Source organism: Streptomyces sp. NPDC005811, from assembly GCF_040630405.1.
Classification (GTDB): Bacteria; Actinomycetota; Actinomycetes; order Streptomycetales; family Streptomycetaceae; genus Streptomyces.
Genome location: NZ_JBEXXK010000009.1, coordinates 111844 through 165809 on the forward strand (window position 1 = coordinate 111844; position 53966 = coordinate 165809).

63 protein-coding genes, 1 tRNA gene and 1 pseudogene (2 of these 65 only partly in view) are annotated in these 53966 nt (G+C 67.3%); 47 read left to right on the forward strand and 18 right to left on the reverse strand.

Annotation, left to right across the window (positions count from 1 at the left end):
- A protein-coding gene (locus ABZ490_RS12265; RefSeq protein ID WP_358988290.1) for a hypothetical protein crosses the window boundary here: on the reverse strand, positions 1-79 show its 5' portion. The gene continues 68 nt to the left of window position 1, outside the view; the window shows 79 of its 147 coding nt (coding positions 1-79); its start codon is at positions 77-79; its stop codon lies beyond the left edge, outside the window.
- Positions 80-335: 256 nt separating this feature from the next.
- Between ABZ490_RS12265 and ABZ490_RS12270 the strand changes: the two genes are divergently transcribed.
- On the forward strand, positions 336-1073 hold the full coding sequence (locus ABZ490_RS12270; protein WP_358988292.1) for a polysaccharide deacetylase family protein: 738 nt from the start codon (positions 336-338) through the stop codon (positions 1071-1073).
- A gap of 13 nt (positions 1074-1086) precedes the next feature.
- Here ABZ490_RS12270 and ABZ490_RS12275 read toward each other — a convergent pair whose 3' ends face one another.
- Complete coding sequence (locus tag ABZ490_RS12275) at positions 1087-2406, reverse strand: helix-turn-helix transcriptional regulator (protein WP_358988294.1); 1320 nt, start codon at positions 2404-2406, stop codon at positions 1087-1089.
- 211 nt (positions 2407-2617) lie between these two features.
- On the opposite strand from ABZ490_RS12275, the gene ABZ490_RS12280 reads away from it, so the two are divergent.
- Complete coding sequence (locus ABZ490_RS12280) at positions 2618-3379, forward strand: DUF4232 domain-containing protein (protein WP_358988296.1); 762 nt, start codon at positions 2618-2620, stop codon at positions 3377-3379.
- Between the two features lie 17 nt (positions 3380-3396).
- Here the strand turns inward: ABZ490_RS12280 and ABZ490_RS12285 are convergent, their stop codons facing one another.
- Positions 3397-3750 carry a VOC family protein gene (locus ABZ490_RS12285; protein WP_358988298.1) on the reverse strand — a complete coding sequence of 118 codons (354 nt, stop codon included), beginning with the start codon at positions 3748-3750 and terminating at the stop codon, positions 3397-3399.
- A 36-nt stretch (positions 3751-3786) separates the two neighbouring features.
- Positions 3787-4569 carry a class I SAM-dependent methyltransferase gene (locus ABZ490_RS12290; RefSeq protein ID WP_358988300.1) on the reverse strand — a complete coding sequence of 261 codons (783 nt, stop codon included), beginning with the start codon at positions 4567-4569 and terminating at the stop codon, positions 3787-3789.
- Between the two features lie 347 nt (positions 4570-4916).
- Between ABZ490_RS12290 and ABZ490_RS12295 the strand changes: the two genes are divergently transcribed.
- Positions 4917-5558 (forward strand): DUF2637 domain-containing protein, encoded by a 642-nt coding sequence (locus ABZ490_RS12295; RefSeq protein WP_358988302.1) that lies wholly within the window; start codon positions 4917-4919, stop codon positions 5556-5558.
- Between the two features lie 126 nt (positions 5559-5684).
- Positions 5685-6866 (forward strand): MFS transporter, encoded by a 1182-nt coding sequence (locus tag ABZ490_RS12300; RefSeq protein WP_358988304.1) that lies wholly within the window; start codon positions 5685-5687, stop codon positions 6864-6866.
- Positions 6867-6908: 42 nt separating this feature from the next.
- On the opposite strand, the gene ABZ490_RS12305 is transcribed toward ABZ490_RS12300, so the two are convergent.
- Positions 6909-7373, reverse strand: a complete 465-nt coding sequence (locus ABZ490_RS12305; protein ID WP_358988306.1) for a helix-turn-helix transcriptional regulator — start codon at positions 7371-7373, stop codon at positions 6909-6911.
- 307 nt (positions 7374-7680) lie between these two features.
- Between ABZ490_RS12305 and ABZ490_RS12310 the strand changes: the two genes are divergently transcribed.
- From ABZ490_RS12310 to ABZ490_RS12325, 4 genes are all read left to right on the forward strand, one after another.
- A complete protein-coding gene (locus tag ABZ490_RS12310) occupies positions 7681-8223 on the forward strand; it encodes a DUF4232 domain-containing protein (RefSeq protein WP_358988308.1) in 543 nt (180 codons plus the stop codon).
- A gap of 151 nt (positions 8224-8374) precedes the next feature.
- A complete protein-coding gene (locus tag ABZ490_RS12315; RefSeq protein ID WP_358988310.1) occupies positions 8375-9946 on the forward strand; it encodes a hypothetical protein in 1572 nt (523 codons plus the stop codon).
- A gap of 139 nt (positions 9947-10085) precedes the next feature.
- Positions 10086-10865 carry an inositol monophosphatase family protein gene (locus ABZ490_RS12320; RefSeq protein WP_358988312.1) on the forward strand — a complete coding sequence of 260 codons (780 nt, stop codon included), beginning with the start codon at positions 10086-10088 and terminating at the stop codon, positions 10863-10865.
- Positions 10862-11479, forward strand: a complete 618-nt coding sequence (locus ABZ490_RS12325) for an NAD(P)-binding oxidoreductase (RefSeq protein WP_358988314.1) — start codon at positions 10862-10864, stop codon at positions 11477-11479. The genes ABZ490_RS12320 and ABZ490_RS12325 overlap by 4 nt, the downstream gene beginning before the upstream one ends.
- Before the next feature lie 31 nt (positions 11480-11510).
- Here ABZ490_RS12325 and ABZ490_RS12330 read toward each other — a convergent pair whose 3' ends face one another.
- The gene (locus ABZ490_RS12330; protein ID WP_358988316.1) at positions 11511-12410 is read right to left on the reverse strand and encodes a LysR family transcriptional regulator; all 900 of its coding nucleotides are present in this window, start codon (positions 12408-12410) and stop codon (positions 11511-11513) included.
- Between the two features lie 181 nt (positions 12411-12591).
- Between ABZ490_RS12330 and ABZ490_RS12335 the strand changes: the two genes are divergently transcribed.
- Positions 12592-13860: a DUF418 domain-containing protein gene (locus ABZ490_RS12335; RefSeq protein ID WP_358988318.1), complete on the forward strand. Its 1269-nt coding sequence runs from the start codon at positions 12592-12594 to the stop codon at positions 13858-13860.
- A 210-nt stretch (positions 13861-14070) separates the two neighbouring features.
- Here the strand turns inward: ABZ490_RS12335 and ABZ490_RS12340 are convergent.
- Positions 14071-14376, reverse strand: a pseudogene (locus ABZ490_RS12340) (response regulator transcription factor); the annotation flags it as partial.
- A gap of 237 nt (positions 14377-14613) precedes the next feature.
- Positions 14614-16320: an RICIN domain-containing protein gene (locus ABZ490_RS12345; protein WP_358988320.1), complete on the reverse strand. Its 1707-nt coding sequence runs from the start codon at positions 16318-16320 to the stop codon at positions 14614-14616.
- Positions 16321-16969: 649 nt separating this feature from the next.
- On the opposite strand from ABZ490_RS12345, the gene ABZ490_RS12350 reads away from it, so the two are divergent.
- Entirely contained in the window at positions 16970-17734 is a 765-nt protein-coding gene (locus ABZ490_RS12350) for an SUMF1/EgtB/PvdO family nonheme iron enzyme (protein ID WP_358988322.1), read from the forward strand.
- An 83-nt stretch (positions 17735-17817) separates the two neighbouring features.
- Positions 17818-18096, forward strand: a complete 279-nt coding sequence (locus ABZ490_RS12355) for a hypothetical protein (RefSeq protein WP_358988324.1) — start codon at positions 17818-17820, stop codon at positions 18094-18096.
- Positions 18097-18367: 271 nt separating this feature from the next.
- Here the strand turns inward: ABZ490_RS12355 and ABZ490_RS12360 are convergent, their stop codons facing one another.
- Positions 18368-18703: a hypothetical protein gene (locus tag ABZ490_RS12360; RefSeq protein ID WP_358988326.1), complete on the reverse strand. Its 336-nt coding sequence runs from the start codon at positions 18701-18703 to the stop codon at positions 18368-18370.
- A 265-nt stretch (positions 18704-18968) separates the two neighbouring features.
- Between ABZ490_RS12360 and ABZ490_RS12365 the strand changes: the two genes are divergently transcribed.
- Complete coding sequence (locus ABZ490_RS12365) at positions 18969-19571, forward strand: hypothetical protein (RefSeq protein ID WP_358988328.1); 603 nt, start codon at positions 18969-18971, stop codon at positions 19569-19571.
- A gap of 506 nt (positions 19572-20077) precedes the next feature.
- On the opposite strand, the gene ABZ490_RS12370 is transcribed toward ABZ490_RS12365, so the two are convergent.
- Positions 20078-20323 (reverse strand): hypothetical protein, encoded by a 246-nt coding sequence (locus ABZ490_RS12370; protein WP_358988330.1) that lies wholly within the window; start codon positions 20321-20323, stop codon positions 20078-20080.
- Positions 20324-20607: 284 nt separating this feature from the next.
- Here ABZ490_RS12370 and ABZ490_RS12375 point away from each other — a divergent pair, with 284 nt between their 5' ends.
- The 3 genes from ABZ490_RS12375 to ABZ490_RS12385 all read left to right on the forward strand — a co-directional run bounded on the left by ABZ490_RS12375 (position 20608) and on the right by ABZ490_RS12385 (position 23439).
- Complete coding sequence (locus tag ABZ490_RS12375) at positions 20608-21474, forward strand: sugar nucleotide-binding protein (RefSeq protein WP_358988331.1); 867 nt, start codon at positions 20608-20610, stop codon at positions 21472-21474.
- Positions 21475-22010: 536 nt separating this feature from the next.
- Positions 22011-22850 (forward strand): DUF4231 domain-containing protein, encoded by an 840-nt coding sequence (locus ABZ490_RS12380; protein ID WP_358988332.1) that lies wholly within the window; start codon positions 22011-22013, stop codon positions 22848-22850.
- 211 nt (positions 22851-23061) lie between these two features.
- Positions 23062-23439, forward strand: a complete 378-nt coding sequence (locus ABZ490_RS12385) for a DUF5958 family protein (RefSeq protein WP_358988334.1) — start codon at positions 23062-23064, stop codon at positions 23437-23439.
- 402 nt (positions 23440-23841) lie between these two features.
- Here the strand turns inward: ABZ490_RS12385 and ABZ490_RS12390 are convergent, their stop codons facing one another.
- The 3 genes from ABZ490_RS12390 to ABZ490_RS12400 all read right to left on the reverse strand — a co-directional run bounded on the left by ABZ490_RS12390 (position 23842) and on the right by ABZ490_RS12400 (position 26003).
- Entirely contained in the window at positions 23842-24273 is a 432-nt protein-coding gene (locus tag ABZ490_RS12390) for a Pycsar system effector family protein (protein WP_358988336.1), read from the reverse strand.
- Between the two features lie 68 nt (positions 24274-24341).
- A complete protein-coding gene (locus tag ABZ490_RS12395) occupies positions 24342-25061 on the reverse strand; it encodes an adenylate/guanylate cyclase domain-containing protein (protein WP_358988338.1) in 720 nt (239 codons plus the stop codon).
- Positions 25062-25325: 264 nt separating this feature from the next.
- Positions 25326-26003 carry a DUF4145 domain-containing protein gene (locus ABZ490_RS12400; protein ID WP_358988340.1) on the reverse strand — a complete coding sequence of 226 codons (678 nt, stop codon included), beginning with the start codon at positions 26001-26003 and terminating at the stop codon, positions 25326-25328.
- A 765-nt stretch (positions 26004-26768) separates the two neighbouring features.
- Between ABZ490_RS12400 and ABZ490_RS12405 the strand changes: the two genes are divergently transcribed.
- On the forward strand, positions 26769-28658 hold the full coding sequence (locus tag ABZ490_RS12405; RefSeq protein ID WP_358988342.1) for a hypothetical protein: 1890 nt from the start codon (positions 26769-26771) through the stop codon (positions 28656-28658).
- A 306-nt stretch (positions 28659-28964) separates the two neighbouring features.
- Here the strand turns inward: ABZ490_RS12405 and ABZ490_RS12410 are convergent, their stop codons facing one another.
- The gene (locus tag ABZ490_RS12410) at positions 28965-29189 is read right to left on the reverse strand and encodes a hypothetical protein (protein WP_358988344.1); all 225 of its coding nucleotides are present in this window, start codon (positions 29187-29189) and stop codon (positions 28965-28967) included.
- Positions 29186-30304: a DUF1152 domain-containing protein gene (locus ABZ490_RS12415; RefSeq protein WP_358988346.1), complete on the reverse strand. Its 1119-nt coding sequence runs from the start codon at positions 30302-30304 to the stop codon at positions 29186-29188. Before ABZ490_RS12415 ends, ABZ490_RS12410 begins: the two co-directional genes overlap by 4 nt.
- Positions 30305-30385: 81 nt before the next feature.
- Here ABZ490_RS12415 and ABZ490_RS12420 point away from each other — a divergent pair, with 81 nt between their 5' ends.
- From ABZ490_RS12420 to ABZ490_RS12430, 3 genes are all read left to right on the forward strand, one after another.
- Positions 30386-31126, forward strand: a complete 741-nt coding sequence (locus ABZ490_RS12420; protein ID WP_358988348.1) for a GntR family transcriptional regulator — start codon at positions 30386-30388, stop codon at positions 31124-31126.
- A 280-nt stretch (positions 31127-31406) separates the two neighbouring features.
- The gene (locus ABZ490_RS12425) at positions 31407-31844 is read left to right on the forward strand and encodes an ATP-binding protein (RefSeq protein WP_093774297.1); all 438 of its coding nucleotides are present in this window, start codon (positions 31407-31409) and stop codon (positions 31842-31844) included.
- 92 nt (positions 31845-31936) lie between these two features.
- A complete protein-coding gene (locus tag ABZ490_RS12430; protein WP_358988350.1) occupies positions 31937-32665 on the forward strand; it encodes a GntR family transcriptional regulator in 729 nt (242 codons plus the stop codon).
- Here ABZ490_RS12430 and ABZ490_RS12435 read toward each other — a convergent pair.
- Positions 32650-33087 (reverse strand): hypothetical protein, encoded by a 438-nt coding sequence (locus tag ABZ490_RS12435; protein WP_358988352.1) that lies wholly within the window; start codon positions 33085-33087, stop codon positions 32650-32652. The genes ABZ490_RS12430 and ABZ490_RS12435 overlap by 16 nt on opposite strands.
- A 168-nt stretch (positions 33088-33255) precedes the next feature.
- Here ABZ490_RS12435 and ABZ490_RS12440 point away from each other — a divergent pair, with 168 nt between their 5' ends.
- The 10 genes from ABZ490_RS12440 to ABZ490_RS12485 all read left to right on the forward strand — a co-directional run bounded on the left by ABZ490_RS12440 (position 33256) and on the right by ABZ490_RS12485 (position 39354).
- Positions 33256-33606 (forward strand): hypothetical protein, encoded by a 351-nt coding sequence (locus ABZ490_RS12440; protein WP_093799046.1) that lies wholly within the window; start codon positions 33256-33258, stop codon positions 33604-33606.
- A 5-nt stretch (positions 33607-33611) separates the two neighbouring features.
- The gene (locus ABZ490_RS12445) at positions 33612-34985 is read left to right on the forward strand and encodes an FtsK/SpoIIIE domain-containing protein (RefSeq protein ID WP_358988354.1); all 1374 of its coding nucleotides are present in this window, start codon (positions 33612-33614) and stop codon (positions 34983-34985) included.
- A gap of 55 nt (positions 34986-35040) precedes the next feature.
- A complete protein-coding gene (locus ABZ490_RS12450; RefSeq protein ID WP_358988356.1) occupies positions 35041-35664 on the forward strand; it encodes a DUF2637 domain-containing protein in 624 nt (207 codons plus the stop codon).
- Positions 35665-35684: 20 nt separating this feature from the next.
- Positions 35685-35885: a hypothetical protein gene (locus tag ABZ490_RS12455; RefSeq protein ID WP_358988358.1), complete on the forward strand. Its 201-nt coding sequence runs from the start codon at positions 35685-35687 to the stop codon at positions 35883-35885.
- Positions 35885-36076: a mobile element transfer protein gene (locus tag ABZ490_RS12460; protein ID WP_358988359.1), complete on the forward strand. Its 192-nt coding sequence runs from the start codon at positions 35885-35887 to the stop codon at positions 36074-36076. The genes ABZ490_RS12455 and ABZ490_RS12460 overlap by 1 nt, the downstream gene beginning before the upstream one ends.
- A 9-nt stretch (positions 36077-36085) precedes the next feature.
- Positions 36086-36280 carry a hypothetical protein gene (locus tag ABZ490_RS12465; RefSeq protein WP_358988361.1) on the forward strand — a complete coding sequence of 65 codons (195 nt, stop codon included), beginning with the start codon at positions 36086-36088 and terminating at the stop codon, positions 36278-36280.
- A gap of 17 nt (positions 36281-36297) precedes the next feature.
- Positions 36298-36543, forward strand: coding sequence for a SpdD protein (locus ABZ490_RS12470; RefSeq protein WP_358988526.1), 246 nt, complete (start codon positions 36298-36300; stop codon positions 36541-36543).
- A 152-nt stretch (positions 36544-36695) separates the two neighbouring features.
- Positions 36696-37976, forward strand: a complete 1281-nt coding sequence (locus ABZ490_RS12475; RefSeq protein WP_358988363.1) for a replication initiator — start codon at positions 36696-36698, stop codon at positions 37974-37976.
- A complete protein-coding gene (locus ABZ490_RS12480; RefSeq protein ID WP_358988365.1) occupies positions 37973-38188 on the forward strand; it encodes a helix-turn-helix domain-containing protein in 216 nt (71 codons plus the stop codon). Before ABZ490_RS12475 ends, ABZ490_RS12480 begins: the two co-directional genes overlap by 4 nt.
- Positions 38188-39354, forward strand: a complete 1167-nt coding sequence (locus ABZ490_RS12485; protein ID WP_358988367.1) for a tyrosine-type recombinase/integrase — start codon at positions 38188-38190, stop codon at positions 39352-39354. The genes ABZ490_RS12480 and ABZ490_RS12485 overlap by 1 nt, the downstream gene beginning before the upstream one ends.
- 90 nt (positions 39355-39444) lie before the next feature.
- On the opposite strand, the gene ABZ490_RS12490 is transcribed toward ABZ490_RS12485, so the two are convergent.
- Positions 39445-39518, reverse strand: a tRNA-Gly gene (locus ABZ490_RS12490).
- Positions 39519-40043: 525 nt separating this feature from the next.
- On the opposite strand from ABZ490_RS12490, the gene dcd reads away from it, so the two are divergent.
- Positions 40044-40619 (forward strand): dCTP deaminase, encoded by a 576-nt coding sequence (gene dcd, locus ABZ490_RS12495; RefSeq protein ID WP_043502688.1) that lies wholly within the window; start codon positions 40044-40046, stop codon positions 40617-40619.
- A 23-nt stretch (positions 40620-40642) separates the two neighbouring features.
- The gene (locus ABZ490_RS12500; protein WP_358988369.1) at positions 40643-41158 is read left to right on the forward strand and encodes a phosphoribosyltransferase; all 516 of its coding nucleotides are present in this window, start codon (positions 40643-40645) and stop codon (positions 41156-41158) included.
- A gap of 74 nt (positions 41159-41232) precedes the next feature.
- Here the strand turns inward: ABZ490_RS12500 and ABZ490_RS12505 are convergent, their stop codons facing one another.
- Positions 41233-41514, reverse strand: a complete 282-nt coding sequence (locus ABZ490_RS12505; protein WP_358988371.1) for a hypothetical protein — start codon at positions 41512-41514, stop codon at positions 41233-41235.
- A gap of 431 nt (positions 41515-41945) precedes the next feature.
- Between ABZ490_RS12505 and ABZ490_RS12510 the strand changes: the two genes are divergently transcribed.
- From ABZ490_RS12510 to ABZ490_RS12585, 16 genes are all read left to right on the forward strand, one after another.
- The gene (locus tag ABZ490_RS12510) at positions 41946-42752 is read left to right on the forward strand and encodes a PIN domain-containing protein (RefSeq protein WP_358988373.1); all 807 of its coding nucleotides are present in this window, start codon (positions 41946-41948) and stop codon (positions 42750-42752) included.
- A 703-nt stretch (positions 42753-43455) separates the two neighbouring features.
- Positions 43456-44172 (forward strand): hypothetical protein, encoded by a 717-nt coding sequence (locus ABZ490_RS12515; protein WP_358988375.1) that lies wholly within the window; start codon positions 43456-43458, stop codon positions 44170-44172.
- 702 nt (positions 44173-44874) lie between these two features.
- Positions 44875-45483 carry a hypothetical protein gene (locus ABZ490_RS12520; protein WP_358988377.1) on the forward strand — a complete coding sequence of 203 codons (609 nt, stop codon included), beginning with the start codon at positions 44875-44877 and terminating at the stop codon, positions 45481-45483.
- A gap of 250 nt (positions 45484-45733) precedes the next feature.
- The gene (locus ABZ490_RS12525; protein WP_358988379.1) at positions 45734-46585 is read left to right on the forward strand and encodes a helix-turn-helix transcriptional regulator; all 852 of its coding nucleotides are present in this window, start codon (positions 45734-45736) and stop codon (positions 46583-46585) included.
- Positions 46586-46679: 94 nt separating this feature from the next.
- Positions 46680-47081 carry an ATP-binding protein gene (locus ABZ490_RS12530; protein ID WP_358988381.1) on the forward strand — a complete coding sequence of 134 codons (402 nt, stop codon included), beginning with the start codon at positions 46680-46682 and terminating at the stop codon, positions 47079-47081.
- 175 nt (positions 47082-47256) lie between these two features.
- Positions 47257-48108, forward strand: a complete 852-nt coding sequence (locus ABZ490_RS12535) for a sigma factor-like helix-turn-helix DNA-binding protein (protein ID WP_358988383.1) — start codon at positions 47257-47259, stop codon at positions 48106-48108.
- The gene (locus ABZ490_RS12540) at positions 48105-48926 is read left to right on the forward strand and encodes an integrase (protein WP_358988385.1); all 822 of its coding nucleotides are present in this window, start codon (positions 48105-48107) and stop codon (positions 48924-48926) included. The genes ABZ490_RS12535 and ABZ490_RS12540 overlap by 4 nt, the downstream gene beginning before the upstream one ends.
- Before the next feature lie 179 nt (positions 48927-49105).
- Positions 49106-49453 (forward strand): hypothetical protein, encoded by a 348-nt coding sequence (locus ABZ490_RS12545; RefSeq protein WP_354802726.1) that lies wholly within the window; start codon positions 49106-49108, stop codon positions 49451-49453.
- 5 nt (positions 49454-49458) lie between these two features.
- Entirely contained in the window at positions 49459-50832 is a 1374-nt protein-coding gene (locus ABZ490_RS12550) for an FtsK/SpoIIIE domain-containing protein (protein WP_358988388.1), read from the forward strand.
- An 88-nt stretch (positions 50833-50920) separates the two neighbouring features.
- A complete protein-coding gene (locus ABZ490_RS12555) occupies positions 50921-51619 on the forward strand; it encodes a DUF2637 domain-containing protein (protein WP_358988390.1) in 699 nt (232 codons plus the stop codon).
- A 14-nt stretch (positions 51620-51633) separates the two neighbouring features.
- The gene (locus ABZ490_RS12560) at positions 51634-51813 is read left to right on the forward strand and encodes a mobile element transfer protein (protein ID WP_354802734.1); all 180 of its coding nucleotides are present in this window, start codon (positions 51634-51636) and stop codon (positions 51811-51813) included.
- Between the two features lie 16 nt (positions 51814-51829).
- Positions 51830-51985, forward strand: coding sequence for a hypothetical protein (locus tag ABZ490_RS12565; protein ID WP_358988393.1), 156 nt, complete (start codon positions 51830-51832; stop codon positions 51983-51985).
- Positions 51986-52002: 17 nt separating this feature from the next.
- Positions 52003-52308 (forward strand): SpdD protein, encoded by a 306-nt coding sequence (locus tag ABZ490_RS12570; protein ID WP_358988395.1) that lies wholly within the window; start codon positions 52003-52005, stop codon positions 52306-52308.
- Positions 52309-52406: 98 nt separating this feature from the next.
- Positions 52407-53753: a replication initiator gene (locus tag ABZ490_RS12575; protein ID WP_358988397.1), complete on the forward strand. Its 1347-nt coding sequence runs from the start codon at positions 52407-52409 to the stop codon at positions 53751-53753.
- Positions 53750-53902, forward strand: a complete 153-nt coding sequence (locus ABZ490_RS12580; RefSeq protein ID WP_358988534.1) for a hypothetical protein — start codon at positions 53750-53752, stop codon at positions 53900-53902. Before ABZ490_RS12575 ends, ABZ490_RS12580 begins: the two co-directional genes overlap by 4 nt.
- Positions 53860-53966, forward strand: partial view of a recombinase family protein gene (locus ABZ490_RS12585; RefSeq protein WP_358988528.1) — the 5' end (the start) only. 1357 nt of this gene lie beyond the right edge of the window; the window shows 107 of its 1464 coding nt (coding positions 1-107); it begins with the start codon at positions 53860-53862; its stop codon lies beyond the right edge, outside the window. The genes ABZ490_RS12580 and ABZ490_RS12585 overlap by 43 nt, the downstream gene beginning before the upstream one ends.

The window sequence follows — 53966 nt, forward strand, 5'->3', positions numbered from 1 at the left end:
TGGCCGTGCAGCAGGCGTCCAGGACCTGGCAGCAGTCGAAGACGACCGGCTGGAAATGGTCGGCCGGCCTCAGGCTCAAGCTCCCCGGCGCCCTCAACAAGGCAGGGCGTCTACCAGGGCATCTACCACCCCGGGGCAGCTGGACGACCAATCTCCGGGTGAGTGACCACGGGACGTACCACGTCTGGCAGGAACCGCTCGCGCCCCGGCACCCCGTCCGTCCGGCGGGGTGCCGGGGCATGGCCGAATGTACCGGCATCCCTGCGCACTTCCGGTTTGTCCTACAGGGCAAGTCACTTGCCCGAAAGGGAAGTTCACCGCGCCTGGAGGATCCGATGCACCGTCGCCTCGTCATCTCGGCCGTCACCGTCGCCCTGTGCGGCAGCACCCTGGCCGGCACCGCCACGTCCGCCTCCGCCACCACCGAGGACGCCACCACCACGGCCGCCGCCGTCGACTGCCGCAGGGTGAAGTGCGTGGCGCTCACCTTCGACGACGGGCCGGTCGCCGACACCCAGCGGCTGCTGCGGATCCTGAAGGAACGGAACGTCCAGGTGACCTTCTACCTGGTCGGCAAGAACGTCCAGCGCTACCCGTCCACCGTCCGCACCGCGGCGGCGGCAGGCCACCAGATAGGCAACCACAGCTGGGACCACGCCGACCTGACCAGACTGAGCAGCGCGGCCGTCAAGTCGAACATCGCCCGCGCCGACACGGCGATCAAGCGGGCCACCGGCAAGAAGCCCACCACCTTCCGCGCCCCCTACGGCGCCCAGAACGCCACCGTCCGCGCTGCCGCCGCCCGGCCGCTGGTGCACTGGAGCGTCGACACCCTCGACTGGAAGTACCGCGACACCGCGCGGCTCATCAGGGTCGTCAAGGCGGACACCCGGCCCGGGGACATCGTCCTCATGCACGACATCCACAAGACGACCGTCGACGCGGTGCCCGGCATCATCAACGGTCTCAAGGCGCGCGGCTTCCACTTCGTCACCGTGGACCAGCTCTTCGCACCGAACAGGCTGCCCTCCGGCAAGGTCACCTACCACAACCGCGCCGCCTACCGGCCGTGACCCGCGGCCCCGCTCAGCCGGGGATGTCGGGCTCGTACGGGTCGCGCCCCCACTCGGAGTCGCCGAGCGGGTAGGTGTACGCGGGGCGCCCGACGTTGCCGGCCGTCCGGAACGGCTTGCCGTGGTCGTCGATGCGCAGGGTGCCCTGCCGGTCCCCGCTGGACCAGTCCAGCTCCAGGTACCAGCTCACGTTGTGCGCCCGCGCGTCCGCGAACACGTAGAACACCTCGGGGTCGGACTCGCTCACCTTGTAGGGGAAGTCGTGCTGACCGGCCTTGGGGGAGAGCGCGGGCCGTCCCGCGTCGAGGTCCGTCCCGAAGGCCGCCGTCCGCACGCCGCCGCCGCATCCGACGCCCATCGTGAAGTCGTTCCAGGCGAGCGGCGCGCTCTTCTCCACCACCCGGACGTGCAGGGCGTCCAGGACGACGGTGGCCTTCCCGGTGCCCTGCACGGTCAGCGCCAGCATCTGCTGCCCGGCGGGGACCCCGCCCAGCGCGGTGACCCAGCCGCGCGCGTCCGGCTCGCTCGGCGGCGGGGGCACCTGCTCGGGGTTGCGGTCGATCAGATAGTGCTGGCTGCACTGGTTCTCCCACTTGTACGGGTTCACGGCGACCGTCGGCGCGGTGGCCCCGTCCTCCCCGTCCTCCCCGTCTTCGGCGCCGCCGCTTCCGGAGGCGGCGGCGGTGGCGGACGCGGTGGGACCGCCGCCGCGCGAGGCGGACGGCGAGGCCGACATGTCCTTCGCGGAGGCGGACCCGGAGGCGGACCCGGAGGCGGCGGGAGCCGCGTCGGCGGACGGCGGGGCGGCCGCCCCGAGGGACTGCTTCCGGCCTTGATCGTCCTCGCTCCCGCCCGACACCAGGTGCAACGCGAGCGCGGCCGACATCAGCGAGGCGACCACGGCGACCCCGGCCAGCGCGACGGCCCGCCGCCGCCCGGCGACGCCCTCGGCCGCCTCGATCCGGGTCTCCGTCTCCGTCTCCGGCTCGGGCTCCGGCTCCGGCTCGGCCACGGCCACCGCTTCCACGGTTCCCCCGTCCGCCGTGGCCGCCCCGTCCGCGGTCCCGGGTTCCGCCCCGCCCGCCTTCTGCCCGCGCCGGGCATCCGCGATCACCCAGCGCCGGTGCAGCTCCACCAGTTCCTCGGGCGTCGCCTTGCACACCCGCGCGAACCGTTCCACGGGCGCGTAGTCCGTCGGTACGGCGTCCCCGTTGACGTACCGGTGCAGCGTGGACGTACTCGTGTGCAGCCGCTTGCCGAGCACCCCGTAACTGAGCCCGGACCGCTCCTTCAACCGGCCCAACAACTCCGAGAATTCGTCTCCCGCCACCATTCCGCTCTCTCTCCGTGTCCCGGGACCCCGTTCCAGGGCAGGGACGTTCCCCCAGGTCAGTGCCGTTACGGGCGTTCCAGCGTCCCGGAAGCTCCGGCAGTCGTGGCGGCCGGGACGGATCACCGCACAAGCTCTGGTCATCCAAGCACGCCGCTCCCGCCCACCGGACGAGCGGTCCATGCCAACACCCGTACCGCACAAGGGGGATCACATGTCCACTCGTACCCGCCGCACCCGCCGCACCCGCGTGTTCGTCGCCGCCACGCTCGCCGCCGCCGCACTGACGCTGACGGCCTGCGAGAACGGAGAGGGCGTCATCGACGAGGGGGCGTCGGCGGGATCGGTGTCCACGACCGGCTCCCCGGCGTCCCCCGGGTCGGGCGGGGCGACGGCCACCGGGGACTCGACGAGCGGCACGACGGGTTCCACCGGCTCGTCCGGCTCCTCGGGTTCGTCCGGCTCCACCGGCTCGTCGGGTTCGTCCGGCTCCAAGGGCTCCTCGGGCTCCTCGGGCTCCTCCGGCTCCTCCGGCTCCTCCGGGTCCGACGACTCGGGCCCCGTCCGCGCCCGTTGCTCCACCACCTCGACCCGGACGGCCGCCACGGAGGTCACCCGCCCCCTGAACCACATGCTCCTCACCGTCACCAACACCGGCTCCAAGGCCTGCAACCTCCTCGGCTATCCGGCGGTCGACTTCGAGGACGCCCAGTCCGTCCCGCCGGTCATCGAGGACTCCAAGCCGCAGGCGGTGGTCACGCTGGCCCCCGGTGAGTCGGGCTACGCGAGCATCGTCCTGTCGGCCGGGGACGGCGGCGGCACCGGCGGCTACACGGCCAGGACCCTCGCGGTCTACCTCAACGAGAACGACAGCACCGCCGCCCGTCCGTCCCTCCCCGCCGAGGGCGTGTACGTGGACAACTCGATCAAGGTCTCGTACTGGCAGTACTCGATGGACGACGCCCTGACCTGGTGAGCCGGGCCGGGAAGGGCTCAGACGGGCTGCCAGAGCTCGATCCGACGCCCTTCGGGATCGGTCACCCAGCCGAACCGCCCGACCCCGTCCATGTCCTGCGTCTCCTCGGCCACGTCCGCCCCCTTGGCGCGCAACTGCGCGAGCATCGCGTCCAGGTCGTCGACCCGGAAGTTGAGCATGGTCTGCTGGGCCCGGTCCCCGAAGTAGTCGGTCCCGGCCTCGAACGCCGCGAACACCGTCGGCCCGGCCTGCTGGCTCCACACACCGTCGGCGTCGGCCTCCAGCCCCAGGCAGTCGCGGTACCAGGCGCTCAGGCCGACCGGATCCGCGGATCGTACGAAATACCCACCGATTCCCCGCACATGTTCCATGGGCGCCATCCTGCCAGCGCGGCGGCCGCGGGGGGTTCAGGGCACGCAGCCCCGCACGGCCCAGGCCCGGGCGGTGAGGGGGAGGGAGCCGTCCGTGGCTCGGGGGAGGGCCGCGGCGAGCGCGGTGCGCAGTTCTTCCCGGTGGCCGGGGGGAAGCGTCGCGACGTAACCGGGGGCGGGGCCCTGGCCCGAGAGGAACGGGTCCCACAGGTCGGGGAGACCGGTGAACACGGTGGGGGCCGAGAGGAGGAGGACGGAGACACGGGTGAGGCCGGCGTCCGTCCACACCGCCCGCAGGGGGCCCGGCCGGCAGACGGGGAATCTGCGTCCCTCGTCCAGCGGGGCGGCGGCGGGGTCCAGCGCGACGGCCGTGTCCCAGAAGAGACGGAGGAGCTCCATGCCCTCGGCGTAGTCCCATACATAGGCCGCGACCGTGCCGCCCGGCCGGACGGCGCGGGCCATCTCGGCCACGGCCCCGGCCGGGTCGGGCAGGAAGTTCAGGGCCAGACCGCTGACGGCCGTGTCGCAGCCCGCGGCGCGCACGGGCAGGGCCATCGCGTCGCCCACCAGGAAGGCCGCCGGAGCCGGGACCGAGGCCCGGGCGGTGCCCACGAACGCCTCCGACCGGTCGACGCCGAGCACCAGGCGGGGCCGGCACAGGCCGCCCACCACCGCCGACAGCACACCGGTGCCGCATCCCACGTCGAGCCAGCGCAGTCCGTCCGGGCGGTCGAGCCAGGCCACGAACTCCTTCGCGACGCCCCTGCTCCAGCGCCCCATGTACCGCTCGTACGCGGCCCCGGACGCCCATACCTCCATGTGCCGACCGTCCACCTGATTTCCCACAGAAGTTACTTTCGCCCTCTTCTATTTTAGACCCCGAGGGGTACCGCTTTCGGGGCACGCGGATACCCGAACAACCGGCATCTCACCCCCCGACGGGCCTCGTTAGACGGTTGTGACACACACTGAAATGACTACAGTCGGAAACCGCCGCTCGATCATCACTTTTCCTGTGAAATCAGATGAAGGGGATGTCTTCCTCGATGATTGTTCGGATCTTCTCGCCGATTTTCTGAGAAGTATGAGCCACATCGAGGGCGAGTATCTGCGGGCGATGGCCGGACTGTAGGACCTGTGTGATGGATGGCTTTTACAACGAGGACATGTCCTACGACCCCTCGTTCACCACGATCGAGATGCAGTGGGATCCGGCCGAGGAGCTGGCCCAGCTGCTGTCCGGAGGGTCCGGGGCCGCGACGATCCCCGATCCGAGGCCCTCGCTCAGGCCGCCCGGCCGGGCGGGGCACCGGAAAATGCGACGGCACCTCCAGGACGAGACCGGACGGCTGCCGGAGCACCGGCGGAACGCGCATGTCACGATCCTGATCGCGATGATCTCGGTCTGCGCGGTCTGCATGCTCGGCTGGTCGTTCACCTATTCCTACGCCCAACTCCGCGGCACCGCGTCCTCCGTACTTCCGGATAGGCTGGCGCAATGGTGGCCGCTGACGGTGTACGGGCCGTGGCTGGTGGCCGCCCTGTCCGTACTCCGGGCCACGGTGCAGGGGCGGAGCGCGCGGGGTTCCTGGTGCGTTCTGCTGGGTGCCTCGGCCATGGCGGTCAGCCTCTGCATCAGCCACGCCTCGCATTCTCTGCTCTCGCTGGTCATCTACGGAATTCCGCCGATCACCGCGCTGGTGTGTTTCTGGGAGATCGTCGGCCAGGTCTCACCCAAGATGGCCAAACCCCGGCACGCCGCCGACGAACGTCCGCGCTGGGCGGCCAACAGGACGAACATCGCCTGACGGCACACCGGTTCCGGCCGGAGGAGACAGCGACCGTACGCGGCCGATCCGGCCTCTGATCTCCTCCGCCCGACCCCCTCCCGTGCCGAGCCGGTACGTGTCCCGTTCGCTGCTACATTCGCTCTCGTGTCGAGTAAGTCGGCCGACGCGAGGTCCGCCCCGGCCCGGCGGACGTGGCCGCTCTACGCGGCCGGGTTCACCACCGCCTTCGGCGCCCACGGCATCGCCGCCACCCTCGGCGGCCGCACCGACGACGCCGTCACCTCCCTGCTGGTCCTCGGCGGGCTGCTCGCCCTCTACGACGGCGCCGAGGTCGTCCTCAAGCCGTTGTTCGGCACGCTCGCCGACCGTGTCGGCGCCCGCCCCGTGCTGCTCGGCGGGCTCGTGGCCTTCGCCGTCGCGTCCGCGCTGTACGCCGTCGCCGGCAGCCCCGGCTGGCTGTGGGCCGCGCGCCTCGGCCAGGGAGCCGCGGCCTCCGCCTTCTCGCCGTCCGCCTCCGCACTGGTCGCCCGCCTGAACCCGGCGGCGAAACAGGGGCGGGCCTTCGGCGGTTACGGCTTCTCCAAGTCCCTCGGCTACACCCTCGGCCCGCTGCTCGGCGGCGTCCTGGTGTGGGCCGGCGGGCTGCGCCTGCTGTTCGCCGTCCTCGCGGTGCTCGGCGCGGCGGTCGCCGTCTGGGCCGGGCTCGCCGTTCCCGTCGTACCGCCGCTGCCCAGGGCCCGGCAGACCCTCCTCGATCTGGCCCGCCGGCTGGCCGACCCCGTCTTCCTCGCCCCGACGGCCGCACTCGCCGCGGCCACCGCGGCCCTCTCGGTCGGCGTCGGGTTCCTGCCGGTCTCGGGCCGCGTCGCAGGCCTCGGCACCGTCGCCACCGGGGCGGCGGTGTCGGTGCTCGCCGGATGCGCGGCCGTCGTCCAGCCGGGCGCCGGACGCGCTCTCGACGACGGCCGCCTCACCACCCGGACCGGTCTCGCCGCGGGGCTGTCGCTCACCGCCGCGGGGCTGGCCTGCGCGATGCTGCCGGGGCTGACCGGCATCCTCCTCGCGGCGGTACTGATCGGCGCCGGCACCGGGCTGATCACCCCGCTCGGCTTCGCCGCGCTGGCCGCGAACACGCCCGCGGAGCGACTCGGGCAGACCATGGGCGCGGCCGAACTGGGCCGCGAACTGGGTGACGCGGGCGGCCCCTTGCTCGTCGCCGCGGTCGCCTCGCTCACCACCCTCACCTACGGCTTCGGGGCGCTCGCCGTGCTGACCGGGGCCGCCGCGACGGCCGCGCTCGTCCACCGTCGCCCACCGCCGTCGTGACCCGGAACCGGCCGGCCTGCTGGACCGCCCTACTGGTCCGCCCTACTGGTCTGTCGGGAAGAAGCCGGGGGAGTACATCATGTCGCAGGGGCCGGTGGCGGCCTCCAATTGGCGTAAGGAAATGTTCAGCGCATGCAGAAGCGCGAGCGTCTGACGGAAGTTCCCCGGCCAGCGATTCTGGGCCTCGGCCTTCCGGTACAACGCGGCGTCCATATGGATGGTCCGCGTCAGCCGCTGCACGCTGAATTGCCGGACGAGCCGGTGTTCGGCCAGGGTGCGCGGTTCCTCGATCCCCATCAGTTCGCCGGTCCGGCACCACAGCGCATTCGCCAGGGCGAACAGTTGACTTTCGTTCGGGAAGTGCGTTCCGCTCTCCCAGGCGGTCACCTGTTCGGGTTCGACGGGGGCCCCGAGCACTTTCATCTCCCGGGCCACGTCATGCGGTGACATGCCCAGACGCAGGCGGGCGGAGAGGGAATTGGCTGCGCGGAACGACGGTCTGTCCATGCCTCGGTGCTTCCGTGAGGTGCGGGCCTCCATACGATGGCCCCTGATCGCGCCACCGGGAGGGACGGGCCGAGACTAGGGCCCAACTCCCCAGTAACCAGCACGAGTTGGGCGAGTTCTGCGCGGTCGGTCCCTCGGCGGTTGCCCTTTCGAGCACGCGCCCGACCCGACGGACAGGCGCGGCGGGACCGAAGAAAAAAAGCCCTTCCCACGCACCGAACCTCCCCGGGGAATTACCCCTCTTCAGGAGCGCAGGCGCGCACCGACCTCGCGCGCCGATTCGTATGCGAGGGGAATCCGAGACTTCATGAAGAACAAGCTGACCGCCGTGGCCCTTGCGGCGATCGTCGTCGCCGGTACCGCTGCCGCCGCCATTCCGGCCGCGGCCGCCGCCGCAAAGGCCGCGCCGACCCGCTGCCACACCGCCGACCTGAAGGCCGGTTTCGCGACGGGCGACGACGCGAAGCCGGAAATGGGGCAGACCGAGAAGCAGACGCAGGCGTACATCTGGTTCACCAACAAGAGCGAGCGCACCTGCACCCTGTCCGGATTCGCCGGTGTCGACATGGTCGGCGCTCAGACGACCGACGGCACCTGGTCGCTGGCCCGCTCCTCCAAGGCGTCCGAGACGATGGTCCTCGAGCAGGGCGACACCGTGGACTTCGGCATCACGCTGCTCCCGGTGGCCGCGTCCACCCCGAAGGCGCAGAAGTTCGTCCCGTCGAAGTTCCTGGTCACCCCGCCGAACGAGACGACCCACTTCACCCTGACCTGGCCCTTCGGCGGCCAGATCCTCAAGCAGGACGCCGCCACCCACCCGGGCACGTACCTCGACCCGATCGGCGGCTAGCCCGACGTCACGGCTCTCGTCGCACTCGGCGGGAGACGTCCCGAATTCCCTTCCGCTTCCCTTCCGCCCGAGCGCGACCCCGATATCCGCGATCTGCCATGTCCGTGACATGGCTAGGATTGGCCGACTTCGGGGTCGGAGGGGGAAAGTGATGAGGGTACGACGGAGATCGCTGGCGTTCGTCGGGGTGGCCGCGCTGGCGCCGCTGCTCGTGTCCGCCGCTTCCGCGCAGGCGGCGTCGGGCTCACTGACGGTCACCACGCTGGGGCGGCACGGCGGGAAGGTCGCGACGACGGTCACCGTCGTCGCCGTGCCGTCCGGGCAGATGTACAGCGTCAGGTCCGGCAAGCGGATCAGCCTGCCGGCGGGGCGCTACATCGCCATGACCGACATCTACGAGAGCGCCGCGGACGGTCCGGGCACCGACACCCTCGGCGCGAAGGTCGTCAAGGTGTCGGGGAGCACGTCGGTGACGCTCGACGCGCGCAAGGGCAAGGCCGTGAAGGCGTCGCTCGACACACCCGCCGACGTGACCGGCCCGGCAGAGATCGCCGCGCGGGTGTGCTACGCCGACGACGACATGCCCTCCGCCTACGGCGTGAGCGGCTGGAACGAGGCGGGGTCCCTCTACGCCATCCCGAACTCCTCCAAGCTGCTCCAGTTCGGGTTCCTGGCGCACTGGTCCGGCAACGACAGCTACGCCGTCGTGAAGAACACCACGGGCGTCCCGGCGGCGCCCGGCGGGTCGTTCAAGCGGTCGGGCCTGGCGACGATGCGCGTCTCGGTGCGCGGCGGTACACAGATGGGCCGTCAGGTCGAGACCGGGCTCCAGGCCCAGCCGAAGGCCGGCGACTGCACCAGCGACCTGTCGGCGGGGGTCGGCAACGACATCGCGCCGTACACCGCCACCGCCCATGTGACGCCCGGGACCTGGCAGCCGCGCGACGACGTCTACGCGAGCAACGGCGACCACGTCAGCGCGGATTTCCCGAAGGTCAGGACGCTGAAGACGGGACAGACCGCCACCCAGTCCTTCGGCCGGGCCGTGTGGGGTCCGATCCACCATCTGCCCAAGGTCTGGCAGAAGTCCGTCTACTTCGTTCCGGACACCCTGATCGGCGACCCCGGCGTCGGCGCCATCGGGGGCGACCCGACGAAGGAGACCGTGGTCCTCTCCAAGGGGGGCACCACCGTCAAGAAGAAGACCCTCACCAACTGGGGCTCCTCCGACAGCACGTTCGCCGCCCGTATCCGCTCGGCGGGCTGGTACCGCCTGACCGTCGACGCCCACCGCCACCGTCCGGGCATCACCTTCCCCGCCGGCATGCTGTCCTCACGCGTCACCCTCGACTGGCGCTTCAAGGCCGACCCGGCGAAGGCGACGGTCGCGACCGTCTTCCTGACCCGCTTCCTGCCCACCGGCCTGAACGGCCTCAACCAGGCCGCGCCGGACAGCACCACGACGGTCGACGTGAGCGCCCTGCGCAGCGCCCAGGACCCCGACACGAAGTTCACCAAGGTGACCGCCAAGTCCGTCCGGGTCTGGTCCTCCGCCGACGGCGGCAGGACCTGGAAGGCGGCGCCGGTCAGGCACTCCGGCTCCACCTGGCAGGCATCCGTGCGGAACCCGGCCTCCGGCGCGGTCGCCCTGCGCTCCGAGGTGACCGACTCCGCCGGGGGCCGCTCGACGGAGACGATCTACCGGGCGTACGCCATCGGCTGAGACCGCCGTCCCGGAGCCAGACATGCATCCGGGTAAATCTTCAATTCAAAAGAGTGCATTTGATTCATGTGATTGCAGCCCTTTGACTGTTGCTGTCGGCGCAACGCGGCGACGACTTCGGGACGAGGGGACACAAACCATGACTGCGTACGGCGAGCTGCTGCCCTCCGTGGTGGAGGCGGCGAACCGGGGAGCCGACTTCCTCGAAGCCAGGTTCGACCCGCGGACGAGGCCCGCCGACCGGGCCGCGATGTACCACCTGGGCGCCGGTCTGGAGGAGGGCTCGGCCGCCGCCGTACGCGAGGTGCTGGACGGCGTCCTGCCCGGCGCCGGGTGGTTCGACGCCGAAGCGGAACGGAGTCTGCCGCCCGGGGAGTGGTGGATCGTGGACGGCGCGGAGGGCGCCGTCAACCACGTTCACGGCCTGCCGGAGTGGGCCGTGACGATCGCGCTGGTCAAGGACGGCATCCCGCAGCTCAGCGTCGTACGGCAGCCCGTCGGCGACCTGACCTGCACAGCGATCAGGGGCATGGGCGCCCGGCGCAACGACCGGCCGCTGCGCGTCTCCGCCAAGACCGGCCTGGACGCGGCCGTCGCCGACGCCAGCCAGGCCGGCAACAGCCCCGGGACCCACGCCAGGTTCGGCCGGGCGGTCGCCGCGATGTCGGACCGCGCGCTGCTGGTGCGCAACACCATCCCGACGACGTTCCCGCTGCTCAGGGTCGCGTCCGGGCAGGCCGACGTGTTCTGGCAGTACGAGCCCGACCTGCCGGGCACGGCCGCGGGCACGCTGCTGGCCACCGAGGCCGGCGCGGTCGTCAGCGACCTGTCCGGGAAGCCGTGGGACCTGAACAGCCCGGACATCCTGGTCGCGGCCCCCGGTGTGCACGCCGCCGCACTCGAGGTGCTGTCTTCATGACGCTGACCATCCTCGGCGCCTCCGGCGGCGTCGGTACCGAACTCACCCGCCAGGCCCTCGACCGCGGCGAGGACGTGGTGGCGATCTGCCGGCACCCCGACCGCATCGCCCTGCCGGACTCGTCCCGGCTGACCCGCGTGGCCGCCGATGTCCTCGACACGGAGGCGATCGCGCAGGCGCTGGACGGCCGCGACACGGTGCTGTCCGCCCTCGGGACGGGACAGGGGGACAAGCCCGGCGTACTCGCCGCCGGCGCCCGGGCGATCGTCGCGGCCGCGCCGGCCCGGGCCGTGGCCGTCGGCGCGCTCGGCACCGGCCGGTCGGCGAAGGCCGCCGGATGGCTGACGCGCGCGCTGATCGGTGTGTTCCTCCGCGCCGAACTCGACGACAAGGTCAGCGCGGACGAGGCGATCCTGGCCATGGGCGGCACCGTCCTGCACGTCGGCCCGATGTCCGACGGACCGGTCAGCGCCACCCGGCGGAGCGTGTCCCTCGACGGGGTGCCGCGGCGGATCTTCCCGGCCGGCGTCAGCAGGGCCACCGTGGCCGCCGCGATGCTCGACGCCGCGGACACGGGTCCGTTCGGACAGATCCTGGTCCCGCTCGCGCGCTGAGCGCCTCGCCGGACCGGCCCCGGCCTCCGCCCTACCGGGCCAGCGCCTCCGCCAGCGCCGTACGGCAGTGCCCGCGCAGCCAGGTGTGCTCGGGGTCCGTGTCGTAGCGGCTGTGCCAGGCGAGCACGACCGGCGCGGCAGGCAGGTCCAGGTCGAGGTCGTGGGTGTGCAGCCCGAGATCGCCCCGGGTCCGCGCGCACAGATGGCGGGCGACCACCACGACGGTGTCGCTGTGCGCGGCGGCCTGCAGCGCCAGCGCGGCCGTGGGCAGTGCCGCGACGACCCTGCGCCGCAGTCCGCGCGCGGCGAGCAGGTCGTCGAGACTGTCCCGCAGCCGGCCGCGCCGCGAGACGATGACATGGGACGCGGCGGCGAACCGTTCGAGGGTGAAGTCCTCTTCCAGCGGGTGGCCGGCCCGGAACACCGCGACGAGCCGGTCGTGTCCGACGGTCTCGTGGCTGATCTCCGGTGCCGTGGGCACCGTCGCCCCCACCTCGAGGTCGACGTGCCCGCGCGCCAGATCGGGGGTGTCCATCGCCGGCTCGGCCAGGAACCGCAGGTTCAGGCCCGGCGCCTCGACGGCGGCCCTGCTGAGCAGCGCCGGGTACAGCGCGCCGATCAGCGCGTCGTGCCCCTGAACGGTGAACGTCCGCCGGAGCGCGGCGAGGTCCAACGCCTGGGCGGGCCCCAGCAGTTCGTTCGCGCGCTGCACCAGGGCCCGCACCTCGTCGCGCATCGCCACGGCCCGTGGCGTGGGAGTCATCGTGCGCCCCGTGCGGACCAGGATGTCGTCCCCGGTCGACCGCCTGATCCTGGTCAGCGCCCGGCTCAGCGCAGGCGCCGACAGGTGGAGACGGTCCGCCGCCGCCTGCACACTGTTCTCTTCCAACAGGGCGTCGAGCGCGGTCAGCAGGTTCAGGTCCACCCGCATCAGGGTAATCGCCCGCCTGCGACGCCAGAGGCGCCCCCGACCAGTCTCGCGCGCCCTGTCCCGCTCCCTGTACGGCAGAGACCGGCCCCGCCGGTCGGAGGGGGCCCACCTGCCGACCGGCGGGGCACCTCCCGAAGCCCGGCGGATGGTCGACCGCCTCCTTCTCGGCGAGGTTGGCCCGGTGACTGAGATCGAAAGCGCCAAGAAGACGCCTGGTCGGCCCTTACCCTCACCCGGGCCCGCCACGGAGACGGAACGCCCCGCGCCGATGGCGCGGCTGGTCGGGGTGGACCTCGCCCGCGCACTGGCCGTGTTCGGCATGTTCGCCGTGCACGTCGGCCCCTTCCCGACGCCGGGCGGCGGCGTCGGCGACTGGTTCCTGGAACTGGCGAGCGGCCGGGCGTCGGCGCTGTTCGCCACCCTCGCCGGGTTCTCGCTGATGCTGATCGCGGGCCGCCGCGAGCCGAAGACCGGCCTGGCCGGCCGGCAGGCCAGGACCCGTATCGTGATCCGGGCCGTGATCCTGCTGGTGCTGGGCAGCGCGCTGGCGACGACCAACTTCGGCGGCGCCGGAATCCTCAACTTCTACGCGGTGTACTTCCTGCTGGCCCTGCCCCTGGTCCGGCTGCGGGCCAGGACGCTCGGGATCATCGCGGTCACACTCGCGGTCGTCACGCCGCAGGTGGCGTACGGCCTCCGCGCCCTGCTCAGCGAGTCGATCGTGCACACCATCGACACGTACGACCCGATCGCGCGCGTCTGTGGCGTGGGCGTGCTCGATCTCCTGCTCACCGGCCTCTACCCGGCGATCACCTGGATGACGTTCGTGGTCACCGGCATGACGCTGGGCCGGCTGGACATCAGCTCCGGCGCGGTGCAGCGGCGGCTGGCCATGGTCGGTCCGGCACTGATCGCCTTCGGATACGGCGTCTCGTGGCTGGTGCTCCGGCTGACCGGCGGCGACAAGGAGATCGCGGCCGCGATGTCCGGCATGAAGGACCTCGCGGCCCTGAAGGACTCCGGCATGGCGACGGGATCCTTCGACATGCCGGTCGGCAGGGGGCTGTGGGGCTCCGACGCATGGGGGCTGCTGGCGGCCGAGCCGCACAGCGGCTCCACGTTCGACCTCTTCGGCAGCATCGGGATCGCGATCACCGTGCTGCTGTGCCTGACGGTGGCGTTGGCCCGGCTGCCGTGGCTGAGCCGGCTGGCCACCCCGGTGATCGCCGTCGGCACCATGTCCCTGACCCTCTACGTGGGCCACATCCTGGTGATCCTCGCCCTGCCCGGAGAAGCGGCCACCCCGCCGCAGTCCGCCTCCGCCACGCTGCTGTTCTCGTTCATCCTCGGAGCCACCCTGTTCGCGGCGATCTGGTCCCGCTTCGCCCGCCGCGGACCGCTGGAGTACCTGCTCAACGGCAGCACGAAACTGGCGAACTTCGTCCGGTGACCCTCCGGGGTACCGGCGACTCTCAGTGGAGCGGGGCACGCCGACCGGACCCCTCCTCGGCCTCCGAGGAGCGCGACGGGCAGTAGTCCGTCTCCGGCCGATCGGCTCGGCGTCCCCCGCCGATCGGCGGGGGACGGTCCGGAAGCTCGGCAGAGGCGTCCGGGCGTCCGGACCGGCGACGTTGGGCGCATGACGCAGACAGAGATCGCGCAGGAACCCCGCAGCGCCGCAGCGCAGCGCCCGGGTGACGTAGTCCTCCTCGCCGAAGGTGGTCAGCATGACCACATGGGTCCGCGGTGCCGCCTTTCTCATCTCGGCGGCCGCGGCCAGCCCATCGACGCCAGGCATACGAATGTCCAGCAGCGCCACGTCGACGAGGTGGGTGCGGGCGAGCTCGACGGCGCCGGCACCGTTGTCCGCCTCGGCCACGATCTCGATGTCACCGGCGGCCTCGAGCACGAACCGGATTCCGGCGCGGATCAATGCCTCGTCATCGGCCAAGAGCACTCGGATCACCCTGCCACTCCACTCGGTCAGCCGCGACGTCCCTGACGGCCGACGCGCGAGTGCCGCAGGTGTTGGCACCCCATTATCAACGGACGGCACGGCAGCGCGGCCCGAGTGGTGGCCGAAGCGGCGGAATCGGCGGCCGATGCAGATGACGACAGAGGAACCCCCGGGCCTCTGACCAGGGGGTTCCATGGAGGGACGAACGCGGCCCCTTCGAAGGGCCGGCCGACCGGCTGCGTGCGCCTACTTGAGCGCCGTACCACCCGAGTTGCGGTACGCGATCGTCTTGTTGATCAGGTTTCCGCCGTCGGACTCGGCCGTGGTCTGCTCCTGCTGCCCCGGACCGAAGAGCAGGGCGGCGACATGCGCGTCCGCCACCTGGTCCATGTGCGAGAAGAGCCAGTCCACCTTGTCGTCCTTGTAATGGCCGAAGGTGTTGTTCTGCGCCATGTTGCCGAGGGGGATCTGCCACAGGACCACCGGCTTGCCCACCGACTCGGCCATCGTCTTGTACCACTTCAGCTCGGCCGCGGCCTTCTGGTCGGTCCAGAAGGTGTCACGGCCGCCGTTCTCCGGCTTCTGGTACCAGCCCGCGTCGCGGTCCACCACATCGGCCACCAGGAAGTCGGCGTTCTTCGCCCCGAGGTCCGTGTAGTCGTTGACGCACTTCTGCATGTCGCTCTGCCAGTCCCAGCAGGTCAGGTGGAACCCGGCGCCCGTGTTCGGCGCGTACTTGTGCGCCATCGCGATCAGGCAGCGGGACAGACCGGCGGCGCTGTTCTCCTGCGATCCGCAGTCCGTCGGGTTCGAGGCCGTGACCTGCGAGGCGACCTTGTGCGGGTTGCCGAGCGACCGGACGTAGCCCCAGAAGTCGGGCTCGATGTCGATCATGTCGTGCGAGTTGCCGATCTTCTGGAGGAAGAAGCGGTAGTCGTTCATGTAGCGGGTGAGCAGATCGGTCCTGTTGATGGCCTTGACCTCGCCCGGACCGTCGCCCTCGCCCGCGAGATCCCCGAGGTCGCGCAGCGAGTACCAGGTCCAGAAGTTCTTCTGCGGGCGCGGCTTGCCCTGGTACGTCGCCTTGGCCACATGGTCGTCGCCCCAGGTCACGTAGAAGCCGGGCGCCGTGGTTTCGCCGGACCAGCAGCCCCACCAGCTGGACCACTCGGCCTTGCAGCGCGATGCCGAGTAGTAGTCCGAGGAGGGCGCGGGCCGGCTGTGCACATAGGCGTATCGCACGTCGAACGGTGCGGCGGTCGCCGAGGCGTCGGACATCGAGCCACCGATGAGCACCTTGTCACTGCCCATGAAACCCGTCGTCGAGCTGCCGCCACCGGCGGCCGGAGGCGACGCGGGGGCCGAGGCCGGGGCCGACGGCGATCGGGTACCGCTCGGAGCCTGGCTCGCCGGAACGCTGCCGCCCGGCGTGGTGGGCTCGGCCGGTGCGGTGGGCGTGGGGGTGCCGCCGACGCTCCCGGCGGGGACGAGCTTCCACTGCTGGTTGGCGCCGCCCTTGTCGAGGTTCTGGGTGACGCGGCCCCCCTCGGTCTTGGAGCCCTTCTGGACCTCAACGGCCATGCCACTGAAGCGATTGATCAGACGCACGTAGCCGTTCGACGACTTCTTCAGACGGAACTGCTGGTTGGCGCCGTTCCGGTCGCGCCACTGCACCATGGCGGAGCCGGCCTTCTTCGACCAGCTGTAGTCGTCCAGCACCTTGCCGGAGTTCCGGTTCTGCAGCCGGAACTTCCCGTCACCCGAGTCGATGAACCGCCACTGCTGGTTGGCCCCGCCGTGACGGCCCCACTGCACCACCGCCGCACCGTCGTGGTCGGCGTAGGCGAGGCCGTCCAACACCTCGCCGCTGTCGCGGTTGACCAGCACGTACCAGGACTTCGTGTCCACGACTCCCGCCGAGGCCGTGTTGACCACGGCCACGGAGCCGCCCACGACAGCCAGGCCGACCGCAGCCCACAGACTCCGACGCTGGTACAACCGGCGGCCACGATGCCCCTGCCGCCGCCCCGGAACGGATGGGCGGAACGACAGACGACCACGGCGACGGCGGCCGGCGCGACCGCCGACGGGCGACGCCTCCGACGGCGTGGATGGGCGAAGGGACATTTCGGTGCTCTCTCTCGGCCGTTGCCTCCGACCGGACCGCCTGGCCCGGACGGCACAGAGTCGTCACAGCCTCCGGAAAGGTTGCCTGGCCTGCGAGATTTTTCGTGCACCGCGCACCGGGCTGCGATCACATCGCCGGGTGGGTGGCACGCACCACCTGATCACCACGCACACCAAAAAGGCCCGGGTCACTGACCTGGGCCTTCTCCATGGAGCGGGTGACGAGAATCGAACTCGCGCTCTCAGCTCGGGAAGCTGCGAGCATTTGGGGCTGGCTTGCGTGCTGACCTGGGCGAACGGTGGATGGTTGGTCCCGATGGGCTCTGATGGTTCACCGTGGTTCCCCGGTGTTCCCCGCCCCATCTGGTGCGCTTGTGGTGCAGAGCTGCGGCGTCCAGGAGATGATCAGTTATCCGCGCTCTCTTCCTGGATCCCTTCCTTCATCCGGGATACCCGACTGCTAGCGTCCGGCACCATGTGGGCTCAAGAGATCGTGGCCGACCGACCGGCCTGGCGGCACACCCCCTCCGGAGTGATCTTCCGGGCTGTTCCCGGTGGGACGTTCCGGATGGGCTTGTCCGATGCGGAACTGGACGCGGTTCGTGTCATCGAGCGGTCCGATGGCGCCGATGACAACCTCGAAGCGTTCTTCGCTGGCGCTGTCCAAGCCCGGCCTGTGCGAGAAGTACGGGTCGAGCCATTTCTGATCGCCCGGCATCCGCTCACGGTGGCGCAAGTACGGCACTGGCTGCCCGAGTACGAGGACAGCTTCGCCGACTCGGCTTCGAGCACGGCCCGGTTTGAGGACGACTTGGACGACCTGCTTGGGACGTTGCCATTCCGGCTGCCCAGCGAGGCGGAATGGGAGTATGCGGCCCGGGCAGGCACGACCACTCTGACCTTCCGCGGGGATGGGAGGCCGGACGAGGACCAGGTGCTCGACGACTTCGCCGACGAGGAGCGCACTGCTGCGGCTGAGAACGCCTTCGGGCTGGCGGCGATGGGGTCGGCCAACGAAATCTGTGCCGACGTGTGGATCCCGCATTTCACGGACGCGCCGGTGGACGCACGCCCCCGCACTGGGGACGGGCCACGGGTGGTGCGCGGAGGCGCCGGCGATCTCTATCCGTGGCAGGGCTGCGACGAGTGGCTGCTGTTGCTCTCCGCCACCCGCTACGAGCTCCAGGACTTCACCGCGGTTCGTCCGGTAGCACCTGTGCCAACCATTCAGGGAACATGATCTGCTCAGAAGGGGACGCGGTGCGTCCGCATGCCCCGGGAGACGACGGCCTTCCTGTCATAGGGGTCGGCTAGGTTGCGGGGATGACTGCCATGGATCCGCTTGTGCCAGCCCTTGCAGGGTTGGTTGTCGACGCCGTCTGGTTCCTCGAGAGCTGCGATGACGACGAAGTCGATCCCGACTCTGCAGTGAAGATGATGGAAGGTGTGGGCGGGGAACTGCTACGACTGCCTCTGGACCAGCGCGACCGTCTCTTGCAGGTGCTCACCGACCTGGCCGATGCAGAACAGGACCCCGCGCGACGGGAGTTCTTGGAGTCGTTCCCCTTCGCCTGTGGCCTGGTCGAGGAACAGGAAGACTGAGCCCAACGTCGGCTGAGAGAGCACCGCTTTAGGAGTTCGATCCGGGCCCACTTCGGCTACGGTCGGCGACTGGTGAGACGGCCGGACAGAGTCGCTGGTGTACGCCCCCGTCCGGGGGCGTTGATGTCAGCCGTGGATGTCAGAAGCCTTCTGATCCGTGTCTCTGGAGAGATCGGTCATTGGAGGTCATACAGGCTGCGGGGAGGGGCGTGGGAGCCGGTGTTGGGTGCTGGCGATCGCTGGGGTTGCAGTACTCCGCTGCTGTACCGCATCACAGATCCACTCGGGACTCCGTTTCCCGGCTCCCCTGCCGCAACACGACGTGGGCCGGCCTGAACGGCAGACCACGAAGGGTCGGCTCCATCACCTTGAAGAGCGCCGCCGCATCCGCCCCGTAGGCGTACAGCACGGCTTCACCTCCGCCGAACTCATTCCCGTCCACCTCACCGATTCCCGCCGCTTCGACAGCGGCCGTCATGGCCCGCTCAGCGGCAAAGATCGCCTCCCGCTCGGCGCGCGTACCGTACTGGTCGTCGCTCAGCCTGTAGCGAGCAATGACGGCTTCTTCTGGTGTCTCCGGTTCGGGAAGATCAAAGAGCGTGTCCATGCCAGCACGATCCCACCAGCCTCTGACATCGCGCCCACACCTTGCCTACTGGTGAGTGAAGCGTGCACGCTTTCCAACTGTGGTGGGGGCGGTGGGCTGTGTGCGGGGGCGTTCACCTGCGTTCATGGGCGGTCCGCTCGTGGGTTGCAGCGGACTCGTGGTCTCGCCTGAACGGTCGTGAACGGGGCTGACTGAGACGGAAACTGGACGGAACCCGCGCATAACTCGGGTGACGGTTGGCTGCGGTCGGCGCTAGCGTGCGGCGGTGATCAGCAATGAGGGAGTACGCCTGGGTGCGGAGGCCGCACATCGCCTGGCACAGACAGGCCTCTATGAGTTCGAGGCGGGGCTGACCGAGGCCGAGTTCACGCGCATCGAGCGCGAGTACGGCTTCGAATTCGCGGACGATCACCGATCATTCCTTGCGGCCGGGCTCCCGATCAACGTCCCTACCGAGGACGGGCAGACCTGGTCCAGGCCCTGGCCGGAGTGGCGCGGCGGCGACTTGGACAGCTTGCGTCGACAGCTCGACTGGCCGATCGAGGGTGTTCTACTCGAAGTTGAGCACAACGCGTTCTGGTACGAGGGTTGGGGTGAGCGTCCAGCCGACGGAACAGCGGCACTGGATACGGCGCGGCGTCATCTGGCGGAGGCGCCCGTGATGGTGCCCGTGTACGCCCACCGATACCTGCCTGCCGGCCGGGGGAGCTTCGGGCATCCGGTGCTCTCGATGTGGCAGACCGACATCATCTATTACGGTTTGGACCTGGCCGACTACATGCACCAGGAGTTCGACGAGGCGCGGGGCGAGGTCGACGACAGCTGGAACCCGCAAGCGACGGCCCCCTTCTGGCGGGACCTTCTCTGACTCTTCGAGGAACCCGGACAGGCGGCGGACGCTCTCAGCCTGGGAAGCTCGGGTTTCTTGGCGGCGGTTGTTGCGCCGACCTGTGGCGAAGTGATGTTGGAGCCCTGGTCGTACCTGGGACCAGTCCCCGCTGTTCCCCGTCGTTCCCCGCAGGAACTGGTACGCGAATGGCACGGTCCCTTCGCCTCAAAAGGTTCCGTGGCGGAGTCCCGGAGTGTCGGAGCCTCAGCCGACGAAAGTCAGCCACGACGGCGGGTGCGCCGACCGCCCACGCACGCGTGTGCCTCGCCGCACCCCCACCGGCCTCAGCCACGCTGCCATTCGATCACAGCAAGCTGTGCCGGCGGAAGCGTGGCGGTGAGGCCTTGGGTGAGGACCTCTTCGTCCCGAAGCAAATTGGGTAGGGGCGCTGCCTTGGGCTGGTGGGCCTCTCACCTGCGCTGACGGTCCGCTGACGTCCGCGGGCGTCCGCCGTTGTTCGTCGGCGTTGTCACGCAGTTACACACTCACCCCGCCGCTCCCCTTGGCTCGGTCGCTGTATCCGAGATCTGGCGCGCCAACTCCTCGACGACCTGGGGCACGACTCGTTGAGCGCCCTCGTCTCGCAGCGCTTCGGCGAGTGCCTGATGGACCGCCGCGAACGGCTGCCCCGCATATGAGGCACGGGTCCGGTCAACCGCTCGTTCGATCTTGGCGAGATGGGCGGCCACGATCGGCATTGCCTTGTCGTACTCGCTGGGGTCCGTAGCCATGGGGTGACTCGATCAGCGCCGAGCCATCGGGTCAAGGCCGGCGCGAAGCCATCAGCTTGGGAAGCTTGGGTCATCTGGGGGCGACTACCGCGCTGACCTGTGGTGAAGCTGAGTTGGAGCTCTGGGTGCGCCTGTTGTCAGTCCCCGCTGTTCCCCGTCGCTCCCCGCAGGATCTGGCACGCGAATGGCACGGGCGTCGCCTTGCGTCGGTGGGTCGGCGATGGCAGGACCCGACTCTATGGGAGCCGGCCCATCACCGATCTCCTCCGCTACCGTGGGCGCCCATGAAGGTCCTGATTATCGGTGGCAGTGGCTTTCTCGGAACCGAACTGGTCCGCCAAGCCATCGCGGCGGGGCACGAGGCGGCCGCGACGTTCGCCTCCCAACCGGGCATGTCCTCGGGCGTCGCCTGGCATCGGCTCGACGTCCGGGACCCCGTGCGTGTCGCCAGGTTGATTGCCGATGTTGCCCCCTCGGTCGTCATCAACGCGTCCAGTGGCCTGTCCGACTGGGCGGTCACCGCCGACGGCGCGGTCCGCGTGGCGCTGGCTGCCGCTGAGCAAGGCTGCCGCCTGGCTCACGTCTCCAGCGACGCGGTGTTCTCCGGCGTGCACGTCCGCTATGACGAGAGCAGCCTGCCCGATCCGGTCACCCCCTATGGCGCCGCAAAGGCCGCCGCTGAGACGGCGGTGCGACTGCTGGTGCCGGGTGCCGTCGTCGCTCGCACCTCGCTGATCCTCGGACACGGGCAGTCCGGGCACGAGCGTACGGTGCATGATCTGGCGGCCGGTACCCGCGCTGGGGTCCTGTTCACCGACGACATTCGTTGCCCCGTGCATGTCGAAGACCTGGCCGCTGCCTTGTGGGAGATCGCGCTGTCCGACGCGGCCGGGGTGTTCCACCTCGCCGGAGCGGATGCCCTGAGCCGTCACGACCTCGGCGTGCTCATCGCCCAGTATCAGGGACTTGACGGTGCGCAGCTTCCTACCGGGCGGCGAGCCGACACCAACCTGCTCGGGGCCCTCGACGTTCGCCTTGACAGCCGCGCAACGCAGCAGCGGTTGCGAACCAGGCTCCGCGGCGCCCATGAGTTCCTCCGCGAAGACGGCCGCGTCACTCAGGATCCGCTCCTGTTGCCCCGGCAACAGTAGTTACATACGGACCTCTTCGTCCCGAACTCTCGGCTGGGAGGTCATCGAGGTACCGGTGGGCTGGTCAGTCGGCCATCGACGGCTTCTGACGGTCGGCTGCGGTCGGGGTGGTTGCTGTACTCCGCTGCTGTACTGCAACAGCTCTGGAGTGATTGTGTCGATCAGTCCCAGACCTCCTTGGACTGCGACGAAGTAGGTGAGGCAGTAACGGCGGCACTCACTGTGTCGGAGGTGTGGCGGACCGCCCACCAAGCAGAGCGGCTGAACGGTGTGTCTGACACGCTCCGAAGGCCTCACGACGGCCCCCTCGGGGATTGTCTAGCCCGGCATTGGCCAAGCAGTTGAGCGGGCAAGCGGCAGGCCCCGCAGCTGGCTGCACTGGGCAGTTGGGCCGAACCCATCCCCAACTACCTGCGGTGTCCGTAAGATCCAATCTATGTCTGATGGTCTGACTCGACTGCTAAGCCACGAGAGATAGGGGGCTCTGAATTGCCTGCTCTTTCTACATGGACTGTCTCATAGCCGCGGGGCGTGAGATGACGCAACCATTGAGCCAATCTGACGGTGCGACGACGACCGATGCATTGATCGAGCATCGTCGTGAGATTGCGGATCTCGAAGAACGCATCAAAAATCGCCGCCTGCAGGTTATCGGGCTACACGGGACCCCGATTGTCGTCATTGCCGCACTTCTATTGTGGGTAGTCCTGAAGATTTCCTTTTGGCTACACTCGAACACCCCGGGCGTGATTGACAACACCTGTTCCTTCGCTGCGTTCTTCTCGGGTGTTGCTGTCGTCGCCCAGTTGGCGGCGGAATTCAACAAATTTTGGATAGACGCACGAACTCCACTCAGGAAGCTCAAGCTTGACCTCTCTCTGGCTACAGAGAGGCATATCCTCGAAGCTTTACGGCACACTCCACCACCTATGGATCGGCAAGCATCATATAGAGAAAGACTGCCGGCGGAGATGAGCCGGTTGCGTAAGGAATCGCGACATTACAGGCGCATGCACTTGCTGATGCAGTGGATGCTATTCGTCACCTCAGCGGCGATTTCTGCAGTGACTGCTTGGTATGATCCGCCCCAGCCGGCTAAGGGTATCCTTATTGGTTTGGGCTTCACCGTTACGGTTATCACCGCTGCGGCTGGGTATTTCAAGCCCCGCGAGAGGGCCTTTAATCTCCAACAGACAGCCGACAGTATTGAACAGCATTCAACTGCCCTTGAATTGGGAATTGCTCCATATGGTGAAAGTGATCAATCGCGGAATCTTGAACTATTCGCTACCACCGTTGAGGGACTGCGTGCTGAGCAGCGCATGCGAGAGCAGCAACTTGACCAGCCGCAGCAGGGGCAGCAGCAAGTTATCTAAGGGAGGCGGCTCCACGGTGGGTTCCTTGCCCCTCCCGGGCTGCTGAGCAACCCACTTGGAAGACGCTGCGCGGGTTCGACGGGGGAGCCTGCTGCTTGCCTGAGATGGCTGTGCCATCAGGGCGTGGGTACCGGTGCTGCTCACGGGTGGCCCGTGCGCCTACTGTCGGTCTGAGCCATGGGGGTGAAAGTCCGTGTTGTATGCACACGAGGTGGTCCTGAACGAACTCGCGCAGGGGCTCAGACCGGCGGCCGAAGGCGTCGATTGGTTCGAGGGCCTCTCGGAGGATGACCAACGCAAAGTCCTTCACGCACTGGTGCTGTTCTGCGGTCAGGCTCGCGCCTGCAAGCAGGACGTGTCTGAGAGCATCGCGCGTTCCGGCATCGGCCCGACTCACACGCCGGCGGTGATGCTCACGAAGTGGCGCTTCGGAATGGATCGACTTCCGGCCTACGAACTCACCAGGTCCTTCCGCCTGCTTGCTGCCCTCTTCAGCATCGCGGACACCCGCAGGCGGACGCTGTACTGCGTCGGGGGATGTGGGCACGCGTGGCACAACCTGCCGGATCCGCCACGGGACGCGACCTGAGATGTCTTCTTGCCCTGAGTCTTGCCGGGGATCTTGGTGAGCTGGGTTTTTGCTGGTCAGGGGCGGTGGGATCTGCCGCTTGGTGGTCCTCGTAGGTCGTCATTGGCCACTGTCGGGCGTCCTCGGACGGCCCAAAGACGGCCCAGCTTTGCCGCGGTCGACTGACGGGCCGGCACCTTGATGCGCCCCCGTCTGAACCTCAGCCGACGAAAGTCAGCCATGACGGCGGATGCGCCGACCGACCACGCACGCGTGTGCCTCGCTGCACCCCCACCGGCCTCAGCCACGCTATTGGTGCGTCGACCAGAGCAAGCCGCGACGGTCGGCACGCGACGACGGTGCGTCGCGATGCCCTGTGATGCGTGTGCCATAGCCGGCGTCAATGGCTGCACCCGGTAGCGCTCAAGCTACGAGACCGGCGAAGAAGACGAACGCTCCACCTATCGCAGCGAGCAGGAAGGAGACCTGGACGAAGCGGTGCTTACGCCAGGCGATCTTGCTCGTGTTTATAAGCTGCCGTGAGAGCATCGGCAACATGTCCTGCCGCTGAAGCGCAGTTTCGAGATCTTCAGGCTTCCAGAACTGCAAGTGGCCGAAGTAGATGAAGCTCTGTGGGGCCTCGTGCTCGAGAGCCGAGCGAGAACGGAGCCGGGGCGTGACAACGAGGATGGCCAAGACAGCCCCAGCAAGGATCAACACGGATCCAGTCCACAGTAGGGCCCTGGCGCCCCAACCATAAAGGCTGCCAAACAGGCGGCCTTCGTCGGACAGTGCCACGATGCCGGCCAAGGCTGCGGACTCCAGTGTGAGCGCGAAGGACGCCTTCGCGTCCACGCGAGCCGTCCACTCACCGATAGCCGCGTGGATTCTCCAGGCGGTGTCGCGCGCTTCCGGCTCTGAGGTCACAGCCCCCACGTCCAACCCGACTTGTAGACCGTCAAGCTCTCGCCACCGACCTCACGGGCGTAGGGCCCTTCCCACATCAGCTTCCGGTTCTCGCCAGTGCCGCTGTACTTGGAGCTGTCCGCCATGCTTTTGAAGACAGCCTCTGTGATGTACGTGGGAGCTGAGGTGCGGATGTCGCTGAGCTTCGCAGCCACGTTAGGCGCGCGGCCAATGGACACCAGGTCGTTGCTGCCTCGGACACCACCACGGACGATCAACGCTGTGCCGGAGTCGATGCCGACACAGTGCTTCACGATGAAGCCCTGACTTTTGATGGATGGCAGGTTGGCCTCTACCTTGGGGCGCACGATCTTGGTCACCGCATGGTTGATCTGCAGTGCGCACTTAGCCGCGTCAGTGTTCTTGGTCGAACCCATGAAGATGGCCATGACGCGATCTCCGTCGAAGCTACGGATCTGGCCCCCCCTAGCCTTGATCACCCGACAGGTCGCATCGAGGTAAGCACGCATGACCTTCGCTGCGGTCTTGCGGCTGAAGTCGCGAGCGAGACCGGTGGAGTCGGCCAGGTCTGCGTACAGGTAGACGGCGTCGACCTCAACGGCGCCGTTCCTCAGTTTCACATCTTCCGTGGTGGGCACCACCGTGCCCTTACGAATATCCCAGTCCGAGCACACCACATCCGTGACAGCCTTGGTCACATCATCAGCAAGACCCATCAAGGACTCCTATCCGCGCAATGGGTTGAGGCGCGGACAAGCTAGCACCAACCACTGACAGTCTTCTTCGACTTGCTGCATCGTGCACGTACAGCTGCTATCACTCCCCCGGTGCTAGGTCGCCCAGACTTGCGGTCCGAGGCTGCTCCGGGGACTGTTGCGGACTGGCACGACAGCCGGGCAAGGGTGCTGATGTACGCTCCCGTCCGGCGCCGTTGATGTCAGCCGTGGATGTCATACACGCCGATCAGGCGGTGGAGATCTTCAGGGGCTACCAGCGGTGCCGCCGCCTGGGGGCGTCGATCGACGCATTTGAAACTCTGCGTACTTGGCGGTGAAGACGTAGATGTAGTCGAGCAGCGCTTCGGCGAGCTCCAAAGCATCTCTGGCGTCTTCCCGGCTTACTGCGTCCTTGCTGAAGTGGGCACCTTGATTGCCAAGGACACGTAGGGCCTGCGCCCATTCAAACAGGCGACCTTCGATCTTGTCCGCGTCGCGTAGCTCCCCCAGGGCATCAAAGAGTGCCTTCTTGCGCGTACCTTGATCGATGCACATGCCTTCGAGTGTTCGCCGGACCATCACGGCGGTAGCGGTGTAGAGCTTGGCGCCGAAGCAAGCCCGAGCCTCACGCATCTCTCGGGCTATCGCCATGGGGATGCTGGGGCTCAACGGACCCGAGGAGTCGCTGGGCCACTCGCAAATGGGGTCTGTCCAGCCCCAGACGTTTCCAGCCTCCATCTGCGCTGTCTGCACGAGGAGCTGAGGGGCGCGGCACTTGTCGCACGACACAAGTGTGTACAGCGTGGGCTCGAACTCATCGTCGCCCTCCGGGGCAAGCTCCCATGTCCCTCGCTGCGTGCTGAGAGTGTGCGTATCGCAGTAGGAACACTGGATCAGCATTGGTGGCGGGGTCGCGTTCCCCCACCCGTTGGTGGTCGCCATCCTGGGAGCGTAGCGGCGGGATTCAGCTACAGGGTCTCAATAACCAAGTCCGGACCTGTCTTCTTGCCTCGCGTCTTGCCGAGGATCTTGGTGAGCTGGGTTCTTTGCTGATCAAGAGCGGTGGGCTCGTGTGTCTGGTGGTCATCATTGGCCACTGCCGAGCGGCTTCGGACAGCCCAGCGCTGTCGTGCTCGACTGACGGTCGACACCCTCGCCGGGCCCGGCCTGAACCCCGGCCGACGACAGTCAGCCACGATGGCGAGGAAGCCGACCGACAACGCACGCGCATGTCTCGCTGCACCCCCGGCGGCCTCAGCCACGCTGCCAATGTCGTCGATCAGACAAGCCAAGACAGCCGGTCCCGTGAGGACAGTGCCTGAGCCTTCAGATTGGGAAGCTTGGGCCGCGGCGTTTGCTGCCACTGACCTGCGGGTGGAACGGTGCCGAAATCTGATGGCTACGTCCGGTTGATCAAGGCCCTGTCGACGCGTACCTGTAACTCGTTACCGCCACTTGCAACAGTCCCACCATTGCTCGCCGAGTAGGATTTCTACTTCTCCCTAAAATTTTCGATTTCATTAGTTGATTCTTGGATATTCGTCCGCAGGAGCACCTAGGGGATGCAATGTGCAGGGAGACGTAGCATCATGGAAAGAGGCCAGATGCCTTGCAGGGCAGCAGCGAATCTGGCTGCTCTGGGCCGGTAAACGGCGCATTGGCCGACGGTCGGAAGCATGCGACCTGAAAATTATCGGGGTGGAACACATGACCACAGAAGAGCGCGCCAAGCTCAGTCGACTCTTTTTCGGGAAGGATGACGCAGAGTCTGATTTCGCTGTGGGAGGGCTGCTGCGTCGAGGATTCCTTGAGACCGCAGCGTACGATGCCGCGGTAAATGCACGAAAAATGCTCGTCATCGGACGCAAAGGCTCGGGAAAGAGCGCCATTTGCGTAATGCTGCACTCGGCAATAGATCTACCCAAGAATACGCTCGTCATCACGCCAGATAAGATCTCGGCAGACGAACTGCTGAGGTTCGAACTTCCCGGCATTCGCTCACCCATGGCAAAAGAGCTAGTCTGGCGCTATGTACTGGCTGTCCAGGTGGCGAAGTCCATTGTGCGCCATGTGAACGAGGAACACAAGGCGTCTGGTTTTCCGTCATCCGTATCGACCCTGCGTAAATTCCTTTTGGATAATGAGGAACTCGAGGACCCTCGGCTGCATGAGAAATTTTGGACGGTCATCAAAAAGCTGAAGTCTCATATCTCATTGGAAGCCTTCGGCATCAAAGTAGGTGCCGATGCAGAGTACCCAAACGACGGCATCAGGGCCTCTAGCGAGCTAGACATTCTCGAAAAGAGAGTGGCACAGACGATTGGCGATCTCGACTGTGAAGAGCATCATAAGTCCACCCTAGTTCTGGTAGACAAGTTGGAGGATGTCTGGTCTAATGACCAAAATTCAGATGCGATGGTTGCTGGATTGTTGGATGCTGCCAAGCATGCCGCTTCGGTCTTCAGCAACGTGAATTGCGTAGTATTTCTCCGTACTGATATATATGACTTCCTGCAATCCGCCGAGCGGGACAAATTTCGCAGTGATGAAATGCATATTGATTGGACACCACAACGGCTTGTCGAGTTGGCCAGCGTACGTGCGTGCGCCTCGCTGGACGTTGAGGGATCGGATACAGCAATATGGCACTCGCTTTTCCCGACGCGGTTCGAGGGAAAGTCGATCGATGAATACCTGACCAGCCTCACCCTTATGCGACCCCGCGACATGATTCAGCTATGCAATGCGTGTCGCGACACCGCTGTGAAGAATGGGCACGATAGAGTGCTGCACTCTGACGTCAAAGAAGCGAGTGTCCAATTTTCGAATTGGAAGCAGGCTGACCTTGTCAGTGAATACAAGGTCAACTATCCCTTCCTCCTGGATCTGTTCGTCTTGTTCCAGAATTCTGGGTATCTCGTGACTAGAAGGGTGCTCGAAGGGCGAGTGGACGCGTTGAAGGAAACTCTAGTATCTCGGTACCCGGGAAGCTCTGAAGTCCTGACAGCAGCCGGGATTCTGGATGTTCTGTATAGCGTTGGGTTTCTTGGCGTGCGCCGCAACGGTAAGATTTCGTATGTCTACGACGATCCGAACCAGGTAGAACCGCATGAGGCCGAATTCCTGATACACCCTTGTTTCAGGTCGGCTCTCCAAGCCTCTTCTGCGGCAGACTTCCGCACTTATGAGCCTGTAGTCGCCAGGGAGCGTATATCAAGTCGCCGCGTCGAACGCAGGAAGGCGCCTGCTGTTCGAGGTACCCGAGCGGCTCGCTTCGTTCAGGAAATGAACTTGTGGGGGCAGCGTATACATATTTCGGTCAACCGGGCTGGCTTTCCCGAAGAGGTAGCTGACGAGATAGTCAGCAACTTGGAGCTATACGAAAGCGACGTTCATTTGATGCTGGATAACGAGATCCTAGATCAAGCTAGTGTAATGTCGCTAATGAACCGGTCTCGCGATTTTTTCCGGACCCTGGCTAATCGCCTGGAACGGAGTGACCTAGTTTCGGGAAAGAATGAGCGCGAACTGGTACAAATTCTTCGCGATGCAGCGGCGAGTATAGATGACCTCGGAGTTGACCTGTTGTACGCATAATTCGCGCGACTCGGAGCCACGTAAATCTTCCAGTGATTCGGGCAGTCCGTTGATTTGCCCGATCATGTCGTTATGTTGGGCCGTGCTCTTCAAGCTTCGCGCCATGGGGGATCCACAAAGCTGTAGAGCGGAGCGGCCCAGCCACGACGTAACCGCAGTACGGCAAGCGGCAAATCGCCGTGTGCGCGGCACGGGCGCCGGCCGGGCTGGAGCGGGGCGCAGACAGGAGCGCAGGCCCGGCCGGCGGCCGGGCCGCGCGCGGTGAGCGGAGCGAGCCGCCTTGAAACCCGTGAAGAAGGTTGTTACTCAGTCGGTGCTTGTGGCGGCTGTGATGCTGCGGGACTGGGCTGCTGCTCGTCGAAGAGCGTCCGCCACTTGTTCGGCAGCATCGGCGGACAAGAGGATCTCTTGGGTCCAGAGAATCGAGAGCCTGATGTCGCCGTTCAGCAGGTTGGTGGCGACGTCGACTTCCGTGCCGTTGCCGGTGACGTCGTACACGTTGAGGTCTGGATCGCTGCCGTAGGCGCTCATGGTGTCCGGCTTGTGCGGTCGTTGTCGATGGCCGTGAGGCTCCACAACGGTGCTGTGTATTGCTCAGGGCGGCTGTTGATGAGCAGTCGGCGAAGGTCATCGCGCTGTGAGCCGTCGAGGTTCAGGACCTCTGTGAGGTGGCGGAACGTCGTGTGAGTGACTCCGCGGCTTCGAGTCTCTGCTTCGAACTGGGTGAGTTGGGGGAGCACCGACTGGGCGTCGAGCTGCGCCGGCTGTTGTTCCTTGAGCCAGAGGGCTTTGTTGCGCTCGTAGTCGATCTCCGAGAAGCCACAGACCTCGCGGCTCAGTGCCTCTACCTGGTCCAGGGTGGTGGTGGACATGACGGCGCGGGCCAGCTCGTTGCGGATCAGGGCCTCGTCCAGGTCGACCTCATGGACGGTCGGGCTCTCGTCGGTGAGGGGGATGGGAAGGCCTGCGTCCCGGACCTCGCACGTGCCGCGTACTCCTCGGGCGGCTGCCGCGAGCATGCCGGTTGCTTCTGAGGGGTGCCACTCCAGGACTGCGCTGATCGGCTCCGCGTCCCTCGCCGTGAAGGTGTGGACGAGTGCGCCGAGCATGCCTTGCAGGTCCTCGTGCGACAGCTCGCCGTCCAGGCCGGGGCCCGCGATCAACAGGCGGATGGGCGCGTTCACTTGGCCGCACGCTGCCAGCGTCAGGGAGTCGGCCAGAGGGCTCTTCAAGGTCGGTTCGTCGCCTCGGGCCAACACGTCGCCGCCGACGTCCAAGAGATCGATTGAGGTCGGCTGGAGCTGAGTGACCAGGTCTTCGAGCTGGCTTGTGACGCTCTCTGCGCCGTGCCTCGGGTCGATCAGCGCGAAGGTGTACGGGAGCTCTGCCGCGAGGCGGGGGAGCGTGGAGCCGGCCGGGGCGATGGGGCGGGCCTCCGCCGGCACCTTCCATACGGTCGGGGTGAGCGGTTCGAGGCCGGTGAAGTCTTCGGGTCCTCGGGGGCCTGGTACGGGGTCGATCAGCAAGCGGTCCCACGAGTACGTGAGGATCACCGCCTGGTCCTCGTCGCCGTACAGGGCGGCGTGAAGCATTGCGGCGGCGACTGCGTCGCCCCCTCCTCCTGCTGCGACGATCAACCGCGTCATAGGCCCAAGACTACGGGGTTGCCCATTGACCACTCACCCTATAGTGGCCAGAGGCTATAGCCACTTGGACGAGGAGGGGACATGCCTCAGATCGAGGAGACGCAGCCGAAGTATCTCCAGATCGCTCACTTCATCCGTGATCAGATCCTGCGGGGTGATCTGCGACCGGGGGACGAGGTTCCATCGGAGCGGCAGTTGGCGGCTGACTGGAAGGTGTCCCGGCCTACGGCGGCGCGGTCGTTGGAGGCGCTGAGCAATCAGGGGCTCGTCGAGAAGCGGCAGGGATCCGGGACGTATGTCCGGAGCCTCGAAGTGAACCGTCGGGCTCGGGAGTTGTACGGGCGGGCTCGGCAGACCGGGAAGATCTACACGCCCGGTGAGTACGCGGTCATCACGTCCGCCGGGTGGCTGGATGCACCGGATCATGTCGCTGAGGCGTTGGGGCTGGTGAAGGATCGGCGGGCCGTGCATCGCCGGCGGGTGACCAATAATCAGGATGGGCCCATCACGCTGTCTACCTCGTGGTTCGCGCCGGAGATCGGGCAGCGGGCGCCCAAGCTCCTGGAGCCTGAGCGGATCCAGGAGGGCACCCTGATGTACGTCGAGAACATGACGGGGCGGCAGGGGAGTTACGCGGAAGACCGTATGTGTGCCCGGCAGGCCACCGAGGAGGAAGCGGCTGACCTCCAGCTTGAGGCCGGGACTGCTGTGCTGATCGTGCATCACGTCGTCTTCGACCTCCAGGACCGGCCGTTGGAGTTCGCCGAAGCCACCTACCCGCCGAACCGTTGGGCGTTCGAGCAGGGGTATCCGCTCACCTGATGGGTCCTCACTTCGGGGAACCGCTTGCGCATCGTGAGTGGCTAATGCCACTATCCAGTAAGTGGCTAAGGCCACTTGATCGGAAGGGGGGCCCGGAGTGACGAGTCGGCGGCAGGACCAGGGAGCGCACTTACCTTGCCGGAGTTGTCGGGGGCGCGGCTGGAAGCGCGTCAGCTCCCGTACGGCCCTCGCGCTTGCCGCTATCGCTGACCGCACCCGTGCCACATCGAAGCGGCGCTGCCTCGACTGCGACGGCAGCGGCAAGGAGTGAGCGCGCATGGTGGCTTACACGATCGACCGCTATCCCTCTGAGGACTCCCCGCGGCTCGGGGCCATGACCCTGCATCCAGCTCCGGAGTCGGTTCCCCGGGCCCGGCGCTGGTTCCGGAAGTTCATCGCCCCGTACAACCCGGCCTGTTCGGTCGAGGACTGTGCGCTGATGATCTCAGAGCTGGTGACCAACGCCATCCGCTACGGGCAGGCAGACGAACCGTGGCTGGTGCGGGTGGAGTGGTTTCGGGACGACACCTCGCTACGCATCGAGGTGCACAACCCCGGCTTCCCGGCCAATGTGCGGCTCCGGCGGCCTGACGCCAATGACGCACATGGGCGGGGGCTCCTGCTGGTCGACTCGATCGCCGAGTCCTGGCATTCCGGGCCCAGTCGCTTCGGCGGAACCGTGGTCGCCTTTGTCGTCGCCGATGCCTGGCCGTCGTGAGGGCAATACCCTCCGTTGGTTCTGCGCCGGCGGATTCGTCGCTAGTCTGGTTGACCAGTTGACTTGGCCAATCTCGACAGGCGGCGGCGTTCATGGCGTATGAAGTGGAGGCACCGAAGTACGTACGCCTCGCGCAGACCATTCAGCAGCGCATCGAGGATGGCACGTATCCACCCGGGACTCGCGTGCCCAGCGAGAATCAGCTCGTGCAGGCCTTCGGGATGTCCCGTCCGACCGTCGTCCGAGCGCTGGAGTTGCTGAAGCGTGACGGCTGGCTGGAATCGCGGCAGGGCTTCGGCACGATTGTGCGTGGGCGTCCGGCCGTGGTCGAGCACAAGGATCGCCGGGGGAGCGAAGCGCTCGCGCGTGATGAGACTCAGGCGCCGGGCCGCTTGGTCGAGGTAGGCCATGTTCCTGTTCCGGCGCGGGTCGCCTCCGTGCTTGGGCTGCCGAAGCGGGCCGAGGTTCTCGTCCGTCGGTTCCTTGTCGTGGAGGATGGCGAACCTGTTGAGCTGGTGTCGTCGTACTTCCCGGCCGACCTGGTCGACGGTACCGAGCTGGGGAGTGCCGAACCGCTGAGCGGCGGCACCCGTGCGCATCTGGAAGCGCGTAAGAAGGTTCGCTTCGATCATGTGACGGAGCGGGTCTCTGCTCGCCTGCCTGAGCCTGCTGAGGCCGAGCTGCTGGAGCTTCCCGACGGCGTCCCTGTGCTGAGCGTCCTGGTCGTGGCGGCTGATGCTGCTGGGCAGGCGCTGCAAGTGTCTGACGTGCTGCTTCCTGCTGATCGGCAAGAGCTGGAAGACACCTATCGCCTGAGCTGAGCGCCCTCTGTGCGGGGCTGTCTCGTTGCCAGTCGGTAGATCAGGTACGTGAGAGTCAGGATGAAGTCGGCTGCTACCCAGAACCCGACGATGAAGCCCACTCCGATGGTGGTTCCGAGATCGCCGGCGTCCTCGCACAGCTTCAGGCTGTCCCCGGTCAGTCCATCGCATGAGTCGGGGTTGTCGTCGTTGCTCGCGATGCCTGTGATCACCCAGATCAAGAACAAGATCTGGACGGCCAGGAAGACCCACAGAAAGACGCGACGGCGCTTCTTCGGCTGAGGACTCGGTCCGGCCTGGTGGTAGTCGGTCGGCGGGGGGCCGTGGGGTGGCGTCGGCCAGGTGTTCGGCGGTGGCGCGGCTTCGCGTGGCTTGCGAGGGTCCCATGGCTGCGGCTCTTGAGCGCGGTCCCGTCTGCCCATGTCGCGCCCTCCTCCGTGCTGGTCGCTTCATGGTGCGCTTGAGGCATCGGTCGTGCTCGTCGACGGCCCTCCAAGTCGCTTGACAAGTCAACCTGGCATCCCTAACTTCGAACTTGCTAAGTCAACTTGTCAGGTGGCGAGTTGATTAACTCAGAAGGAGAAATCTCTGTGCGTGTGATCCGCGTTGACGCCTCGACCGCCACGATCCTGCTCACCGAAGCGCCGGCGCCGAAGGTGCGTGACCGGCAGACCGGTGAGATCGCGAAGGACGCCGTGAGCGGTGAGGCGCTGATGACCATCGGCGTCGTCTACATCGACGAGGGTGAGTCGTCGCTGATCCAGGTCACCATCCCCGAGAGCGGAGTGACGGACGGTCTGACCGTCGGCGCCCCGGTCTCGCTGCCGGGGCTCGTTGCCCGGCCCTGGCAGAGCGTGTTCAACGGGCGTGAGCGGCACGGCATCGCCTACCGCGCCACGGCCGTCATGCCCGGCGCCTTCCAGATGGCTCAGGCGGGCTGATCGACGTGACCGACCTGGCGACGTTGGCCGAGCTGGGCGGACCGCTCGCCGTGATAGGCGGCGCGGCCTACGCCCGGCACGCCCATCCGGCGGCGTACTGGTCCACGGTCGGGCTGCCGCTCTCGGTGGCCCGGCTGCTGGCCTCGTACTCCTCGACCATGGACGCCTGCGGGCTGACCGTCGAGCCGTCCCGGTGGCGGGCCCTGGCGGTCCGGGCGACTACCCGGCGGGAGGTGCGGCCGGTTCCCCCGCGTCGCGGAGTGATCCGACCCAACGCGACCGGCCTGCGTGTACGGCTGCGACTCGCTCCCGGGCAGGAACCCGCGGACGTCGCTGCTTCGGCCGAACGGCTGCGGCACGCCTGGGGTGTTCACGCCGTGTACGTGCGGGACGTGAAGCCCGGCGTCGTCGAACTTCGGCTCGTCGGCTACGACGTCCTACGCAAGGTGCGCATGCCTCGTCGAGTCGACAGCGGGCTTCTGCGGGTGCCGGTGGCTCTGCGGGAGGACGCGACCGCTTTCGTCCGCGACTATCGCGCCGTACCCCATGAACTCGTTCTCGGCGCCACGCTGTCCGGCAAGTCCATGTACCTGCGACATCTCGTCTCCGGCCTGGCGACTCAGCCTGTCGCCCTCGTCGGCATCGACTGCAAGCGCGGCGTAGAGCTGGCACCCTTCGCCTCCCGGCTCTCCGCGCTGGCGACCGACCCGGACGAAGCGGCCGAGCTGCTGCCGGTCCTGGTCAAGGAAATGCAGGATCGATACGACCTGATCAGGGCCCGGCAGGGCATCGCCCCCGGCACCGCAGACGAGGAGATCACCTCGGACATCTGGGGCCTGCCCGAGAGCGAACGGCCCGTGCCTGTCGTCCTGTTCGTGGACGAGGTCGCGGAACTCTTCCTCGTCGCCACCCGCAAGGACGAGGAACGGCGCGACGAGATGGTCACTCAGCTCATCCGCCTCGCCCAGCTCGGCCGCGCGGCCAGCATCTACCTGGAAGTCTGCGGGCAGCGCTTCGGCGCCGAACTCGGCAAGGGCGCCACCATGCTCCGGGCCCAGTTGACCGGCCGCGTCTGCCACCGGGTCAACGATGAAGCCTCCGCCAAGATGGCGCTTGGCGACATCGCCCCGGAAGCGGTCTTCGCTGCTTGCTCCATCGCGCCTGAACTGCCCGGCCTGGCCGTCGTCGGTGACCGGTCCGGTGGCTGGTCCCGCATCCGTACGCCGTACCTGTCCCTCGCCGATGCTGCGACCACCTGCCGGGAGTCGGCGCACCTCGTTCCCGATGTTCCGGCCCTCGCGCCCTTCCGACCGTACGTCCCGCCCGTGCCCGTGGAGGCACCCGGGCCGGTGACCGCTCCCCGCCCGGTCGCCGAGTAGCCGCAACTGATCCAACGACCCGCGCGGCCGTCCCGCGCCCACTCCCTACCCCGCCATGCCTGGAACCGGAAGGAGTCGCGCTGTGTCTTTCCTGCCCGTCCGCCTCGACGCCGTACTCGTCCAAGCGCTGATCGCCGCCGCGCTGTCCTTTGCCCACCTGCACGACCTGGCCGCCGCTGCCGGACAAGACGGCTGGAAGGCGTGGGCCTATCCGGTCTCCGTCGACCTGCTGTTGGTGGCGGCCTGGCGGCGACTGCGCTCCGGTGGGTCGAAAGCGGCCGGGTGGTGCTGGTTCCTCGTCGCGCTCACCGCGTCGCTCGGTGCCAACGTCGCCACGGCTGGCCTGCTCAACCTCGACGCCGTACCCGCCTGGCTGCGCATCCTCGTCGCCGGATGGCCCGCGGTCGCCTTCCTCGGCGGCACGCTCCTCGCCCACAGCCCGACCGTAGAGCCCGAAGCGGACTCAGACCCGGCGCCCGAACCGCCCGCCGTAGAAGCGGCGCCCGAACTGGCTCCGCTGCCCGCCGCACCGGTCCCGCCTGCCCTCGTCGCCCACGCCCGCAAGGTCGCCGACGAACACCGCGCCCGGACCGGGACCCCCATCGACACCTCGATCCTCCGCGCGCGGCTCGGCGTCCCGCTGCCGCTCGCCGAAGCCATCGCGACCCAACTCACCTGAACCCAGGAGCACTTCAACACATGCGCCCGTCCACGCTCCGCGCGCTCAACCGTGCCGCCGAGCTGACCCGTCAGAACCGACTCACCGAAGCCATGCTCATCGCCGAACCCGTGATCCTCACCGCCGACCCGGTCGAGGGCGCGGAGATCCGGCGGTGGCTGATCGACCACGTCGCCGACTTCACCGGCGACAACCACGACGAACCGAAGGAGCTGCCCTGATGCCCGCCAACCCCCGCTTCCGCCGCCTCGTCCGCATCGGACCCGTCCAGGTCGGCACCTACTACGACGGCCGGGGCCGCGAGAAGCACGCGGCCGTCTGTACGGCTCCGCGCTGCGGCTTCTCCGCCGACTACGACAGCCGCACCGCCGCCGAGCTGGCCGCCCGCACCCACCGCTGCCGCGTCCGCTGAGGAGAGTCCATGACCGTCTCGCTCCCGCTCGTCTTCGTCCTGGGCGTCATTGCCTGGGCCGCGATCAAGTTCCTCGGCGTCCGCATCTGGGTCGCCATCGTCATCGCCCTCTTCGGCTTCTGGCTCTCGCACACCTTCCTCGCCCCCGCCATCGAAACCGGCACCCGTACCGGGGTCGGCGTCGTCAACGGCAACGACAAGTGACAAGGAGGTACGCCGTGTTGTTCCGCCCGCAACTGCCCGACACCCCGCACCTGCCGACGACCATCACCACTCACCACCAGGTGCAGACCCCTGCGCCCTCCGCCGGCCGCCCGCTCACCCCCTACGCGGGCGCGGTCGCCGCCGTAGGCGTCGTCGGCATCGTCCTCACCGCGCTCCTGGTGGCCGTCGCCGTGACGGCCATCTCGGTCGCCATCGCCGCCGTGGTCCTGCGCTCCCTCGTCACAGGCGCCAACAGGCACTGACCGGCCGCCGGGGCGGCAACAAGCCGCCAAGCATCCCGCCGCCCCGGGGCCGTCCCTCCCAACCACCGAAACAGCCGAAAGGGACTCCCATCCTTACCCACTCGACCCCGCCACCGCTGGCGGAGCTGAGCACCCTCGCCGCCCTCGGCACCATGCCCGCCCTCGCGCGACAGCTCGCGGGCCTGGGCGGCTGCACCCACCCCGTCCGCCTCGACGGCCACCGCACCGAATACGCCGTCGACACCCGCACGGGCGAGATCGGCAACATCCTTCACCGCCTCGACTCGGCTACCCTCCCCGCCGGTCACCTCCTGGTCCGCTGCAACAACCGGCGGGCAACGCGTTGTGCGGCCTGCGCAGAGGTCTACCGCCGTGACACCTACCAGCTGATCACCGCCGGACTCCGGGGCGGCAAGGGCACCCCCGACCAGGTCGCCACCCACCCGCGCGTCTTCGCCACCTTCACCGCCCCCGGCTTCGGCCCGGTTCACAACCGCCGCACGGACGGCCGTCCCTGCCGCTGCGGCGTCCACCACGACCAGGAGGACGCAGCCCTCGGCACCCCACTCGACCCCGACACCTACGACTACGAAGCGGCCGTTCTCTGGAACGCGCACGCTGGCGCCCTCTGGCGACGCTTCTCGATCTACCTCCGTCGTGAGGTCGCCAAGCGCGCCGGCCTCACCCAACGAACCTTCCGCGACCACGCCCGCGTCTCCTTCGCCAAGGTCGCCGAATACCAGAAGCGCGGCGCGGTCCACTTCCACGCGGTCATCCGCCTCGACGGCCCGGAAGGCGGCGACACCCCGCCCCCGCCCTGGGCCACGGCCGGACTGCTGACCGACGCCATTCGCGCTGCTGTGACCGCCTCCCGCGTCGAGGGCCTGGTGATCGACGGTCGGGCCCACGCCTTCACCTTCGGGCGTCAGCTCGACGTCCGCCCCATCCGCTCCGCCGACTTCGACGGTGGCCAGGAGCTGACCGAGCGGGCCGTAGCGGCGTACATCGCCAAGTACGCCACCAAAGGCGCCGAGACGACGACGGGCACCCTGGACCGCCCGATCCGCTTCCTGGCCGAACTCGCCCGCGCCCGGATCACCGACCACGCCCGCCGCATGATCCGTACCGCCTGGACCCTCGGCGCCCGCAAGGACCTGGAACACCTCCGCCTGCGCGCCTGGGCTCACATGCTCGGCTTCCGCGGCCACTTCTCCACCAAGTCCCGCCGCTACTCCACCACCCTCGGCGCCCTCCGCACCGCCCGTGCCAACTGGCGCCGGGCGCAGACGCCCCCACCTGTCCCGCAGGACGGCGAAACCACGCTCGTCCTCGCCCACTGGGTCTTCGCCGGTACGGGCCTCAGCGCCGCCGAGACCTGGCTTGCCGCAACCCTCGAACCCGCCCCCGGAACGGAAGGAGAACCGACCGCATGACGACCGACCGATACCTCTCCGTCGACCAGGTCGCCGAGCTGCTCGGCACGACCGCCCGTTTCCCTCGGCGGCTCGTCGAGGAGCGGCGCATCCGCTACGTGAAGGTCGGCCGGCATGTCCGCATCCCCGAAAGCGCGGTCGAGGAGTTCATCGCATCACGCACCGTCGAGCCGATCCGGCTCCGTCGCGCAGGACTTCGGAGGGCTGCCTGATGGCGAACAAGAAGGGCAGGCGTCGTCGCTTCGGCGCGGTGCGGCAGTACCGGTCGGGCCGCTGGACGGCCTCGTACATCGGACCCGACGGCGAGCGCATCCACGCGCCCGAGACCTTCGCGACCAAGAAGGAAGCGGAGATCTGGCTGTCCCAGGTCGAGGCGGATCTGACTCGTGGCGACTGGCGCGCTCCCGACGCGGGCGCGGTCAACTTCCGGATCTACGCGGAGAAGTGGGTCGAGGAGCGGGAGCTGGCTGTTCGTACCGTGGACTTGTACGAGCACCTATTCCGTCTCTACATCTTCCCGACCTTCGGAGCCCTCGACCTCGACGAGATCACCGCTCCACGCATCCGTGAATGGCGTGCTGAACGCCTTCGCACCACACAGGCGAAGACCATGGTCGCCAAGGCATACAGGCTCGTGAAGAGCATCATGGAAACCGCCGTCGACGACGAACTGATCAGCCGCAACCCCTGCCGTATCAAGGGCGCGGGCAAGGAGTCGGCCGCTGAGCGTCGTATCGCCACCGTCGCCCAGGTGGACACCCTCGCCGAAGCGATCGGTATCCGCTGGCGCCTCATGGTCTACCTCGGCGCGTACGGCCCGATGCGCCCCGAGGAGCTGGCCGGCCTGCGCCGCCGGGACGTCGACCCCGACAACCTGGTGATCCGCGTCCGCGTCGCCGAACCGGAGCGGACCAACGGCAAACGCGCTCCTGGCGAGACCAAGTCGGGCGCCGGTGTTCGGGCCGTCGTCCTCCCCGCCTTTCTCCACAAGGAGGTGAGGCAGCACCTCGCATGGTTCGCCGAGAAGGGGCCTGACGGCCTGGTCTTCGTCGGTGAGAAGGGGGCTCCCTTCCGGCGTACCTCCTTCGGTCGGAAGTGGCGGCGCGCTCGCACTGCCGCAGGCCTCCCGGACGGCTTCCGCTTCTACGACCTTCGTCACACCGGACACACGCTCTCGACCCGTTCGGGTGCCACGCTCAAGGACACGATGGTCCGCGCCGGCCAGTCCTCGGAGAGAGCCGCACTGATCTATCAGCACTCCGACGAGGAGCGGCAGCGGGAGGTGGCTTCCGGGCTGGATGACCTTGTCCGCGCCGAGCGGGAGAAGCACCACAAGGGCGCCCCCGCGCACCACAAGGACAAACGCACGGGCACCTAGCTCAGCCCTTGTGGTGCGGATGTGGTGCGCGCCCCGCCAACTGGTCTAGACAACAAAGAACCCCCGGGTCATCGACCTGGGGGTTTCGCGTGGAGCGGGTGACGAGAATCGAACTCGCGCTCTCAGCTTGGGAAGCTGATGTTCTACCATTAAACTACACCCGCGTAAGACGCCGGCCGAGCCGGTGTCCGATTGCCTCGTCACTCTACAACATCCCGGGCCCCCGGCGCTGAAGCCGAGGGGTTCGTGTGTGTTTCGCGGGGTGGGATCCGGCTGCGAGGGGCCGGAGTTGGGGCGTACGGTGGGGGTGCCGAAGAGGGGTCGGGCGGGGTCGGAGTGCCGCCTGGAGGGTCTTCCCGTTCGTCCCGTAATGTGGCTTTCGTTGTCCGGCGAGCAGCAGCCGGACGCGGTTCTTTGGGGAAGGGACTCTAGGACTTGATGGAGCGCACCGTCGTCCGTTGTGCCGATGGGCACGTGTTCAGCACCGCTTCGTTCCCGATGCAGCAGGCCGAGCGGCTCGGCCCCGGACGTCTCGTCCGGTGTCCCCGGTGTGCGCGGCTCCGCAGCGCCGTGCCGGTGACGCTCGAGAGGCGGTAGGGGCCGTACAGCGGTAGCAGCCGCGTCAGCGGGCAGACGCGCGGAGACGTCCTGATTACAGGGGCTCCGCGCGTCTTGCGTATCCTCGGGACGTGCTTCTCTCAGACAAGGACATCCGGGCCGAGATCGACGCCGGGCGGGTGCGGATCGATCCGTATGACGAATCCATGGTGCAGCCGTCGAGCATCGACGTGCGGCTGGACCGCTTCTTCCGGGTGTTCGAGAATCACCGGTACCCCCATATCGATCCGTCGGTCGAGCAGGCGGATCTGACCCGGCTGGTCGAGCCGGAGGGCGACGAGCCGTTCATCCTGCACCCCGGTGAGTTCGTGCTCGCGTCGACGTACGAGGTCATCACCCTGCCCGACGACCTCGCCTCCCGGCTGGAGGGGAAGAGCTCCCTCGGGCGGCTCGGGCTGGTCACGCACTCCACCGCCGGTTTCATCGACCCGGGCTTCAGCGGGCATGTCACCCTGGAGCTGTCCAACCTCGCCACGCTCCCCATCAAGCTCTGGCCCGGTATGAAGATCGGACAGCTCTGTATGTTCCGGCTCAGCTCGCCGGCCGAGCACCCGTACGGCAGCGAGCGCTACGGCTCCCGGTACCAGGGCCAGCGCGGGCCCACCGCCTCGCGGTCCTTCCTCAACTTCCATCGGACCCAGGTCTGAGGCGGGGAGAGGAGAGGGAAGGGGTGAGTGACGCAGTGGCGCGGGAGAATCTCAGTTACGAGCAGTTCGGACTCGCCGTTCGTGAACTCGCGCAGGCCGTCGCCGACGACGGGTACGTGCCCGATGTCGTCCTCAGCATCGCCCGCGGGGGTGTCTTCGTCGCCGGAGGGCTCGCCTACGCCCTCGGCTGCAAGAACCTTCACCTGGTGAACGTCGAGTTCTATACCGGAGTGGGCCAGACGCTCGACATGCCCGTCATGCTGGCGCCCGTCCCCAACGCGATCGACTTCACCGACAAGAAGGTGCTGATCGCCGACGACGTCGCCGACACCGGGAAGACGCTGAAGCTCGTCCATGACTTCTGCCTCGACCATGTCGCCGAGGTCCGCTCCGCCGTCATCTACGAGAAGTCGCAGTCCCTGGTGAAGTGCGAGTACGTCTGGAAGCGCACCGACGACTGGATCAACTTCCCGTGGAGTGTTTTGCCTGTAGTGCGTAAGTCGGGGGATCCGGTCACACCGTCCAGGGAAGCGCTCTGACCTGCGGTTTCTTGCCCGCGCACTTCTACGGGTGAGGCAGGGCTCCTGGGACCGCGCACATGCCGAGCGACGCGTCAGCTGCCCTCGGCCGGGGACGCCAGTTCGTCGCTGGCATCGTAGAGGTCGGCGCGAAGGCGCTGCTTTGCTGCTTCGAGCCGTGGCCCGTAGTCGGGCATGAAGATCTCGCTCAGTGCTTTGTCCAGCGTTCCTGAGATCGCGTAGATCGGAGACCAGACAGCCCGGTCGCGCACGATCCCCTCAAGATCGTCCGACTGGAACATCACCTGGTAAAGCCAGTCCGACAGCACGAACGCCTGATCGCGCGTGAGCCTGATACTGATCGCTTCATCGTCCACGCCTTCAACCTAGCCTCCTCGGCGTACGGCGTTCCGGGCTCAGCCACAGATCGGCAGCAACACGCTTTCCAACTGTGGTGATGGCTCGCGTGGCCACGTACAGCACCGTTCACCCGCGTTCATGGATGGCCGGTTGTTGGGGCGGCTACCGGCTTCGGTCCCGTCTGAACGGTCGTGAACGGCGCTGAATGAGACGAAAACTGAGACGGGCGGCGGGGCCGGGCTCGCTAGCACCGTCGCTGTTGAGGGGGGAGGCCGACGTACTTCCAGGGTCTGGCCTGGTCGCGGGTGCCAGGGCAGTGATCACGGGTGCCTGATCGGTCGTCGTTGGCCACTGACGAGCGGCCTCGGACCGCCCAGATCCAGTCCCACCCTGTATGGCTGCTGAATCTCGTATGCATGAGTACAGCCCGGGTGACAGGCTGTCTTCCATGCACCTCAGGAACGTGGGCGCCATCGATGCCGCCGAGCTGACGCTTCAGCAGTTGAAGAACGAGTGTGGAAACCTCAGAAATGCGACGGCTGTTGTCTCGGCTCGGGACAACTACCTGTCCTGGGTAGAGAAGGCCGATAGCCAATTCCGTAGCCTCTTCGACGACGAGAGCATGGCGGACGACCTGTACTCGTCGGCGTACTGGGAGATTCGCCGGATCACTCAGGCAACTCCGCGCCCCTACCCCCTGATCTACCGAGAGATCGAGAACCGGATCCGCGACATCGAGGCCGCGCTCGCGTCGCTGACCCGGAACCGCACATTCGCGAGCCACCCTGGAGCCATCGTCGTACCGGACACCTCGGCGTTCATCCAGGGCGAGATTTTCACCGACTTCGTGTGGCACGCAAAGATGGGTGTCAAGGGTTCCGTTCGGCTGGTCGTCCCCATCATCGTGGTCGAGCAGTTGGACAGGCTCAAGGATGGAGGCAACACGCGCGCTGGTGACCGCGCCAGGAAGGTCCTGAAGCGTCTCCGTGAGAAGCGTCGCACCACTGGTCCCGGTATCCCGGCGCAGGTCCGCGACAAGGTGACTGTCGAGATCTTTCTTGACGACGGGTGGCAGCAGCGGCACCCCATCGCTGACGACGAGATCATCCACCAAGCACTCAAGATCCAGAAGATGGTGCCTCACGAGATCACTCTCGCCTGTGTCGACGCCGGCATGGAGTTCCGAGCCTTGGAGAAGGGGCTGAAGGTGTTTGAAGTACCTCCTCCTCCACAGGCCGCCAAGGCCACCACCTGACCTTGGAGACCTCCGGTCCACTGATCTGGGGGTTCCATACTGAGATGGGTAAGTGGAGGGCCGAACTGTAACCCGTTTGTTCCGAAGACGATCAAGGCATCCGAGCCCTTGCTTTCGCTCGGTCGACACGTGCGTTCAGGCTCGGTGACTCCCACTGGGGTGTAGGGCACTCCCCCTCTCGACCAGAGTGGCCACCGCGGAGACACGCCACGGTTGTTCAAGAGGAGCTTAAAGTGTCCAATCGACTACACAAAGTGACTGCTGGAAATCCCGAAGCGCTTCGTTCGTGACCTCACGCGGACTAAACTGCGTGTGTGCCAGACGAGTTGAGGGTAGTTGTCCCAGGTAGCGATGCCTTGTTAGGGCCTACGAGAGATGCCCTGATAGATCACGCCACCGACTTCAGTCGAGGGCTGCTCCGCGAAGCCGAACGGCTTGAAGCCATGCACCGCAACGGCGCTGGCCCTGCGCAGGTGACTGCGACCGACGTTCGAGATGCCAATTACGCGGTACGGCGGAACCTAGCTCCACAAAAGAAGGACTGGATTGCTATAGTCCTTTGGATTGTAGCCACGATCGCCGGTATTGCGACGGGATGGTTTTCTAATCAAACGCAAGAGACTTGGGGAGTGATCGGATTTGTCATTTGTTCGGCCGTTGTGGTGACTACCGGGCTCTTGGGGGCGTTGCGGTGAGTGAGGAAATGTCTAACGCGACCCCGCCTTTGTCTGCTGCGGCTGAAAGTGCATTGGATGAGGCTGTCGGCGACATCAGGCGAGAAGTTGCATGGCGGGCTGGAGCCATTGCTAGCGGAGCTGGTGGGGATGAAGCCCGCGCCGGCGTTCGTGACGTCTACCAAGCGCTCGTTGAAGTGGGTGGTGGTGAATCGACCCTTAGGCGACGACTCAGGGTGGTAAGGATTGCCACGCTGACTTACTCGCTCCTGGGATTGATCGTCACGATTTTCATGTATATCTATCGGGATGACTTCTCTAATCCGTCCCCATTTTTGATCAGTGGCGCTCTGATTGGGAGTGCGATCGGGCCAATTCTAACCTGGGTAATCGATAGCAAGTCCCTCCCGAGGTCTGCCACTTCACCGAAAGATGCCGCCAGTCCGCGCGATGCCTTCCAGGTGGTGCGAGCCTGGATTGAACTGGAAGCTGCAATTCGCGTTCGCTATAGTGTGCTTTTTGGCGAATCCAGGGGTACGGCCTCAATCGGCAGGATGATTTCTGGCCTGGCTGAAGAGGGAATTCTTGATGAAGGTCGCGTTAAATTCGTGCGGCGACTACTGAACGCTCGAAATGCTATCGTTCACGGAAAAGAAATCGATCTGTCGATGCGTCACGTAAGAGCTTTGACGATTGAGGCGAGCCGATTGTCCGCAGAACTCAACTCGGCAACCTCGAACGGTTGATACATCCGAGGGTTGGGCTCGATAGTATCTCAGGCCCAATCGCCGACACACGGCCGTAGTCGGCTTCAGGCTTTAAGGTCGATCTTTATTCCTATCAGGTCGATCACGGCGGTTGGCATGTTGGTTGACCGACCGTATCTCTCGCCTGACCATCCGTCGCTGTTCGGGCTGTCGGTGTCAGCCGCCACGGGTGGACTTGGTGAGTTCGCCACCTGCGGCGCAATCGGCACCCAGTGCTGACCCGGAGCCCGCCCGTACCTCAGCCGACGACAGTCAGCCACGACGGCGGGCGCGCCAACCGACCACGCACGCGTGTGTCTCGCTGCACCCCTACCGGCCTCAGCCACGCTATCGGGGTCTCGACCAGGGCCAACCCGCGACGTCCGACCGTTGATGATCATCCGCTCGCCCCGAGTCTGGAAAGCTGACTCCTAGCTCTTCGATCGCGATAACTGGGCGCGCTCGTAACTGGCACACGGTACCCTTTGTGGCATGTCGAATTGGGTTCCCCTGTCCGTCCGTCGCGGGGTACGCCCGCCGGCCGGGATGGCGGAAGGTGTACCGCAGCATCTAGTGCCATCTTTGGAGTTTTGGACTGAGGAAGTCTTCGGATATCGAGGCGCGCCGCAAACAAATGGACGACTCGTACACTCTGCGGCTCTTGCTGTGCGCGCCCCCCTCATTAACAAGAGGGCTGCTGACATGATGCGTGACCTCATTTCTCATTGTAAGCGTAATGAGGATACCTTCCTGGATCTGATCGATTATCTACTCAGCACGAGCGGTGGCAAATCTCGCTGTAACAGCCTTGAGCACGCCCTTTCTCTTGGAGGCTCGGCATGGATGGCAACCAAGGGGGAGGGGCTGCGACGGCGAGTTGATGCCGTGGCTCAAGAAAGCTTTGATGTCGCCGTAACTCCTGCCGATCTCGCCAGTGAGGAGCTGAAGCAGGCTTGGGATCGCGCTTTCTCTCGGGACTCCGATGCTTCGGATGCATGGGATCATGCGATCAAGGCCGTTGAGGCTGTACTGATTCCCATCGTTGTCCCCAAGCAGGATAAAGCGCAACTGGGACATGTTGTGGGCTCACTGAAGAGTCAGGGGCAGCGCTGGAGGTTTGTTCTTCCGGGGATGAAGATGGATCATTCAATCGACCCCGTTCTTGGCGTTTTGGAATCGCTATGGCCAAATCCTGATAGGCATGCAAATAGCGGCCAGAGGAAGCCGAGTTTGGAAGAGGCGCAAGCTGCTGTCCACCTGGCAGTCACGGTTGTCCAGTGGGCGCGGGCGAATGCGATCGTATTGCGCTGAACTTCAGCTCTGTGACGCGCCTCTTCTCCGGTATCAGGCGACTGATTGCCATAAGCGCGGCATGGGCGCCGGCCGGGCTGGAGCGGGGCGGAGACTGGAGCGCAGGCCCGGCCGGGGGCCGGGCCGCGCGCGGGGAGCGGAGCGAGCCGCCTTGAACCAGTAGAGAAAGTTTGAATCATGGGCTGGGTGGTTCATGATCATCTAGGTCTCGTGCCTGGTGTCGGCTGCCTCGTGGTGTAGAACCCTGGATATGGGGAGTGAGCGGCGGGAGCGGATGAAGGCGCTTGGTGCGCGTCTTCGTGCGCTGCGTGCGGATGCTGGTCTGACGGGTGCCGTGTTGGCGCAGCGGGCCGGTGTGGGGCAGCCGACCGTGTCCAAGGTCGAGAACGGCCGGATGATCCCCAGTGCTGACGTGTTGGGCCGTTTGTCACGCGCTCTCGGCCTCGACGACGTGACCTCGCGTGAGCTGCGTGACCTCCTGGCCGCTGTTGAAGTCGCTCCGGACACGGTCACGGACCTCGGTGACTTGGCCTCGGTCGGGGTGGTTCTCGATGACGTGGTGCGACCTGCGCGACTGATCCGCTCGTTCCAATGCGTCGTCCTGCCGGCCATGCTCCAGAGTGCCGAGTACGCCCGGCACGTCTTCGACAGTGCTCCGAACGCTTCCCCTGAGGCTGTCGGCCGTGCTGTCGCCGCCCGTGTGGAGCGGCAGAGTCTGTTGTACGAGCCGGGGCGGGAGTCGGTGTTCGTGCTGACGGAGGGTGTGTTGCGAACCTGGCCGGGGAGTCCTGCGCTGATGCTCGCCCAGGTTGACCGGCTGCTGGCTGTCGAGAGTCTGAGCACGGTGCAGCTCGGCGTCATTCCGTGGCGTCGGCCTGTGCCGGTCATGCCGCGCCATGGGTTCACCCTGTGCGATCACGGGGCGGTCGTCGTCGAGAGCTTCCGGGGTGAGCGGGTCGTGGACGACTCCGCCGAAGTTGCCGCGTACGCGGAGACGTTCGGGCGCTTCGAGAGTGCCGCGGTCTTCGGGGCTGAGGTGCGGGAACTGCTGCTCCACGTGATGGCGGACTTCCGGGACCTGGACGCTCCAGCCACTCGATAGAGGAATAATTCCTCAAGATGCCTGGCTCATTGATTGCGTGCCGGAATACTCTGCTCACTGCAACGTAGCCCCCTAGACGCAGAGGAGTGTTCCCATGCCCAAAGACTGGGCCCGCATGTTTCCCGGCCAGGCCTGGCAGGTGGCCGAAGCGCGCCACTTCGTTGCCTCTCTGCTGGAGGATGAAGCCTCCGGCCTCGTGGATGACGCCGTCCTGGTCGTCGGCGAGCTGGCGGCCAATGCCGTCCGGCATACCCGTAGCGGCTGGTACCGGGGATGGTTCCTCGTGGTCATCGGCTTCACCGACGACTTCATCCGCGTTCAGGTTGTCGACCAGGGCGGCGACGACGAACCGTTGGTGCGGAGCGTGAATAGTCCGGTGGACCAGGGCGGCCGCGGGCTGATGATGGTCTCGGCCTGCGCCAAAGACTGGGGCGTGAAGGACCGACCTGCCGGCGGGCGCTGCGTATGGGCGGACCTCGCGCGGGTGAGCGGGTGATGGTCTGGCTCACGATGATGGCCTGCACCTGCCTCGCGGGTAGCCGAGGGTGAGCCCCAAAGGTGTGCCTCGGCGCAGAGCTGCGTTCTACGTGATGGGGGTTCATTCTGGACGCCGTCTCGCGCCTGTTCTGTCTAGGGCCCTAGACTCCTGGTTACTTCTAGGAGGTGTGGTCATGTCGGACGAGTTGCAACGGATCATGGCGATCGATGATCCGTACCTGCTCCTGCGTGAGGTCACGGCCCGTTTGGCCGACGCGCAGCAGGAGGTGACCGAACTCGCCCGGCTCCGCCGCCGCGTCGTTCAGGACCTGCATGCGCAAGGGCTCTCGTACGCGCAGATCGCGGAAAAGGCCGGCCTGAGCCGCGGCCGGATTCACCAGATCCGGCACACCGGGCCGGCACCTGAGGGCGCTTTCCTCGGCGCGGGAGCAGTCACGATCGTCACCCCCTTGCGGTGGGACGGCGAGAAGAAGCGGCCAGTGGTCGCCATGGCTGACATGAACTCCGGGAAGCGGCTCGAAGAGCTGGCCAAGTCGTATGGGCTCGACGTCAGCTCCGGTCACGTGCAGGTGAGCGGTGAGGTCGACCTCAACCGTGACGGCCTGGTCGTCGTGTGTGGGCCCGGTATGTCTCAGGCCATGAGCGATCTGTACGCCCAGGATCCTGTGCTCGGCTGGGAGCACCCGGACGGCGAGCCGTGGGCCCTGGTAGACCGTCGCACTGGCTCCTCTTACGGCGCGGGGGCGGACACCGAGCCATACCGTCCGCACGATGTCGGATACCTCGGCCGGCTGCCCCGCCCCGACGGGAACGGATCGGTGCTCGCCATCGCGGGCATCCACACAGCGGGGTCCCTTGGCGTCGTTCACCTGCTCGCCTCGGATCTCAACGCGCTCTGGGGCCAAGTGGGCGAACGTCATTTCTCGACGCTGGTGAGCGTCGAATACGACCCCGAGACCGACGAACCGCAATCCGTCGAGCTGCTCACCCCGCTCTACCTGCACGACGAGGAGACGACAGCGTGAACGTCGTCCTCGACTCACAGCCCGCCGGACCGGGACGGGAGAACGAGGACTTCGCCGCCGCCGCTCCCGGTGCGGCCGTCCTCCTCGACGGTGCCGGCGTGGCCGGAGCCGAGACCGGATGCGTGCACGGCATCGCATGGTTCTCCTCGACGCTGGGCGGGTTGCTGCTGGGCATCATCAGCGCGCAGCCCGCCCGGGCGCTCGCCGCCTGCCTGGCCGACTCGATCGAGGCTGTTCGCTCCCTGCATGAGGACACCTGCGACCTGGCCTATCGGGCCAGTCCGACGAGTACCGTCCTGGCCGTACGCGCCACCGCGGGAGCTCTGGAATACCTCGTCCTCGGCGACTCAACGATGCTGCTCGCCGACACGGACGGGAAGGCGACCGCGATCACGGATCAGCGCCTGGACGACGTCGGCAAACGGCTACGCGGGCCGGTCGACGCGCTTCCCACGGGCTCACCCCAACATGCCGCCGCCCTGGCCGAGTACCGCGATGCGCTGACAGGGCTCCGTAACCGGCCTGGTGGCTTCTGGATCGCCGGGCCGGATCCGCACGCCGCCGAACACGCTCTCACAGGGGCGGTGCCGCTGGTGTCGCTGGCGTCCGTGTCCCTGCTGAGCGACGGTGCGACGAGACTTGTCGACTCCTTCGAACTCTGCACCTGGCCAGAGACGTTGGCTCTCCTCAGTGCGGCCGGGCCTGCCGAGTTGATCCGTCGCGTACGGGAGATCGAAGCCGGCGACTCCGAGGGGCGACGCTGGCCACGGGGTAAAGCGCACGACGACGCCACAGCCTTGCACTGGGTTCTGCCGTAGCGGCCGCACGTCTTCCGAGACACGCACGTATACCCCCCTAGACAGTTTCCGGCTGGCGGTCTACTGTTGTCGTCAACCCCCCTAGACAGTTAGGGCGGGTGACCTCCCTTGCTGTCTAGGGGGGTATCCAGATCGGATCGGCGCTCATCAGGGCGTCGCCAACCAGTGAGGTTCAAGAAATGCGTGTCATCCCCGTGGACGCCTCGGCCGCAACGCTGCTCGTCACGAAGCTGCCCGAGGTCAAGGTGAGGGACCGGCAGACCGGTGAGATCGCCGTGGACCCGGTGACCAACCAGCGGCTCATGGTGCTGGAGGTCGTATTCATCGCGCAGGGCGGTTCGGACATGATCAAGGTGACCGTTCCGGAGCAGGGCATCGGTGAGGGCCTGGTGATGGGAGCTCCGGTCATCCTGTCCGGCCTCGTCGCCCGGCCGTGGGAGAGCGAGTTCGGCGGCCGGATGCGACACGGCATCGCCTACCGGGCGGACGCCGTCATGGTCAACGCGCCGGCGCCGGTGCGGGGCTGATCGCCATGACCGACACCGTGTGGATGCTCGTCCTGGGCTTGGTCAGCCTGGTCGCGCTGCTGGTGCTACGTCGTCAGGTGCCGGTCGCGTTCTGGTGGCTCGTCGGGTATCCGTTCGTCGCGGTTCGGGTGCTGGTGACGTACCGGGCCACGATGGACGCCTGCGGTCTGACCGTCCCGGCCTCGGCCATGCGTCGGGCCACTGCCCGGATGCTCGGGCGGGAAGCGGCTCCGGTACCGCCTCGCCGATCGTTCCCGGTGCCGACCGGTTCCGGTCTCGTGATGCGGCTGCGCATGGCGACCGGGCAGGCTCCGGAGGACTTCATCGCTTCCGCCGACCGGTTGCGGCATGCCTGGGCCGCGCATGCCGTGCACATCCGCCCGACCAAGCCGGGGTGGCTCGAACTGCGGCTGATCGGCTGGGACGTGCTCGCGGACGTACGACCCTCGCGGCGTCGGCGACACAGTGGCGGACTGCTCTCCCTGCCGCTGGCGCTGCGGGATGACGGGCGGTGGCACGTGCGGGAGTTCCGTGCCGTGCCGCATGAACTCATCCTCGGTGCAACGCAGTCCGGCAAGTCCGTCTACCTGCGGAACCTGGTGTGCGGGCTTGCCCGGCAACCGGTCGTGCTCGTCGGTATCGACTGCAAGTGGGGTGTGGAGCTGGCTCCGTTCGCGCCCCGCTTGTCGGCCCTTGCCGACACCCCAGACCGGGCGAACGAACTCCTTGACGTCCTGCTGGAAGAGATGGAGGCACGATTCCGGCTGATCGGCCTCAGCTCTACGATCGGGCCGGACACCGTCCTCACCTCGGACGTGTGGGGCCTGCCGGAGAAGGTGCGGCCGGTGCCGGTCGTGGTCGTCGTCGACGAGGTGGCGGAACTCTTCCTCGCCGCGAGCCGCGACGACGAGAAGCGACGCGACGCCATGGTCACCAAGCTGATCCGCATCGCCCAGCTCGGCCGCGCGGCCGGCATCTACCTGGAGGTGTGTGGGCAGCGCTTCGGCTCCGAACTCGGCAAGGGCGCCACCATGCTCCGCGCCCAGCTCACCGGCCGTATCTGCCACCGCGTCAACGACGAGTCGTCGGCGAACATGGCGCTCGCCGACATCTCCCCGGAAGCGGCCCTGGCCGCCACCGCCATCCCCGCCGAACGTCCCGGCGTCGCCATCGTCGGCGACTCCTCCGGAGGTTGGTCCCGCGCCCGCTCCCCGCACCTCACCCTCGAAGAAGCGGCGGCCGTCTGCCGCGCCACCACCGCACTCGTGCCCGAGCTGGCCCGCCTCGACGCCTTCCGCCCCGCCGTCACCGTCGAACCGCCCGCGGCCGCCTCGCCCGCCGCTGCTGCCGTGCCCACGGCCCGCCCGGTGACCGAGTAGCCGCACCCCTCTCCCCACGGCTGGCGTGACTGCCTCGCGCCACGTCCCTACCCCTCCCATGCCTGAATCCCGGAAGGAGAACGACCCGATGCGTGCCCACCTCGCCCGCGTGGACCCCGTGATCGTCCAAGCCGTCATTGCGGGCGCCCTGTCCTTCTCCCACCTTCACGACCTGGCGGAGGCGGCCGGACAGGGCGGCTGGAAGGCGTGGGCCTACCCGGTCAGCGTTGACCTGCTGCTGGTCGCTGCCTGGCGCCGGATGCGCGAACAGCAACGCGCCGGACGCCCGGCCGGGAGCTCCCGGCTGTGGTTCCTGGTCGCCCTAGCTGCCTCCCTCGGAGCCAACATCGCCACCGCCGGCCTCCTCGACCTGGACCACGTTCCCGCGTGGCTCCGCGTCGTGGTGGCGGGCTGGCCCGCTGTCGCCTTCTTCGGCGGAACCCTGCTGGCCCACGGGCCTCGCACCTCTGAGCAACCGGCGGCCTCCGTGACGCCGGAGACAGATCCCGCACCGCCTTCGGCCCCGGTCGCGGTCGACTCGCCCCGCCGTGACGAACTCCCCGCCCCCGCCCCTGCTCCGGTGGCCGAGGAACCCCCGACCGGCCTCGTGACCGCTGCACCGGCGCCCGTTCCCGCTGTCGCCCTACCTCCCGCCCTCGTCGACCGCGTACGGGCCCTCGCCGCAGAACACCGCACTGCCACAGGCCAACCGGCCGATCCCGATGCCGTACGCGCCCGGCTCGGCCTGCCCCCGTCCATGACGGCATCCGTCGCCGCCCACCTCTGAGAAAGGACCGCCCAGTGACCCCGCGCTTCCGCAACGTCCGCCGCATCGGTCCCGTACAGGTCGCCTCGTACCTGGCCCGTGGACGCAACCGCCACCTTGCCACCTGCACCGCGCCCCGCTGCGACTTCTCCGCCGAGTACGACAGCCGCGCCGCCGCTGAACTCGCCGCCCGCACCCACCGCTGCAAGGCCTGAGAAGGAGATCACCGTCATGGACGTCCCGCTCTGGTTCGCCGTGCTCGTCGTCGCCGTCCTCGGCATCCAGCTTGCCCGCCCGCCGTGGTGGCTGGTCGCCCTGCTCCTCCTCGGCGGCTACCTCGTCGCCAACAGCGTCCTCGCTCCCGCTGTCGCCTCCCTCCTCGACTGACCATGAAGGGACCAGCCGTGTTCACGCCCAAGTACCCGCCGCAGGACACCGCTCCGGCGCCGATCGCCCCGGCCCCGACCGCCTACAGCCCGTCGCCTTACGTCCCAGTCTCCGCCCCGGTCCCGTCTGCCCCTGCCTCCAACCGGCCCACGGTCCAGCTCACCCCCGGCAGCACGCTCACCCTCGCCGCCGGTGGTGGCGCCCTGGTCCTCGTCGTCGGCGCGGTCCTGGTCTCCATGCTCCTCGCCGTCGCGATCACCGCCGCCTCCGTGGCCGTTTGCGCGGTCACCGTCCGCTCGATCCTCAAGAGCGACTGCCGCTGACCCTCGTCTGCTCTGCAGCTCGGCTTGCCCACACTGTCTAGCCCCCTGGACAAGTCGGGCTGCTGCCCAAGCTCCCACCTTCAAGGAGGAACCCGCACATGCGCCCCGAGGCTCCGACCGGAGCCATCCGCCAACTGGCGGCCCTCGCCCTGCACGGCGACCTGAGCACCTACGCACACCAGATCCAGCGACTCGGCGGCTGCGAGCGGCCGGTACGGATGGAGGGCCACCGCCTCGACGTCCACGCCGCGACGGGGGAGATCGTCCGTGAGGTCGTCGACCGCGACCTTCCCGCCGGACAGCTCCTCATCCGCTGCAACAACCGCCGCGCCACCAGGTGCGCCGCCTGCGCCGAGGTCTACCGCAAAGACACGTACCACCTCGTCACCGCCGGCCTGAGCGGCGGCAAGGGCATCGGCCCGGCCGTCGCCGCACACCCCCGCGTCTTCGCCACCTTCACCGCCCCCTCCTTCGGCCCCGTCCACAACCGCCCTGGCGGCGGTCGCTGCCGCTGCGGACACCTCCACCCGGACGGTGATCCCGCCCTCGGCACGCCACTCAACCCCGACCGCTACGACTACCGCTCCGCCGTCCTCTGGAACGCGCACGCCGGCGCCCTGTGGGCCCGCTTCACCACCTATCTCCGCCAACAGCTTGCCTCCCGCGCGGGCATCGGCCGCTCGGAGCTCCGCGACTGCCTCAAGGTGTCGTACGCCAAGGTCGCCGAGTACCAGCGGCGCGGCGCCGTCCACTTCCACGCAGTGATCCGACTCGACGGACCGGACGGAGCCGAGGACATCCCACCCACCTGGGCCACCACCGAACTCCTCACCGACGCCATCCGCTCAGCCGCCCGCCTCGCCGAAACCCCCGGCCCCGCCCTCGACGGCGACGCCCGCACCTTCCGCTTCGGCAACCAGCTCGACATCCGCCCCATCCGCTCGGCCGACTTCACCGGCGCCACAGACCTGACCAGCCGCGCCGTCGCCGCCTACATCGCCAAGTACGCCACCAAGGGCGCCGAAAGTGCGACCGGCACCCTGGACCGCCCCATCCGCAACCCCATCACCGACCTGATCGGCGCCGAAGTCACCGATCACGCACGTCAGTTGATCCTCACGTGCTGGCACCTCGGCGCCCTTCCCGAGCTCGAAGACCTGCGCCTGCGCAAGTGGGCTCACATGCTCGGCTTCCGCGGCCACTTCTCGACGAAATCCCGTGCGTACTCCGTCACCCTCGGCGCCCTCCGTCAGGAACGCGCCGACCACAACGAAGCACTCACCCGCGAACGCGCGGTTCTGGCTGGCCACCCCCTCCCCGATCCGGACTCCGTCCTCGTCCTCTCGCACTGGCGCTTCGCCGGTGCCGGCCTGACTGCCGCCGAATCCTGGCTCGCTACCTCACGACGACCCATCCCCAGCACGGAAGGAGAACTGTCCGCATGAAGGGCCGGACCAGGAACAAGGGCAAGCAGGAAGCCTGCGAGAGCGTCATGACGAAAGACGAGTGGATCGCGAAGCACCTGCGCAGGGCACCGGCCAGGGACGACGAATGGGTGAACCGCCTTCTTGTCCTCCGGGGGCGGTCCCAGTGAAGGCGTACAGGGTTGCTGTCTACACGCGCATGTCCAGGGACGACGAGCGGGACGGGCTGGGTGT

Excerpts from the sequence above, each read along its gene's own strand:
- ABZ490_RS12270 (WP_358988292.1), top strand. The coding sequence starts at position 336 with ATGCACCGTCGCCTCGTCATCTCGGCCGTCACCGTCGCCCTGTGCGGC.
- ABZ490_RS12275 (WP_358988294.1), bottom strand. The coding sequence starts at position 2,406 with ATGGTGGCGGGAGACGAATTCTCGGAGTTGTTGGGCCGGTTGAAGGAG.
- ABZ490_RS12280 (WP_358988296.1), top strand. The coding sequence starts at position 2,618 with ATGTCCACTCGTACCCGCCGCACCCGCCGCACCCGCGTGTTCGTCGCC.
- ABZ490_RS12285 (WP_358988298.1), bottom strand. The coding sequence starts at position 3,750 with ATGGAACATGTGCGGGGAATCGGTGGGTATTTCGTACGATCCGCGGAT.
- ABZ490_RS12290 (WP_358988300.1), bottom strand. The coding sequence starts at position 4,569 with ATGGAGGTATGGGCGTCCGGGGCCGCGTACGAGCGGTACATGGGGCGC.
- ABZ490_RS12295 (WP_358988302.1), top strand. The coding sequence starts at position 4,917 with ATGTCCTACGACCCCTCGTTCACCACGATCGAGATGCAGTGGGATCCG.
- ABZ490_RS12305 (WP_358988306.1), bottom strand. The coding sequence starts at position 7,373 with ATGGACAGACCGTCGTTCCGCGCAGCCAATTCCCTCTCCGCCCGCCTG.
- ABZ490_RS12310 (WP_358988308.1), top strand. The coding sequence starts at position 7,681 with ATGAAGAACAAGCTGACCGCCGTGGCCCTTGCGGCGATCGTCGTCGCC.
- ABZ490_RS12315 (WP_358988310.1), top strand. The coding sequence starts at position 8,375 with ATGAGGGTACGACGGAGATCGCTGGCGTTCGTCGGGGTGGCCGCGCTG.
- ABZ490_RS12320 (WP_358988312.1), top strand. The coding sequence starts at position 10,086 with ATGACTGCGTACGGCGAGCTGCTGCCCTCCGTGGTGGAGGCGGCGAAC.
- ABZ490_RS12325 (WP_358988314.1), top strand. The coding sequence starts at position 10,862 with ATGACGCTGACCATCCTCGGCGCCTCCGGCGGCGTCGGTACCGAACTC.
- ABZ490_RS12330 (WP_358988316.1), bottom strand. The coding sequence starts at position 12,410 with ATGCGGGTGGACCTGAACCTGCTGACCGCGCTCGACGCCCTGTTGGAA.
- ABZ490_RS12350 (WP_358988322.1), top strand. The coding sequence starts at position 16,970 with ATGTGGGCTCAAGAGATCGTGGCCGACCGACCGGCCTGGCGGCACACC.
- ABZ490_RS12355 (WP_358988324.1), top strand. The coding sequence starts at position 17,818 with ATGACTGCCATGGATCCGCTTGTGCCAGCCCTTGCAGGGTTGGTTGTC.
- ABZ490_RS12360 (WP_358988326.1), bottom strand. The coding sequence starts at position 18,703 with ATGGACACGCTCTTTGATCTTCCCGAACCGGAGACACCAGAAGAAGCC.
- ABZ490_RS12370 (WP_358988330.1), bottom strand. The coding sequence starts at position 20,323 with ATGGCTACGGACCCCAGCGAGTACGACAAGGCAATGCCGATCGTGGCC.
- ABZ490_RS12375 (WP_358988331.1), top strand. The coding sequence starts at position 20,608 with ATGAAGGTCCTGATTATCGGTGGCAGTGGCTTTCTCGGAACCGAACTG.
- ABZ490_RS12380 (WP_358988332.1), top strand. The coding sequence starts at position 22,011 with ATGACGCAACCATTGAGCCAATCTGACGGTGCGACGACGACCGATGCA.
- ABZ490_RS12395 (WP_358988338.1), bottom strand. The coding sequence starts at position 25,061 with ATGGGTCTTGCTGATGATGTGACCAAGGCTGTCACGGATGTGGTGTGC.
- ABZ490_RS12400 (WP_358988340.1), bottom strand. The coding sequence starts at position 26,003 with ATGGCGACCACCAACGGGTGGGGGAACGCGACCCCGCCACCAATGCTG.
- ABZ490_RS12405 (WP_358988342.1), top strand. The coding sequence starts at position 26,769 with ATGACCACAGAAGAGCGCGCCAAGCTCAGTCGACTCTTTTTCGGGAAG.
- ABZ490_RS12410 (WP_358988344.1), bottom strand. The coding sequence starts at position 29,189 with ATGAGCGCCTACGGCAGCGATCCAGACCTCAACGTGTACGACGTCACC.
- ABZ490_RS12415 (WP_358988346.1), bottom strand. The coding sequence starts at position 30,304 with ATGACGCGGTTGATCGTCGCAGCAGGAGGAGGGGGCGACGCAGTCGCC.
- ABZ490_RS12420 (WP_358988348.1), top strand. The coding sequence starts at position 30,386 with ATGCCTCAGATCGAGGAGACGCAGCCGAAGTATCTCCAGATCGCTCAC.
- ABZ490_RS12430 (WP_358988350.1), top strand. The coding sequence starts at position 31,937 with ATGGCGTATGAAGTGGAGGCACCGAAGTACGTACGCCTCGCGCAGACC.
- ABZ490_RS12435 (WP_358988352.1), bottom strand. The coding sequence starts at position 33,087 with ATGGGCAGACGGGACCGCGCTCAAGAGCCGCAGCCATGGGACCCTCGC.
- ABZ490_RS12450 (WP_358988356.1), top strand. The coding sequence starts at position 35,041 with ATGCCTGGAACCGGAAGGAGTCGCGCTGTGTCTTTCCTGCCCGTCCGC.
- ABZ490_RS12455 (WP_358988358.1), top strand. The coding sequence starts at position 35,685 with ATGCGCCCGTCCACGCTCCGCGCGCTCAACCGTGCCGCCGAGCTGACC.
- ABZ490_RS12460 (WP_358988359.1), top strand. The coding sequence starts at position 35,885 with ATGCCCGCCAACCCCCGCTTCCGCCGCCTCGTCCGCATCGGACCCGTC.
- ABZ490_RS12465 (WP_358988361.1), top strand. The coding sequence starts at position 36,086 with ATGACCGTCTCGCTCCCGCTCGTCTTCGTCCTGGGCGTCATTGCCTGG.
- ABZ490_RS12475 (WP_358988363.1), top strand. The coding sequence starts at position 36,696 with ATGCCCGCCCTCGCGCGACAGCTCGCGGGCCTGGGCGGCTGCACCCAC.
- ABZ490_RS12480 (WP_358988365.1), top strand. The coding sequence starts at position 37,973 with ATGACGACCGACCGATACCTCTCCGTCGACCAGGTCGCCGAGCTGCTC.
- ABZ490_RS12485 (WP_358988367.1), top strand. The coding sequence starts at position 38,188 with ATGGCGAACAAGAAGGGCAGGCGTCGTCGCTTCGGCGCGGTGCGGCAG.
- ABZ490_RS12510 (WP_358988373.1), top strand. The coding sequence starts at position 41,946 with ATGCACCTCAGGAACGTGGGCGCCATCGATGCCGCCGAGCTGACGCTT.
- ABZ490_RS12515 (WP_358988375.1), top strand. The coding sequence starts at position 43,456 with ATGTCTAACGCGACCCCGCCTTTGTCTGCTGCGGCTGAAAGTGCATTG.
- ABZ490_RS12520 (WP_358988377.1), top strand. The coding sequence starts at position 44,875 with ATGATGCGTGACCTCATTTCTCATTGTAAGCGTAATGAGGATACCTTC.
- ABZ490_RS12525 (WP_358988379.1), top strand. The coding sequence starts at position 45,734 with ATGGGGAGTGAGCGGCGGGAGCGGATGAAGGCGCTTGGTGCGCGTCTT.
- ABZ490_RS12530 (WP_358988381.1), top strand. The coding sequence starts at position 46,680 with ATGCCCAAAGACTGGGCCCGCATGTTTCCCGGCCAGGCCTGGCAGGTG.
- ABZ490_RS12535 (WP_358988383.1), top strand. The coding sequence starts at position 47,257 with ATGTCGGACGAGTTGCAACGGATCATGGCGATCGATGATCCGTACCTG.
- ABZ490_RS12545 (WP_354802726.1), top strand. The coding sequence starts at position 49,106 with ATGCGTGTCATCCCCGTGGACGCCTCGGCCGCAACGCTGCTCGTCACG.
- ABZ490_RS12550 (WP_358988388.1), top strand. The coding sequence starts at position 49,459 with ATGACCGACACCGTGTGGATGCTCGTCCTGGGCTTGGTCAGCCTGGTC.
- ABZ490_RS12555 (WP_358988390.1), top strand. The coding sequence starts at position 50,921 with ATGCGTGCCCACCTCGCCCGCGTGGACCCCGTGATCGTCCAAGCCGTC.
- ABZ490_RS12565 (WP_358988393.1), top strand. The coding sequence starts at position 51,830 with ATGGACGTCCCGCTCTGGTTCGCCGTGCTCGTCGTCGCCGTCCTCGGC.
- ABZ490_RS12575 (WP_358988397.1), top strand. The coding sequence starts at position 52,407 with ATGCGCCCCGAGGCTCCGACCGGAGCCATCCGCCAACTGGCGGCCCTC.
- ABZ490_RS12580 (WP_358988534.1), top strand. The coding sequence starts at position 53,750 with ATGAAGGGCCGGACCAGGAACAAGGGCAAGCAGGAAGCCTGCGAGAGC.